Source organism: Methylobacterium sp. UNC378MF (genome assembly GCF_900103195.1).
Taxonomy (GTDB): domain Bacteria; phylum Pseudomonadota; class Alphaproteobacteria; order Rhizobiales; family Beijerinckiaceae; genus Methylobacterium.
Window position 1 is genome coordinate 57,061 of sequence record NZ_FMWU01000020.1, and the last position, 55,693, is coordinate 112,753.

Below are 55,693 nucleotides of genomic sequence, written 5' to 3' on the forward strand. Positions count from 1 at the left end.
GACGCTCCCCTGCACGCCATCGTCGAGGCCATGACACGGGCTCGGATCAAGCGGGTGCCGGTCCTGCGTGGAAGCGCCGTGGTCGGGATGATCAGCCGAGCGGATATCGTTCGGGTACTCGGCGCCGCATTGGCCGCGGATCAACCCGTTGGCAACCGGAGTGACGCCGACATTCGTCATGACATCCTCGCCGAGTTCGACCGCGCCATCTGCATCCCGAAGGCTACGATCGAAGTTACCGTCGACGGCGGCACGGCCGAGCTGCACGGCTGGATCACCGATGAACGGGAGCGCAGCGCCGTCCACGCAGCCGTCGAGGGTGTGCCGGGCATCACGGCCCTGCGCGATCACCTGGCCTGGGTCGAGCCGATCACCGGATTGGTCCTGCCTTCCCCGGATGACGGGGATTCGGACGGCACGGGGGCGGCGGAGCCCGGTCCTCCTGGAGCGCCGCCCGTCGCCAAGTCGCAGATCGCGGGCACCCCTTCATGACCGTGGAGCTACCCTGTCCAACGTGAGTACGCGCGACCGGACGGGCGGAGGTCGTCCCAAGCACGGTCGTTCCCGGCGAGGTCATCCTGACCCGCGGGGGTGTCGGCCCGGCTCCTGCGCACCTTGTGCCCACCGGGCCGCGTCGGCGTTCGGTAGGCCTGTGGCTCACCGTCGCCGTCGTGCTGCTGATCCTCGCCGACGGCGGCTAAAGGTGTTGGAAGGCACAACGGCCGCTGCTGCCGCCTGGCTTCGGTCCCGGAAACGGCAGGCGTGAGGCCGACGCGGTGGACATAGACACCAAGTTCGCCCGCCGCGTCGCGCGCCTTCTCGTTGACGAAGGCGATGTGGTCCGGGCCGGGCAGGTCGTCGCCGTGACGGACACCCGTGATTTGGAGGCGTGGCCGCACTGTCCTGCGGCCCGCTCGGCAGGGCTCCTGCGGCTGGCCACCCGCTCTTTCCTGCATGTTTGATCTGGATCACGGGCGCGCGGTCCCGCACACCGTAACGTCCGCGGCGCTGCAGGAGATCGCGCATGCTCGACGCGGAAGTCAGAGATCCGGCCGCGCCGGTCAAGGCGCCATCGTCGCATTTGCGCTCGCTCGGAGAGGTCCGCAGCCCGGCATACCGTTCCGATCCCGAGGAAGAGGACGATCTGGCGCCGGTCCGGCGCGCGATCGATCAGAGCGTGCACGCCTCGGTCGCCCGGATGACGGGCGGCCTCTCGCCAGCGGCGCTCGCCGAGGCGTGGTTCGACTGGGCCGTCCACGCGGCCTTCTCGCCGGGCAAGCAGGCCACCTTGGCGGTGAAGCTCCTCCGGAAGCGGATGCGTCTTGCCCAGTTCGCGGCCCGGAACGCTCTGCTGCAAGGCCGCGCCGCCCCCTGCATCGATCCGCTGCCCCAGGACCACCGCTTCGACGACCCGGCCTGGCAGGTCTGGCCGTTTAGCCTCGCCTACCAGTCATTCCTGTTGACCCAGCAATGGTGGCACAACGCTACGACCGGCGTGCCCGGCGTCTCGCGAGAGCACGAGAACCTGGTCGCGTTCGCCGCGCGTCAGGTCCTCGACGCCGTCTCGCCGTCGAACCTGCCGTGGACCAATCCGGTCGTGCTGAGCGAGACCTTACGGACCGGTGGCACGAACCTCATGGCGGGCCTGCTCAACGCCGCCGAGGACGCCGCGCGCGCGGCCGAGGGGCTCGGCCCGGTTGGCGCCGACGCCTTCCCGGTCGGGCGCGCGGTGGCTGTCTCACCCGGGGCGGTCGTGTTCCGCAACCGGTTGATCGAACTGATCCAGTACGCCCCGGCCACTGCCGAGGTCAGGCCGGAGCCGGTGCTGATCGTGCCGGCCTGGATCATGAAGTTCTACATCCTCGATCTGTCGCCCGAGAACTCGCTGGTCCGGTACCTCACGGACCAGGGCCACACCGTCTTCATGATCTCCTGGCGCAATCCCGGTCCGGAAGACCGGGACGTCTCCTTCGACGATTACCGCCGGCTCGGCGTGATGGCGGCCCTCGATGCCGTGTCGTCCATCGTTCCCGGCCACCCGATCCACGCCGCCGGATATTGCCTCGGCGGCACGCTCCTCGCCGTCGCGGCTGCCGCGATGAGCCGCGACGGCGACGAGCGCCTGGCGTCGCTGAGCCTGTTCGCCGCGCAAGTCGATTTCACCGAGGCCGGCGAGCTGACATTGTTCATCGGCGAGAGCCAGATCAGCTTCCTGGAGAGCCTGATGCGCAGCCAGGGCACGCTCGATGCCCGGCAGATGGCCGGCGCCTTCCAGCTCCTGCGCTCGAACGACCTGATCTGGTCCCGGATCATCCGCGACTATCTTCTCGGCCGGCGGGAGCCGATGACCGACTTGATGGCCTGGAATGCGGATGCCACGCGCCTGCCGGCCCGGATGCACTCCGAGTACCTGCGCGGCCTGTTCCTCGACAACAATCTCGCGGAAGGACGCCTCCAGGCCGGAGGCCGGCCGGTCTCCCTGACCGACATCCGGGTCCCGGTCTTTGCGGTGGGTACGGAGCGCGACCATGTCGCGCCCTGGCGCTCGGTGTTCAAGATACACCTCCTCGCCGAAACCGAGATCACCTTCGTCCTCTGCAGCGGCGGCCACAATGCCGGGATCGTGACGGAAGCTGGGCATGCGCATCGCCGGCACCGGATCCGGACCCGGGGCACGGCCGACCGGTACCGTGATCCCGACACTTGGGTGGCGGAGACGGCTTCCAGAGAGGGCTCCTGGTGGCCGGCCTGGGCCAATTGGCTCACCGCGCGCTCGGGACCGCTTGGTCCTCCGCCCGCGACGGGTGCGCCGGCATCGGGCTATGCGGTGCTCGGTGACGCGCCCGGCACCTACGTGCTGGAGGCCTGAGCGGTGTCCCTCGCGCAGCCGCTCGCCGGCAAAGTCGGACTTGTCGTCGGTGTCGCCAACACACACTCCATCGCGACCGGCTGTGCCCGCGCCTTCCGGGCTGCCGGTGCCGAGCTCGCGCTGACCTACCTCGACGACCGGGCGCTGCCCTTCGTTGAACCGGTTTCCCGGGAGGTTGAGGCCGCCGTCCTGGCGCCGCTCGACGTCGAGCGCGACGGGCAGCTCGAAGCCGTCATGGACCGGATCTCGGCGGCCTGGGGACGGCTCGACTTCCTGCTCCACGCCATCGCCTACTGCCCGAGCGAGGATTTGCACGGCCGCGTGGTCGACTGCTCGCGGGCCGGGTTCGCCCGGGCGATGGACATCTCGGTCCACTCGCTGATCCGGATGACGCGCCTGGCCGAGCCGCTGATGCGCGGGGGCGGGTCGATCCTCACGGTGAGCTACTACGGCGCCGAGAAGGTGGTCGAGCACTACAACGTCATGGGCCCCGTCAAGGCCGCGCTGGAGGCCACCGTCCGATCGCTCGCCGCCGAGCTCGGCCCCAAGGGCATCCGTGTCAACGCGCTCTCGCCCGGTCCCATCGCGACGAGGGCCGCGTCCGGGCTCGACCGTTTTGAGGATCTGCTCGCGACCGCCCGGGCGAGGGCTCCCGAGCGCCGACTCGTCACCATCGAGGAGGTCGGCGCCGTGGCGGCGCTGCTAGCCGGTGACGCGGCACAAGGCGTGACCGGCAATGTCACCTTCATCGATGGCGGCCTGAACGTGGTGGCATGATGGAACCGCTTCGCTTCATCGAGAACCGCACCTTCGACGAGATCGCGGTGGGCGACACCGCCAGCCTGACCCGCACACTGCAGGCGCAGGACATCAGCCTATTCGCGCTCGCCTCCGGCGACGTGAATCCGGCCCATCTCGACAAGGAGTTCGCCGCGACGGACCGCTTCCATGGGGTGATCGCGCACGGGCTGTGGGGCGGCTCGTTGATTTCGGCGGTGCTCGGCACCGAGCTGCCGGGGCCAGGCACGATCTATCTCGGCCAATCCCTGCGCTTCCTGCACCCGGTCCGAATTGGCGACGCGGTCACCGCGCGCGTCACGGTGCGCGAGAAGGACGGGTCCCGTCAGCGCCTCCTACTCGATTGCGTCTGTCTGAACGGGCGGGGCGAGACGGTCATCACGGGCGAGGCCGAGGTGCTGGCCCCCACCGAGAAGGTGCGCCGGCCGCGCGCCCTGCTACCCGAAGTCCACCTGCACGAGCGAGGCGTTCACTGGAACCATCTGATCGAGGCGGCGCGCAAATTCAGCCCGGCCCTGACGGCAATCGTGCATCCTTGCGATGCGGCCTCGCTTGAGGGCGCGCTCACTGCGCGTGACGCCGGGCTGATCGTGCCGGTTCTGGTAGGACCCCGGGCTAAGATCGAGGCCGCGGCGCACGTGGCCCGTCTTGCCCTCGACGGCATCGAGATCGTCGACGCGCCCCACAGCCATGCCGCAGCGGAGCGCGCCGTGGAACTCGCGCGCGCCGGACAGGTGACGGCGCTGATGAAGGGCGCCCTCCATACCGACGAGGTCCTGGCGGCCGTTGTCTCACGGACGTCGGGCCTGCGAACAGAGAGGCGCATGAGCCACGTCTACGTCCTCGACGTGCCGAGCTGCCCCAAGCCGCTGTTTCTGACAGATGCGGCCGTCAACATCGCGCCGAGCCTGGAGGAGAAGCGCGACATCGTGCAGAACGCCATCGACCTCGCTCGCGCGCTGGGCATCGCGCAGCCCAAGGTGGCGATCCTATCGGCCGTCGAGACGATCTCGACCAAGCTAGGCTCGACGCTGGACGCCGCGGCCCTGTGCAAGATGGCCGAGCGCGGACAGATCACGGGCGGCCTCGTCGACGGGCCGCTGGCCTTCGACAACGCGGTCTCCCGCGCCGCCGCCGCCGTTAAGGCCATCGCCTCGCCGGTGGCGGGCGATGCCGACGTCCTCGTGGTGCCTGACCTCGTGTCGGGCAACATGCTCGCCAAGCAGCTGATCCACCTCGCGGGCGCCGATGCCGCCGGCATCCTGCTCGGCGCGCGCGTCCCGATCATCCTGACGAGCCGCTCCGATAGTGCGGAGGTGCGGATGGCCTCCTGCGCTCTCGCGCAGCTCTTCGCCCATCGCGCCGGGATTCCCTGTTGACGCCGACGATCCTCGTGCCGAACGGGGGCGTCGAGCCTCAAGTTCGCCCTCTACGACGAGGGAACCGCACATCGCCTATGCCGGGGCGGCGTCTTCGGCATCGGTGGCGAGGCGAAGGTCGACGTGTCTGGGTCGGAGACGTCCTTCTCCGACGGAACTCCCGCGATCGCGCATGCCGACCACGAGGCGACCGTGGCTTGGCTGATCGACGCGCTAGCCCGCGGCGCACCTGACCCTGAAGGCCGCCGGGCACCGAGACAACGGCGGCAGGACCTGGAGGGTGGAGCGAAGCTCCTCCTGGACGCGGAGACGGTCACGGCGGCGGAGTTCCCCGCGCTCAGGCAGGAAGCGGGACGAGGTGCCTCGCCTCGGCATGAACGGCGGCGCGCGCCGGTCGTTCGGCTCGCGGTCGATGCCGAGCAGGGCGCCGAGCGGTAAGAACGGCGGGCGTCCGGCGCCAAGGCGCTGACGGAGCGAGAGCGCGTCGCGGTCAGAAGCCGCTCGCATGAGCGACGCATCCGATCCACAATCTTCCATTCCGGAGCAGCACAGCGATGGACCCGACCTCGGCGGATTGGGACGCACGGGTCGGCCGGCTGACCGGTCGCCTACCCAGGTGTATGCGCGATGCGGTCGTTTGAGACATGCCTTGGCACCGGAGCGGGTGCTGCATGGAGCCGCACAATTGCTTCCCTTATTCGCCTGCGGCCCTCCGCGACGCTCATGTGAGGGTCACTTTCGATCTGAAATGCGTCACGGGCCAATTCCGGATCCCTAATCACGTGCTCGAACCACGCTGAGTAATCTCCGGCCCGGAGGTGGCGCATCCAGGTACCTTCTCCGACCTGATCGCCAATATCGAGGAACTCGAACAGATTTCGCGCTTGTCTGGGCCGTTCCAGGCTCCGAGTGAAGTAAAAGCTTCGCGCCCTGCCTACGTCGCCGACGGCGTATTTACCCTTATGTCGTCGATGGACCTGATGAGGTTGAGCGACCCTGAGAATGACCGGTGACGTGCGCTTGCGATCCCAGTAAACGGCTTCCCCAGTAGAAATGGCACGCGGCGGTTCGAGGTCCTCACTTCGTCCCCCGAAGAGAGCTTCGATCTTTCTTGCAGCTCCGAAGGCCAGGATAGTATCGACATCGCCCAGAATGGCCTGTGACAATGCCCCAGGGTAGGCCGTCGCCAGAATAATTCTTGGCATATCGGACAAAGAAAGCGGCCCAGGCTCACATTCCGCTGACAGGACCTGATGTGCCTCATCGATGATCAACCAGTCGGGCCGACCGGTTCGGCTACGCAAATCAGACGTTTGCGAAAGAAGATCCCGAAGTAGACTCTGCCGCTGTCGCAGCGTCAGCGCCTGCGCGTTGACGACCAGATTGACGCCGACCGCGCGCAGCAGCCTCATGACTTCATCTGCCCGCGGCGGCGTGACCGCGTCGCCGACGCAGAACGCATTTTTGAAGCCCGACGTAATCTCCTTCCGGGTCGAAAATGCAGAACTCGAAATCAGCCTCGGCGATCCGCTCCGTGAGGGCTGTCACCAAGGTCGACTTGCCGCTTTCCGGCGGCCCAGCAATCCGCGTGCTCCCGCTTTACGGCCGCAGAAAGACCTCCGCGCCCGCGTTGCAACCTACCCGTAACCACGATGCAGCTATCGTTGAATCTGTCCTGACGCTCGCCCGCAGCCTGGGGCTTGAAGTCATCGAGGGCATCGAGACGGGGGCGCAGGAGGCCTTCCTCGCCTCTCACGGCTGTCATGAGGGCCAGGGCTATCGCTATGGCAAGCCGATGGATGCCGAAACCTTCCTCACAGCGGCCTTTGCCTCGCGACAGATCGAGATATCTCCAACCCAATCGCACCTGAGAATCGTACAATCTTCCGGCACCACAGGCGGAAGCTGAGGCCGCAATCAGACAAATATCGGATCGAGACCCAAGGGATCCGACGGCCGGTTGTCGACGATCAGCATGTCGAAGCGTCCTGACTCCGAGCACCGAGCTGTCAGCGCCGCTTCGGATCTGCGTAGCCGATGGGCTCGTAACCCAGGGCCGCGAGGGTCTCTTCGACCTCCTGCACGGCGGAGCGCGCACCGCCGGCGGACAGGTCAAGTCACTTCCTCGGCTTCAATCGGCCTCAAAGCCGCGGTTTGAGAGAACCCTTCTGGACGAGACCGCGTCGAAGAGGCCATGGCCAGGCGGCATCCACACCATCAGTCCAGGGGTGAGGCGGAATGATCAGATCCACGCTATTCATAAGCGCCGGTCTCGCAGCGGCCTCGGTCGTGTCGGCTACGCTTTGGATCTCGCATGGCCCTCGCCCTCAGATGAGCCAGGGCAAACCGGCGTCAGCCCCTGTGCTGCTATCCCAGCAGCGACCGACGGATTCTCATGGGCAGCCAGTCCGGACCATAGCAACCGGACCATCTACCGGATCGGCCCTCAGCAGCACTCCTTCTCAGCAAGACAGAGGAGGAGTGGATCCGATCCCTTCTGCCTCGACCCAGCCAGGGAATCCCCGTTCGCCGATCGATGCCGGGGCGCCTACCAGGCTAGCGGACGTCGCACCCAGCTCGGGCTTAGGGGCGGACACCGCCGCGAACAGCGCCAGTGAGCTACCAGCGACACCTGGGAGTGTCGACCTGAACTCAGCCTCGATCGAGCAACTAAATGCGCTCGGAGCAGGCATGATCGGGAAACGCATTATCGAATTTCGACCCTACGCGTCGGTAGAGGATCTGGTCACCAGACGTGTCCTGAAGCGGGCGGATTACGAGACCATCCGGGCCGCCGTCACCGCCCGGTAGCGTTACGGAGTGCCTCAAAGGGCGCATTTCTGAGGGCGCTCTGAGACATTGATCTAAGCCGCTCAGAATGTCTGATTCAGCATCTTGCCTCTCGAAGCGGACGGGCAGCAAGCGGCCATACTACGTCACGTTGAACAAAGGGGTACAACTCCTGCTCGGTACTCAGCAGGGCCAAGAGGCACTTTGAAACGGAGGCAAGAGAGCGCTGCTGCGAGCGGCACGCTTCCAACGCTCAGGAGCGATGCGCAATGACCCGGCTCGGCAGATCCTCTAAGTTGGAAGCCTCCTTTACGTTTTCGTGCTCTGCTGCTGCTCGCCACCGTGCAGGTTTGGGTTGTGGCGGGGGCGGAGACGATGCTGTCACCGATCAGGGGATCAGTCGCGACCCTGGGACTAAGCGGTTGGCTGCGCGTCGCGGCTATATTGGTCGGTCTGGGCATCCCGGCGCTCGTCACCTGGACTATGTACCGGCAGTACAGTCAGGACCTCACCGACGCCGAGACGCGCGCCGTCAACACCGCTCGCGCTCTGGGGCAGCACGCCACGCGCAGCTTCGAAACGATCGACACCTATCTGCGCGCTGTGGCGTCCCTCGTCGGTCCGCGCGCCGATACCCTGCCGTCGCAAGCGCTCCATGCCGCCCTGCACGAGCAGTTCGTTCACTCGCATCTCAACAACATCATTATCATCGATCGTGATGGAAGGGCGATCGTCGAGGCGGCCGCCTTCCCGACCCGGTCCCTCGACGTGCACGACCGCGACTACTTCCAGGCTTTGCGCGAACGGCCGGACGATGGTCTTATAATTGGCCGCCCGGTGATCGGGCGATTGACCGGCAAGCTCTTGCTTCCGGTAGCGCGCCGCATCGACAATCCGGACGGCTCGTTCGCGGGCATCGTCCAGGCGATGCTCGACCTGGAGACCTTCCAGGCCGTTTACGCCAAGATCGACAACGGTCCAGGGGCGACCCTCAACCTGTGGCGCGCGGACGGCACGCTGCTCTTGCGCTCCCCCAGAATGCCGGAGTTGGTCGGCAAGAACTACGCGGACGGGGCGAACTACAGGGAGCACGTGCTCCCCAGAGACGACAGGCCGTTCTGGTCGCCGGGCTTAACGGATGCCGTTGTGCGAGTGATCGCCTACAGCTTCCTCGACGGCTACCCGCTCTACGTTGGTGCCGCACTCTCCCGCGCCGACGTGCTCGCCGGTTGGCGTCGGTCGGCCCTGACGCAAGGTCTTGTTGCGGGCAGCCTCACCATCTTGCTCGTGGCCGCTCTGCTCCTGTTCGCACGTGAGATCGAGCAGCGTCAGGCCTCAGATGCGCAGACCAGGGCGAGTGAGGAGCGCCTGCGTGCGCTAACCGACGCTCTGCCACAAATGGTCTGGGCCATAGACTGCGACGCTGGCGCGACCATCTACCGTAACGCACAGTTCGAGTCCTATTACGGCCCCATCGGCCCGACGCTTGCCGACCGACTGGCGGCCAACCATCCCGACGACGCCGGGCGCATGGCCCAGACCCGAAGCGCCACGATCGGAAAGGGTCTCGCCTACAGCGTGGAAGGCCGCCTACGCCGTCACGACGGCTCCTATCGCTGGCATCGGCTCGTGATGATCCCAGTGCGTCGCGCTGGGGAAATCATCGAGTGGATTGGCACGGCTCTCGATATCGACGACATCATCACGGCGCGCAAGGAGCAGGCGGAGATAGCCGCACTGCTGCGGGCGACCCTAGAGACTATGGACGAGGGGCTGATCCTGTACGGCCCGGATCTCCGCGTGCGCCTGCACAACCGACGCGCGCGCGAACTCCTCGATCTGCCTGAGACCGTCCTGTACGACGGCAGTCCCTACAGCGCGATCAACGCCTTCCAGGTTGCGCGCGGAGAGTACCGGACTAGCCCGAACACACTGGAGGGCGCGCTCGTGGCCGCCGATCTCGCGAGCTTGCCGGACGTGTTCGAGCGGCAGCGGCCGGATGGGACGAGACTGGAGGTGCGCGTCGTGCGCTTGCCGGAAGGCGGCTACCTGCGCACCTATACCGACACGACGCGCCGCCGTGAGGCCGAGGCGCGGCTGCGGCTGAGCGAGGAGCGGCTCGCACTCGCGCTCGACAGCGGCGAGGACGGGATCTGGGACTGGGATATCGCGGCCGGTGAGGTCTGGGTCTCGGATCACTGGATGCACCGGCTGGGACACGAAGGCTGCGAACGGATCGCGATATCCATCTACGCGCAGTTCGTGCATCCAGAGGACCGCGAGCGTGTGGCCACCGCTCTGCGCGAACACCTCAAGGGCCTGACGCCCGCGTTCGCCTGCGAGCACCGGCTCTTCCGCCAAGATGGCGGCCATCCTTGGGTCCTTACCCGCGGCCGTATCGTGGAGCGCGACGCGACGGGTCAAGCGACTCGGATGGTCGGCACGCAGATCGACATATCACGGCGCAAGGAGGCTGAAGCGCGCGTCGAACATATGGCGTACCACGACGCGCTCACTGGCCTGTCCAACCGCCTGCTGCTCCGCGAACGGCTCGACTGTGCGATCCAGGCAGCCGCGACGGCTCATGATCGTTTCGCCGTGCTGGTTTGCGATCTCGACGGATTCAAGGCCGTCAACGACACGCTCGGCCACGTGGTCGGCGACCGCCTCCTCTGCGTGGTGGCCGCGCGCATGCGCTTGGTTTTGAACGAGGCCGACACCGCAGCCCGCCTCGGCGGAGACGAGTTCGCGCTGGTGCTCGGCGGCCTGGACGGCGAAGGCGGCGCGCGACGGGTGGCGGAGCGGGTCATCGCGGCAGTCAGTGCCCCTGTGGAGATCGACGGCGCGCGCGTCGAGGTGGGCATCAGCATCGGTCTCGCGATGGTGCCGGTGGGAGGCGCGGACGCGGACGAGGTGTTCAGGCGCGCCGACGCCGCGCTCTACGAAGCCAAGGCAGCTGGGCGCGGCACTTACCGCCTGTTCCGACCCGGGGCGCACGCCCGGACTGCGGTGCGGGGCTCGCTGGCCCTCGATATGAAGGAGGCGATCCGGCGCGGCGACTTCTCGCTCGTCTACCAGCCGGTGATCGACGTGACCACGAACGCGGTGGTGAACTTCGAGGCGCTGATGCGCTGGCACCACCCCGAGCGCGGCGCGATCTCACCAGCAGACTTCATCCCAGTGGCTGAGGAGACCGGGCTGATCGTGCCGCTCGGCGCCTGGGCACTGGACCGAGCGTGCCGCGAGGCGCGGCGCTGGCCTGAGCCGATCCGCGTCGCGGTGAATGTATCGACGGTTCAAATCCGCGACGGGCTGGAAGAGGCGGTGATGACCGCACTCGCGGGAGCAGGGCTGGACGCTCAGCGCCTGACGCTGGAGGTGACGGAGAGTATGTTGATGCGCGACGCAGACGACGCGCTGGCACGGCTGCATCGGCTGCGCGGACTGGGCGTATGTGTGGCGCTCGACGACTTTGGCACCGGGTTCTCGTCCTTGAGCTACCTGCGCCGCTTCCCGTTCGACAAAATCAAGCTCGACCGTGCCTTCGTCCGTGACATCGCCGAACCGGAGACAGCAGCGATCGTGCGGGCTGTAGCTGACCTTGGCGAGCGGCTCGGCAAGCGTGTGGTGGCCGAGGGCGTTGAAACCTGGGAGCAACTGGAGCGTGTGAGGCAGGAGGGCTGCACGGAGGTGCAGGGCTTCCTGTTCAGCCGACCGCTCGCCGCTGCCGATGCGCTCGCCTTTGCGATGGCTGGCACCAAGCGGAGTGCCGCCTGACGCGGATCGGTCTATAGGCGGCTCAAGCCGGCCGCGGCTGCCGAACGTGCGGTCGGCTTTTGGGCCGCAATCCAATGACGGCTCACCGCCGAGAACTGAAGTTGCGGTACTCGCGACGAACGACCGCTTTCGGGAGGCGCCGATGGCCTTCGGCACGGCTGAAATGGGTCGATAGGGGGTTGTCCGCTTTTCCGTCGGACCATCTCAGAAGCAGCCATTCCGCTTTCGGCCAGACTACGTCGCGCCGGATCGCCAACGCACGCAGGACCGGACATTCGGCTTCGCGCCCTAACCGGTCATTCGATCGCGTCGATGTCGTCGCCGGAAGCAGACATGCCTTCGCGAGGCATCATTACCTTTGCCCCTGAAGCGCAGATGCAGCCTTCAAGGCTGGCGAGGCCGTCGACCGACCTGCCGCATGGTCCGAGAGGGTTCGAATGCCAAGTCTCGGAGTTCGACGATTGAGAGAAATCCTCTCCGTGCGACCTCTATGAAATCGCACCATTCTTGATGGCGGCGTGGAATGCATCGATGAGGGAGATACGCGCACCGCGCCGGTAGAGGATGCCGACCGGCCTGCCATAGGCGCGGTCGCCGACGGCCATTTTTCGGATGCGGCGCTCCCGGCTCGATTCGAAGCCGTAATCCGGCAGAAGAGAAACGCCGAGGCCCTGCGACACCAAGACGAGAATGACTTCGGCCGCCTCGATCTCGAAGAGTTCCTTTGCGACGATCTTCTTGTCCTGAAGAAACCTCTCTGCGATCCGTCCCGTCGGCGAATTTCTGTACATGCTGATCATCGGCGAGGAGGACAGGCACGCCTCGACGCCCTCGAAGGGAAGCTCGGCTGGACAGACCAGCGTCAAGGGCTCCTCCCGGATCAGGTGCCAGCCGAACTCCTTAGCGATCTCGAAGGTGGGCCTGACCGTGATGGCGCAGTCGATCGCACCGCCTTCCAACATGGAAAGGAGTTGCGAGGAGGTACCCGGTACGATCTTGAGGGCGATCTCCGGGTGATGCTCGGCCATGTGTCTCAAGGTCGGCGGCACGACCGACATCAGAGCGGTCGAGACCGACCCGATCCGAAGGGTGCCGCTGAGCCGTCCGAGCTGGGCGACCTGCGTCAGGTCCGCCACCCTCCTCAGGATGTCCCGCCCCGCTGTGACGACGGCTCGCCCCTCGTCCGTCAGGGTCACGGCGCGTCCGAGACGGGTGATCAGCCGGACACCGAGCCCCCGTTCGAGCGTCTGGATCTGTTCGGCGACGGCGGCGCTCGACAGCCCCATGGCCCGGGCCGCCCCGGCTAGCGAGCCGGCATCGGCCACGGCACAGAGTGTGCTGAGGAAGCGCGTGTTCAAGGCCCGGAATTTCCCACTCCAGGCGCCGTTGCCGTTGCAGTGGAGCGCCTCGTCGTAGCCGGCCCGGACATGCGCGGGGATCGTCCGGTCCCGCTGGCCCTTGGTCGGCACGCCGTCGACGGTCAGCAGCGCGGCGCCCTCGGGGGCGGCGATCTCGCCGGGGTTGAACTGGTTGCGCGGGTCGAAGGCGGCCTTCACCGCCTGCAGCACCGGGTAGAGCGGGCCGAAGAAGCGGGGCGAGAACTCGGAGCGCACGCCCTTGCCGTGCTCGCCCCAGAGCAGCCCGCCGTAGCGCTGCGTCAGGGCGACGACGTCCTCGGTGACGGCGCGGACCAGCGCCTCGGCGCCCGGGGCCTTCATGTCGATGGCCGGGCGGACATGGAGCACGCCGGCATCGACATGGCCGAACATGCCGTACTCGAGCCCGCGCCGGTCGAGGGCGGCGCGGAACTCCGCGATGTAGTCGGCGAGGTGCTCCGGCGGGACGGCGGTGTCCTCGACGAAGGCCATGGGCCGCCGGTCGCCCTTGGTGTTGCCCAGCAGGCCGACCGCCTTCTTGCGCATCGCCCAGAGGCGGCCGACCTCCGCCTCGCCCCGGGCCACCGTGTAGCCGCGTCGGCCGTGGGCGGTCCCGGCCTCGTCCAGGGTCGCCGTGAGGCGGGTCAGCGCCGCCTCGACCGCGTCCGCACCGTCGCCGACGAACTCGATCAGGTTGACGCCCTGCACCTGCTCGCCCGCATCCTCCGGGAAGTAGGCGGTGACGCCCTCCCAGACGGGATCCTCCTGGGCGAGTCCCAGCACCTTGGAGTCCACCGTCTCGACCGAGGCCGCCCCGAAGGCCACGAGCGTCCGTGCGTCGCGCAGGGCCGCGTCGAAGCTGTCGTAGCGGAGGTTCACCAGCGCCACGTGGCTCGGCAGCGGCAGGACGTTGAGCGTCGCCTCCGCGAGGAGGCCCAGCGTCCCCTCCGAGCCGCACAGCACGGCGTTGAGGTCGAAGCGGCCGTCCGCGCGGCGCAGATGGGCGAGGTCGTAGCCGGTGAGGCAGCGGTTCAGCGGCGGGAACGTTTTGTCGATCAGCGCGGCGTTCTCGCGCTGAAGCTTGTCCACCTCCCGGTGGATGGCCCCCGCGAGGTCCTGCCGGGCCTGCGCGGCCGCGAGCCTGTCGTCGTCGAGGGGTTCGGAGTGCCAGACCGTCCCGTCGGCCAGCACCGTGGTGAGGGTGCGCACGTGGTCGCGGGTCTTGCCGTAGAGGCAGGAGCCCTGGCCGCAGGCGTCGGTCGAGATCATCCCGCCGATGGTGGCGCGGTTCGAGGTCGACAGTTCGGGGGCGAAGAACAGGCCGTGCTCGGCCAGGGCCGCGTTGAGCTGGTCCTTCACCACACCCGCCTCGACCCGCGCCGTGCGGCGCACCGGGTCGATGGCGAGGATGCGGTTCATGTGCCGCGAGAGATCAACCACGATCCCGTCCGTGAGGGACTGGCCGTTGGTCCCGGTCCCGCCGCCGCGGGGGGCGATCCGCACCGTGGCGAACCGCTCCTCGGCGAGCAGGGTCGCGATGCGCACGAGGTCGTCGCGGTCGCGCGGGAAGGCGATGGCCTGCGGCGTGATCTGGTAGATCGAATTGTCCGTGGCGAGCGCGGTGCGGTCGGCCTCGGCCATCGTCAGGTCGCCCGCGAAGCCCCGCGCGCGCAGCTCGGCGCAGAAGGTCGCGGTCAGGGACGGCACCCGGGGGCTGGGGGAGAGGCGCGGGATCATGGCGGTCAGGCCGGGAGCGCGGCCGGCAGCGCAGCCCGGCGGACCTGCCGGCCGAAGGCCAGCATCGTCAGCGCGCCGACGAGCAGGATGCCTCCGACCATGAGGAGCGGCGCGGTGAACCCGCCCGAGAGGTCGCGGACGAGGCCGATCAGGTAGGGGCCGGCGAAGCCGCCGAGATTGCCGATCGAGACGATCATCGCGATCCCGCCCGCCGCCGCGCGTCCGGTGAGGAAGCCCGAGGGCACGGCCCAGAAGGTCGCCACGAAGGAGGTGATGCCCATCACCGCGACGCATAGCGCCGCGATGGTGAGGAGCGGCGTCGGAGTCAGGGCGCTCGCAACCAGCGCAGCGGCGCCCACAAACAGGGAGATGGCCGGGTAGATCGTCCGGTCGCGGCCCCGGTCGGACAGGCGGCCCCACACCACCATCGCCACAGCGCCGGAGAGGTAGGGGACGGCCGTCACGACCCCGACGAGCGAGGTCGCGAGCCCGAGCTGCTTGATGATCTGCGGCAGCCACAGGCCGATGCCCAGCGAGCCGATAATGGCGCAGAAGTTGACCGCCGCCAGTGTCAGCGCCCGCCAGTTCCGCAGGGCCTGGGCCAGGGTCATCGGATGCTTCTTCTCGATGGCGGCCTTCTCCTCGGCGAGCTTGGCGACAAGCACGTCGCGCTCGGCGGGCGTGAGCCACTGCGCCTTCTCCGGCCGATCGGTGAGGACGAAGAGGCAGACGATGCCGAGAACCACCGCCGGCAGGGCTTCGAGGATGAGGAGCCACTGCCATCCGGCGAGGCCGAAGCCCTCGACCTGCACCAGCGCGCCGGATATCGGCGAGCCGATGATGTTGGCGGCCGGAATCCCGAGGAGGAACAGCGCGGTGGCGCGCGCCCGCACCGCCGAGGGGAACCACAGGCTGAGATAGAGGAACACGCCGGGCACGAACCCCGCCTCGCCGAGGCCGAGAAGGAACCGCGCGATCCCGAACTGGATCGGGCCGGTCACGAAGGCGGTCGCCGCCGAGACGAGACCCCAGGTGATCATGATCCGGGCGATCCAGAGCCGGGCTCCGACGCGCATCATGATCAGGTTGCTGGGGATCTCGGCGAGGAAGTAGCCGAGGAAAAACAGCCCCGCGCCGATGCCGAACGACGTCGCGGTGAGCCCGATATGGGCGTTCATCGTGAGCGCGGCGAAGCCGACATTCACGCGGTCCAGGTAGCTGACCACGTAGCAAACGAAGAGGAACGGCAGGATCCTCCGCATCATCTTGCGGTGGAGGTTTCGCTCGTCGAGCGCCTGGGCCGGAGCCGGGGCCTGTTGCCCTTGCGCCATGACGTCCACTCCCGAATCGGCATTTTTGAAACGTCGTTTCGTTTTCAGTCGGCCAAACATAGGCGGCTGTCAACGACGCCTTGGGCAAGGCCGCGTCACGGCTTGGTGAGCGGAAGGCGCTTGGTTATGGATCGGTCGTCCCGAACTCCACGAAACCGGAACGAGTGCGAAGCGATGGCGAAGGAGGCGCGCGCGCGACCCAACCTCGAGGGTGTGGCTGCGGCCGATCGGGTGCTGACCGTGCTGACGGCGTTCCGGCGCGGAGACGACGCCCTCGAACTCTCCGAGCTCGCCCGCCGCACGTCGCTCGTGAAGAGCACGATCATGCGGCTCTGCATCTCGCTGGAAAAGTTCGACCTGATCGAGCGCTTGAATGACGGGCGCTACCGCCTGGGCGTCGAGGCTGCTCGGATCGGTTCGGTCTACCAGCAGTCCTTTGCCCTGGAGGATCGGATCGTCCCCGTCCTGGAGCGGCTCGCGGCCGAGTCCCTGGAGACGGCTTCGTTCTACATCCGCCGGGGCAATCAGCGGCTGTGCCTGTTCCGGGCGGACTCGCCCTTGCCGCTCCGGATGGATGTCCGCCCCGGCGATATGCGGCCGATGGACGAGTCCGCGATTGCCCGGGTTTTGAGGACCTTCAGCGACCGAAGGGCTTCGGACCGGGCGGCGATCGAGATGCCACTCTATTCCTGCGGCATCACCGACCCTCATGTCGCATCAATTGCGATGCCGGTGTTCGGGACGGAGCAGAGGCTGATTGGTGCTCTCGCCCTGTCGGGTCCAGCATCTCGGCTGACATTGGAACGAGCCGAGACCCTCAAGTCGCGGCTCCGTGAGGCTGGTGAACGCCTCTCGTCTGAACTTCGGGCACAGCTTTAACGAGATTTGCAGCCTAACCGGTCGGCTCACCAGGCGCGCTCTACCACTTTGATGTCTGTGCCACTAACGTCTGCCTACTTAACAAAATGAGCAGCAAGCAGAAATTCCGCTTACGGTCACTTTTTGCAGTCGTGAGTGGCTCGGTGAACGTCCCAGATGGGTGGTTTTGCGACGGTCCACTATCGAGCGAGAGTTCTCAGAAGCCGACATCGCCACGGCTAAGCTAACGGGGTTCAGACCTCGCCGGCATGAAAGCAGGGGTTACGTTTTGTCCGGCTCTGTCGTGGGAGCGGCAATAGCTCCCATGCCGTTGCCCACCTCCGTTCCGGTGTGGGGCGGTACACCGCCCGGGAGTACGGGAGCGCCTGATGGCTCGTCCTGCACCTGTGCGAGACCAGCTTCCACTTCGTGGATGAGTTCTGCAAAGTCGTAGGGCTTGCTGAGCAGGCGCACGCCCGGCGGCAAATCCTCCTGAAGATACGCTCCGGCCCCTGAGGTGACGACGATGCCAACACCGGGCCAACGGTGATGAACGAGGTGGGCGAGGGCAACACCATCGCCCACGATGCCGCGTCCCGTAATCAGCATGCTGACCGTGATCGATCCTTCGAGAACCGCCAGCGCCTCGACGGCTGTGCGGACCTCTACAGTCTGGAAGCCAGCATCCTCCAGCATGTCGGCCGTGACCATACGGACGACCTCGTCAGCCTCCGTAATGAGGATGGCTAAGGGTCTGCTGTCAGCCAAAACCGTGCTCCGCGTGATCAGGCCGGGAGCGCTCGCTGCTCTCAGGCACTGACGGCCGATACCGAAGCCAGTGATGATCCCTTATGCGCTATCTATCCGCCGAGCGCGATGACCCTGGGTTGTGGCAGCTCGCCACTTAACGGCGCATCCTGGTACGGCCGCTTTCCACCTCGAACCAAAGTCGCAGGACGAATGGCAAATGACCGCTTATGGGAAACGCCCATGGCGCTTTGGACGGCTGGGTTGGGTCGGATGCGGAATGTCCGCATATGCTCACCCTGATCTCCAGGGCTCGTCTCAGATGTCTCCTCGCTCCGTCGGCATGAGTCGGCGAGGAGACAGACAATGGGACACTCCCTACACGATCCCGCCATCAAAGGGCGGCCGGCCTGGAACGCCGGCCGCAAGCTTGGGGTCTAGCGAGCCCTCAAGCCTCAGCAGGTCTGGGTCATCCGGTTCTGGCTCGATCGCGAACGCCGCACGCGTGACCGGGCGATGTTCGATCTTGCCATCGACAGCAAGCTGCGCGGATGCGACATCGCCAAACTCAAGATTGGCGCTCTTGTCAGCGGTGGTCGCGTCCGTAGCCGGGCCATCGTCATCCAGCGCAAGACCGCGCGGCCGGTGCAGTTCGAACTGCTCGAACTTGCCCGCACCAGCATCCTGGCATGGCTTGAGGCCAGGGGCGGTACACTCGACGACTATGCCTTCTTAAGCCGGCTCGACGACGTGACGCACATAAGCACTCGTCAGTATGCGCGCTTGGTCAATGAGTGGATCACGGGCATCGGGCTGCGAAGTGAGGACTACCGAACCCATTCCTTGCGTCGCACGAAGGCGTCGTTGATCTACAAGCGGACCGGCAACCTGCGCGCCGTCCAGATTCTGCTCGGCCATACCAAGATTGAGAGTACGGTCAGGTACCTCGGTGTCGACGTTGAGGATCCTCTGACCCTGGCCGAAGGGACTGAGATTTGAGTGTTTGGCCCCTCGGCTTCTGTGTCGAGGGGCTTCGAAACCAGCCCGGCAGCAAAGCGCCCGTTGCCGCCGTCTGAGCATGTTCGGCAGCGTCCGAGAAGCGGACATCCAGCACGAAGCTTTTCACTACTTTGGCGCAAGTGTTCATGAGGGTGGCGCCAATATGCTGGGCGGCTGGTCCAGATTTCTGACGCATCAACGAATATAACAAGCGCGATATCCGGTTCGGTCAGCGCTGTCGAAACGACGCGGATCAAAGATCCAAGGTCTTGCGAGCAAAGCTCTCGATGTAGTCGACGAGCTTGTCTGAGGCGGCGCCGGCGGCATCGACGTCGCGTCGGGCAACCGCTTCGCAGACATCGGCGTGGAGATTGGCGGTCAGCGGCAGATCGGCCGCCTGCTTGTAGTGCTGGTACCAGAAACGCCGTGACAGGCCCGCCATGCTCTCCAAGGAGCGCACCGCGAACTCGTTGCGCGATGCCGTTGCGATCAGGTCGTTGAATTGACGGTCCAAGCGCATGAACGCCAGGTCGTCCGACGCCGAGGCCGCCTCGCGCATGTCCTGCGCAATGCCCGCGAAGACTTCCCGCTCCTCCTTCGTGGACCGCTCCGCAGCCAGGCGCGCGATCAAGCGCTCCAGGACGCGCCGGGTCTCCAGCAGGCGCAGCTGCGTGCGTACGTTGATGTCGGAGACAAGGATGCCGCGCCGCGGCATAACAACCACAAGACCGTCGCGAGCGAGACGCTGTAGCGCCTCACGGATGGGGGTACGGCCAATCCCGAGACGCTGGACCAGGTTCTGCTCGCCCAGCACCATGCCGGGCGGGAGCACAAGCGTCGTGATCATCTCCTCCAGCTGCTGGTAGGCTTTGTCCGTCAGCGTCAGGTCGGGCAAATCCTCTTGGCCAGCCGGCCCGTCGGGCGACCCCTTCGCGGCCTTCCTCGCCCTCTTCTCACCACGCTCCGCGGCACGGACCGACGTCGTCTTACCGGTCACGAAGTTCATCGACGACGCCCCTCTGCCCTGCCCAGCTCGCTCGACGCTGCCTAGCCTCAGTGCATGGGGCGGGGCACTTCCCTGCGCAAGTGCATACGTCTGATATATCTTGCGCTGATTAGAAATATCCTGCAAAAACACGGCGCGCATACTAAACGACACAGGGAGGCAAGGAATGGTAGGGCAGATTGCGATACCCGCCGGCGATGTGCTGCCGGAGCGGGCCACAACCGAGATCCCCGCCCGCGTCGCGGCCGGGTCAAGCGCAGTGATCGCGGCCCGGCTTGAGCGCCTGCCGATGACCCAGTTCCAACGCAACATCTTTCTCATCATCGCGACGGCTTGGTTCTTCGACTCGATCGACCTCGGCTCGCTCACCTTCCTCCTCGGATCAATCAAGACCGAGTTCGGCCTCTCGACGGCTCAGGCCGGGCTCCTGTCGAGCATGAGCTTCATCGGCATGTTCGCTGGCGCGGCGCTTTCAGGAATGCTTGCCGACCGCTTCGGCCGGAAGCTCGTCTTCCAGATCAGCATGGTGTTCTGGGGCTTAGGCAGCGCGTGGTGCGCCTACGCGCCGGACGCGACCATGCTCGGCTACGCCCGCCTGCTCCTCGGCTTCGGCATGGGCATGGAGTTCCCGGTGGCCCTAGCCATCGTCTCGGAGTTCCTGCCGACAGATAAGCGCGGCCGTTACCTTGCCATCATGGAGGGCTTCTGGCCGCTGGGCTTCATCGCGGCGGGCTGCCTCAGCTACGTCCTGTTAAGCTATTTCGACTGGCGGGCGGTCTTCCTGGCGCAAGCAGTGCCGGCCCTGTTCCTGTTCGTGATCCGTTTCCTGGTGCCGGAATCGCCACGCTGGCTGGCCGATCGGGGCCGGTACGATGAGGCTGACCGCGTGATGGCGACCATCGAGACGAAGGTGGCCGCGCACCTCGACGGGCGCTCGCTGGCTGAGCCGAAGGTCCTGCCTGAGCAGGTACAGGGCGAACGTCGCTTTTCCTTCCTCGAACTCTGGAGCCCAGGCTACGCCAGTCGCACGGTCATGATCTGGCTGACATGGTTCTTCGCACTGCTGGGCTTCTACGGGCTCACCACCTGGCTCGGTGCCCTGCTGCAGGATGCGGGCTACAGCGTCGCCAAGTCCGTGACCTACACCATCCTCATCTCGCTCGCGGGCATTCCCGGCTTCATCGCCTCAGCCATCCTCGTCGAGCGCTGGGGTCGCAAGCCGACGGCTGTCCTGATGCTGCTCGGCAGCGCGGTGGCGGCCTACCTGTACGGGCATTCCCCGAGCTTTACCTGGCTGATCGCCTTCGGGCTGATGATGCAGTTCTTCCTGTTCGGGATGTGGTCGGTCCTCTACGCCTACACGCCCGAGCTGTACCCGACCCGCGCCCGTGCAACGGGGGCCGGTTGCGCCTCCGCGATCGGCCGCGTCGGCTCGCTCATCGGGCCGTACGTCATCGGCATCATCCTGCCTACCCTTGGCCACGGCGGCGTCTTCGCCCTGGGCGCCGGCTCCTTCGTCATCGCGGCGGCGAGCGTCGGCATCCTCGGCATCGAGACCAAGGGCAGGTCGCTCGAAGCGATCTCGCACTGAGCCTACTGGCGGGAATGCGGGTGACCCGCACTCTCGCCGCCTCAACGGAACTGGTACACTGCTGTTGACATCTGATATATCAATGATATCCTGCAGGCAACAAATTGGGTGGGGCGGAATGTGACAGGCGTCACGCATCACTGATGAGGGTCGGCATCGTCCCATCTGCCGGGAGTGCGGCGGATCCCCTGCCGGCAGGCCCGCGACCCCGTCCGTCCCGCCGCCAAGCTTGGGCCGCCTTCGAAGCCGACGGCGGCTGACAAGACCGTCCTTTTCCCGCACACCGTGGCGGTGATGGCGTTCTACTGAACATCTTCGATCAAGCGGCTGCGGCGGCCACAATCAGCGATATCGAACAAGGGAGAAGCTCAATGGAACTCGCAGTCACCAAGATGAGCGAGCGGCAGAAAAACTACCGAGCTAATTACCGGCAGCGCGTTGCGGGGTGGTACAACGGCTTCCTACACATCGCCATCATCTACACCATTGGCCTGACGGCATTATACATCTACATTTCTAACATCAAGGCGCCGACCTGGGCGGAGCTCGCCACGGTGCCGGTCGTCTTCTTGTTCTGCAATTTCTTCGAGTGGTGGCTGCATCGCTACGTTATGCATCGGCCGCAGAGCAATCCGATCGGCCGCGCCGTCTACAATCGGCACACGCTCCAGCATCACCAGTTCTTCACCGATCACGAGATGCGCTTCGCCGACCATCGCGACTACCGGGTGACGTTCTTTCCGCCCTACGCCCTGGCGACCTTCACACTGATGTCGATCCCCGGCGCCATCGTGCTCGGCAACGTGTTCACGCCGAACGTCGGTTGGCTGTTCATCACGACGACGACCAGCATCTACATGATCTACGAGTTCATGCACTTCTGCTGCCACGTCGAAGACAACTGGTTTGTCCGAAACATGCCGTTCATCAACACGAACCGCCGGCACCACACCGCCCATCACGACCAGTCGATCATGATGGAGCGCAACATGAATCTCACCTTCCCGATCATGGACTGGTTGTTCGGCACCTCGGACCTCAACCGTGGCCTGCTCGGCACGCTCTTCAATGGTTACGACACCCGTCACGTGAAGACCGACATGCGCAAGACGTCCCGCACGCCTGGAGCTGCCGAGCCCGGCGCGATGCAGCCGGCCGAGTAAGCCCCCGCCACACGCGACATGCGGCGCCGACGCGGTGCCGCCCCGACATTTGGGAGGTCCTCCATGAGCATGATCGAACCGAACGTCACCGCCCTCACATGGTTCGCCCTCTTCGCCGGCGTCGCCAGCGTCGGCTTCTACGTCCTCACGGGCATGTTCCCGCTCGAAACCCGCCCTGACCTGAAGGGCCGACCGCTCGGTCTGCTGCTGCTGGCGGTCAACGTCGTGCTGCTGCTGGCATTGGTCGGCGGTGGCTTAGCCTACGGTGCCGCCAACCTGCGTTGGACGAGCCTCATCATTGTGGGCGGTCTGGCCGTCCTGTTCGCTCCGGGCCTGTTCAACGTCTGGCCCCAGCGTTGGCGTGACGGCCTGGCCGGCCTCGCCATCGTGCTGGCCGGCCTGGGCGGGGCGCTCGGCCTGCTCCAGCGGGTCGGCTCCGTCTTCACCCTGTAAGAACAACCACCGACCCGGGAGGAGTCCAATGCCGTTTCCGATCAAGTTCGGCTTGTCCGTCGCCGTCGCCTTGGCCGCGCTCGCGGGGTGGTTCTACATGGGCTACCTTGGTCAGACCGGCCCACAATGGGCCGTGGCGTTCCTCGGCCCCTTCATGGTGGTCAGCCTCTGGATTTTCCCAGAAGTGATGCGCTCCCGCTCCGACGGTCGCACGCCGCGCCACCAGATGAGGGAGGCGCGGTCGTGAACAAGGTCTACGCGGGGGACCGGACCATCGACGGGATCGTCGTCACGGTCGACGGCAAGCCGCTTCCGGACAGGACGGATGCGAGGCGCTACTCCCGCAATGGATTCGAGTGGAGCTACGAGGGACCCGAGCCTTCGCAACTGGCTTACGCGATGCTGGTCGACCACCTCGGTGACACGGCCGAGGCGGAACGGCTTCAACCGCAGTTCATGCGCAGTGTCGTGGCCAACTTCCAGAACGAGTGGGAGATGACGACGGCCGACATCGACCGCGTCCTGCAGCGCCTGCGCTAGGCGATCACCGCGGGCTCGAACCGAAGTCGTAGGCCGGGCTCAGCCGCCTCGACCAACAAACAAGTCTGGAGGGGCAGTCATGAGCGCGGCAACGGCGAAATCTCCGAACGAGCCGACCAAGAAGGCCGGCAAGCGGACAATTCTCGACATTCGCGCCGCGAAGCAGACGGGCGAGAAGTTCGTCTACATGTCCGTACCGGACTACACCTCCGCTCGGTGGGCGGAGATGGCGGGTGTCGATGTTGCTGTCGTCGGCGATAGTCTCGCCATGGTCGCACACGGCCATGCCAGCACGATACCCGCGACGATGGACATGATGATCCTTCATGCGGGCGCAGTACGGCGTGGTGCGCCAGACACCTTCGTGCTCGGCTGCATGCCCTACCAGAGCTACAACACGGTCGACCGAGCCCTCACGAACGCCACGCGATTCATGCAGGAGGCGCTCTGTGACGCGGTGAAGCCGCAGGGCGGCAGGAGCCAGGCCCATGTTCTCAGGGCTCTCGTCGACGCCGGGATCCCGACGGCGTCGCACATCGGGCTGACACCGCACACCATCGCCAACTTCGGCGGCTTTAAGATCCAGGGTCGCACCGCCGAGGCTGCGATGAAGATCCTGGAGGACGCCCTGGCTATCGAGGACGCTGGCTGCTTCATGCTGGAATTTGAGGCCGTGCCGGCCCCGATTGCCAAACTGATCTCCGAGCAGCTCACGATCCCCACCATCGGCATAGGTGCCGGCGCTGGTTGCGACGGCCAGATCCTGCTCGCCTACGATCTGCTGGGCGTCTTCACGGATTTCAAGCCGAAGTTCACGAAACGCTACGCGAACCTCACCGAGGTCGCGGTGACCGGCATCCGCAGGTACGTCGAGGAGGTCAAGACCATGACCTTCCCCGACGACGACCACTCATACCGTGTCGATCCAGCAGAGTACGAGAAGTTCCAGAAACTGATTGAGGGGCGAAAGCACGTTTGAACCCTCGACAGGCGCGGCCACAGTGCATGAAGTCGCGCGCCGGCTCGTTAGACGAGTTCCTGCGAACGTGACCGGGCATGCCCAGCCTCATGCCGCAGGTTGCGGCACAAGTCACTGAAGAGATGGAAAGAATGGATGGAGCGGGCGATCGGGATCGAACCGACGACATTCAGCTTGGGAAGCTGACCGAACACTTGAAATGACCTGAAATCCAATGGCGAACCGTTAACCAAAACGCCCCGAACCACAACAAAAACATGGGGTTAGGAATACGGCGGAGTCGTATGCCCTTGCCAGCAGGCCCCGAGGTAGTTGTTGTATCAGCCGTTGTATCAGGGGCGCGGACGGGCATGGCGACGAGGAACGACTACACCCGCGAGCGGCGCCGGCTCAACGCCGATGACCTGAAGCGCGCCAGGGGAATGGTCGCCGGGTCCCGCGTCCCGGGGCGAGGTCTGGAGTGGGCCGACACCGAGGAGCGCGGGCTTGCGCTGCGGGTCCTTCCGCTCGGCGCGACTTGGTACCTGCGCATGCGGACGACGACCATGCGCCTCGGCACCGCCGACGAGCTCACCGTCCCGGCTGCGCGAGAGGCGGCTGCCCGGGCGAAGCTCGCCCTCAAGGACGGGCGCGACCCGCGCTCCGACCTCAAGCTCTACCGGGATGCCCTGGAGCAGTCTGCCGGCGACGTCGAGGCCGCCGTCGGTGCCGCCTTCGACTACGAGGTGCTGCCCGACGACGCGGCGCACCGGAGGCTGCACGGGCCTTGGACCTGGGACGACCTCGTCGAGGAATTCCTGGCGGCGAAGCTGCCCAAGCTGAAACCGGCGTGGGCGAGCCAGTACCGCACCCACCTGACCTACCCGGCGTTCCGCCGCATCGGGCACTGGCACCTGCACCAGCTCGACGTCGAGGTCCTTGAGGAGGTCAGGGACGAAATCGAGGCCGCGACGTCCCCATCATCGGCCGCCCGGGCCGTCAGGCAGACGAAGGCGGCGCTCGATTGGGCCTGGCGGTTCAAGCGTCGGCAGAGCCAGCTCGGCAAGGTGCCCTGGTGGGAATCCTTCGACATCGAGTACGCGTCCGGGACCCGGGACCACGTGCCGACGCTGGCCGAGCTCGGGCGCACGCTCACCCTGGCGGAGCGGTACCGTGTCCTCGGCTCGACCGACCAGGAGACAAGCCCCGGCACGCTGGCGGCACTGTGGGCCACGGTTCTGACGGCGCAACGGACCGGTGCCCTCGGTGGCACACGCCTCGACCGCGTCATCCCGATGCCGGGCCGTCCCGACTGGCAGGTCTGGACCTGGAGCGCCGATGACATGAAGGGTGGCAAGGATCCCCGCCCGCACGCGCTGCCGGTCCCGCCCTCGGCGCTGGAGATTCTCGCCCGGTTCGAGGACCCGGACACGGACAGCGCCTATCTGTTTCCGTCCCGGCAGTCGGGCCGGCACGTCACCAGCGAGGGCATCGCCGGCTTGCTCGACCGCCTCCAAGGAAAGAGCAAGCCGAGCCGGAAGCCGAAGGACGGCGGCGAGCGCAAGCCGCGGACCCCGCGCGTCAACCTGTTCGAGAAGCATGGCATCAGGCCGTGGGTCCCGCACGACACCCGCCGTTCTCTGGGCAGCTACCTCGACGACGAGGACCTCGGCGGCGCCGGCAGCGCCATCCTCGCGCACAAGACCGGGAAAAAGGATGACGAGCACGCGCGGTTGGAAGACGTGACCCGGAAGGTCTACGCAAAGGCGCAGCGCCTCGACCTGAAGGCCCGCGGCATGGAGCCTTGGGTCGCCGCCGTCATCGCTGCTTACGAGCGGGAGAAGGCCGCCCTCGACCGTGCCGCCGAGGCCGAAGCGCGCCGGGCCGAGCCGAGCGCCATGGCGACATCCCGGGGCCGTTCGGCACGGACGAATCCCGCCGACCCGCGGTAGCGGCCGGAGGCCTCCATGAGGTCCTCAGCCATAGCGCGCATCAGGGCGTCGCGCTCCTCCGGTCCCGCATCCACGACGTCCTGAAAGCTCAGCATCGACCACTCCGTTCTTGAGAACGAAGTAGGAACATCTGTGACCAGTTCAACGGGGGCGGCCCTGCGTTCAAGTTATGCTGCTTCCGGGGCTCTTATGCGCAGAACATAACGGCATTCGTGCTTCCCGGGCGACCTTATGTGCAACCAGCGCGATGCCCAGGGATAACCCCGCCTTCGCCGTTGACCGCCTGAGTCCGCGCCCCGATCATCGCATCCTCACCAGCCGCACGAGGCCGACGTGAAACGCCGAATAGCGCTCCCCCCGACCGAAGGACCGACCCCCGGGGCGTGACGCGCGTGCGCAGCCCCCTCACGGAGGCTGCCCCATGACGACTTTCTTCTCCGCCGATTCCCACTTCGGCCACGCCGGCGTCCTCGCCATGTCGAGGCGTCCCTTCGCCTCCATCGAGGAGCACGACGAGGCTCTGGTCGCCGCCTGGAACGGTGTCGTCGGCCCGCGCGACGAGGTCTGGCACCTCGGTGACTTCGCCCTCGGGGCGAGCCCGGAGCGGTGCGCCGCCCTGTTCCGCCGGCTCCGGGGACGCAAGATCCTCGTCCGTGGCAACCACGACAAGCCGCGGGTCACAGACCTGCCCTGGCACGAGCAGCACGACCTCGTCTCGCGGAAGATCGAGGGCGTCCGGGTCGTCATGTGCCACTACCCGCTCAGGGCGTGGCCCGGCGTTTGGAGGGGGTCGATCCACCTGTTCGGGCACACCCACGGTTCCCTGCCGGACACCAGCCAAAGCTGCGACGTCGGCGTCGACCAGTGGGCCTACAGGCCTGTGACGCTGGGGGAGATCCAAGAGCGCCTCGCCGCCACGCCGGACATCCCAGAGGAGCGGCGGCTCGGTCAGGAAGGGGACGACGATGCCGAGGGGTGAGCAGGAGATCCCAGACGACTGCGTAACGTGCATCCGCTGCGGCTGGGTCAGCTTCGCGGTGACGCGGGCTGACGCCGAGGCGCATGTCGAGAAGCACAATCGCTGGAGGCTGGAGGAACCGAGCCGCCTGCGGCATTGGCCGACACCGGCGACGCTCGATGGCTACCGGTGCCGGGGATGCGGTCAATGGGGGCCGTACCGGCGGACCGTTCCCGGGGACTGCCCAACGGGGGCGACGCTCAACGCAGTCGTATGCGAACACGTCTGAAACGCGAAGGGCCCTGGCGTCACCACCGGGGCCCTCTCTCTATATACAGGGCTCACCCCCTGCTCGGGTGGCGCTCCCGTTCCGCCCGGGCCTTCCACTCAGTCTCGGCGGCGACGAGCTCGTCATGCCTGGCGCGGGTCTCGTCGGCGCGGTGGGCGTCCTCCAGGTAGGGGTGAATCCGGGCAGCCCCGCCGGCGCACTGTGCCGCCCGCAGCATCGCCACATGGGCCCGCTCATCCGGGGCCGTCGGCTCGACGCCATAGCCCCAGCGCGTCAGCGTCCGAGGCCGCGCGAGATCCTCCTCCGCGGCACGAATCGCCTCGTCGACCGCGCGGACCCGCGCCGCAGTTCGGGCGGCCTCCATCAGGGCCGGGTCGGTCTCGGCTACGGCCCGAGCGAGCGCCGAGGCCTGATCAGCCAGGACCTCCTGCACCGGGGCGTCAGCCGGCGGCGCTGGCGGGGATTCTGGGAGCGGCCGGGGGAGCGGAATGGAGGGCGCGGCAGGCTCCCCGGGCGACCGGCGGCAGGCGGGGCGTGAAAGCGGTGGCGGTCGTCATGCTCGGCGGCTCCTCTTCTCTTCCTCGATGGCGCGGCGGTGGGCGGCAGCCGCGGCGGCCGCCGTCGTCATGATCAGGTGCTGGTGGGCCCAGGCAGTCAGGGCCCCCTTCACCAGGGCCTTCGTGGGGAAGGCCCGTTTGCGCCAAGCGGCGCGGGCCGCCTCCAGGCTCGGATACCGGGAGACGGTCCGCCCGCTGGGGCGATGCACGATGACGTGCTCGACGGGCGGGCGGGTCGGCATCAGCCGAGTGCTCCCGCGTAGCTATAGGTGTCCGCGAAGAGCTCCCGGAACTCGCATGCCTTCATGCGCGGCAGGAACGAGCGAATGGTTTGCCGTGCCGACACCTTCGGGCCCTTGGCGTGAAACGGGCTGTCTGCCTGCTCCATCATCCCGCTGTCCCACTCGATGACCGCTGCGGCGAGGCGCAGCGCGTCCTCTGCGGTCGTCTCGTAGGAGAGCGGGATGGTGTATTCCCGCGCGGCCATGACGTGGACGATGCGGACGTACTCGCCGCCGACCTCGGCGAAACCGGTCGCGACGTCGACGTCGAAGGTATCAATGGGCAGGCTGTCGTCGAGGTTGAGGTTGACGGTGCGCTCCATGGCGCTCTCCTTTTTGCGAGGGATGCCTGTTTCAGGGCGCCACTGACTGCCTGGCGCGCGACGGGGGCATCGTCAGGCGGCCTTGGCGTTGAGGCTGGAGAGCGCCGCATCCCGGTCGCGCAGGTCGATGGGCGCGAATCCGGCGAACTGCCCGTCGCGGACCAGGAGCTCGTCCCAGACCCGTCGGCTGTCGCGGTAGATGACGCGCATGCCGGGACGGAGCAGGCCGGACCGCACGAGGTCGCCGATGACGCCCTCGGCGTCGTTCGTGACCGAGCGGCCGCCGAGGTCGAGGTCGGTCACGAGAATGACGTCGCCCTCGATCTCGACCTCGTAGTCCGACCGGGTCGTGAACAGGTCGCGCTCGGGCACGCCCCCGTTGGCCCGGCAGATGGGGCCCTTGCCGATCTTCACGCTGACGGCATCGGTCAGCGTGCGGCCGCAGAACGAGCAGTGCGTGGCTGGGTTGGCGTTCGTTCGGATGGTGAGCATCTGGGTCATGATGGGTCTCTGCGGTGCGGGAGGCTTTGCTTCCCAGGCAGCCCTGGTTGGGTGCGCCCTCCCGCAAGCGGGAGGAAGCCGAGCGTGACGCTCGGGGTCGTCGTTAGGCCGGCTCGTTCGGGTCGACCCATTCCATCGCCTTCTCAATCTGCTCGATGGCGGACCGAACGGCACTGATGACGTTGTACTCGGCGTTCTCGACGAAGCGCTGCAGCCGGACGTCCGCCCAGCGCTGGGAGCCGGCGCGGGCCTTGGCGGCGGTCAGGACGGCGGCGTAGCAGGCCCGCGTCTCCCGGGCGTCGAGCAGGGCAAGCTCGTCGACGAATCGCGAACGGTCGCTCATGCGGCATCTCCGAACAGGTCGGTCTGCGCGACCGCCGGAGCCCGAGGCGCCTTCTTCGCCCGGGTGGCGTTCTTGCGCTCGCGCTTGGCCTCAGCCTCAAGCGACCGGATGGTGGAGCCTCGCAGAGAAGCGCCGCGGTTCGGGCTGCCGTGGGCGACCCGCTTGAAGGCTTCGTACCCCTCGTAGCCGCCGGGCTCGACGAGCCGCTTGAACTTCTCCAGGACCGGCACCTCGTCGGGGTCCATCATGGTCGCAACTTCGGGGACCTCCTCCATGACGAAGGAGACAGGCTGCATCTCACGGATGAAGCGGGCGAACTCGTAGACGAGGTTGTTGCGGGGGTCGGAGATGTTCTGCTTGCCAGCCTTCGAGTACCCCTGGCAGGGCGGGCCGCCCGAGATGAGGTCGAGCTCCCCAAGCTGCATGCCGATAGCCTTGAGCACCCGCTCGGACGTCAGCTTGCGGACGTCGCCGATAAATAGATGGCTGACGCCGGCCACGCGCGCATCCTGCCCGCGAATCCAACCGGACCCGGCGACGAAGGTGGGGGTGCGGGCCAGCTTACCGTCCGCGACTACGTGACCGCCCTTCACGGTCAGGCCCGAGCGCCGGTACTCCTTCTCGATGTAGGTGGACGTGCGCTTCTCGTCCTCCGGGGTCACGAAGTGCATCGTGACGCTGCCGTACCGGCACAGGTTCATCGCGTAGGTCAGGGCCGCGAAGACCTCGTACTCAGCCGCGGCCACGACCTCATAGCCGGCCTGGATCAGGCCGAGGGACATGCCGCCGGCTCCGGCGAAGAAGTCCATCGCCTTCGGTCGCCGGCCGACGCGGGCGCGCTTCTCGGCGACGGCGCTGGGGAGGATCAGGCCCGTCGGGGCCCGGACGAAGTCGCGCTGCCCGAGCATCACAGGACCTCCGCGTGGAGCAGGGTAACAACGTCCCCGTCGTAAAGCGTCACGGTCTCGGGCTGGCGCGGCACGTAGCGGACCTCTCGGACCAGCCCGAGGCCCTCCAGGATTCGCGCGGCCGGCCCGCGGCGCCTGCGCACGACGTCGTTCACGTATGGGACGCTCAGGCCGTGCGCGGCCGCCCACGCCGTCTGGCCGCCTGCCTCGATGCAGGCGGCCCGGAGACGGCCGACGACTTCTTCCTCTGTCAGCGATGCGGCCATTTCCAGTCTCAGGCATGTTAAACTCAGTAGAGACTATGGACATTCCGTTGAAAAGCAAGATGCCATATTCCTTCGACATTCGGGGGATCGTAATTCGTAATTTGCAAATTGCAAATTACCAATTAGGTCAGCGAAAAAATTTTCGGCGAATCTTTAAACGTGCTTGGCCGAGTGCTTCAATCTGGCAATCAGTGAATTGCCAGGAGGTCCCGACACATGCTCGCCTTCGCCATCCCCGCCAAGCACTGGCTATGGACGGGCGCCCTCACGCCGGGGACGCGCCGCGTCGTGGCTGACCGGCCGCTCCATCCCGCCCGCTACGAGATCATCGACGGGTTCCACACCGGCATCGTCGAGGCCGACCTGCCCGAGGGTACCGTCGTCGTGACGATCTCCGCCGGCATGCCGGAGCGGTTCGGCACTGCCTACGTCGTGCTCGCCGAGGTCCTTCAGCACGTTCACGAACACGAGGCCCAGGACCTCCTCGATCCGGCCGAGGCGACACTCCGCCTGCACGAGCGCCTCAAGCAGCAGGCCGGCCTCGACTGCGTGTCGCGCCGGTTCCGCTACCCCAACGGGCACGCCATGAAGAAGGGCGAGCTCCGGGTCCGCGGCGGCTGGCACGCCGTCGTCACAGACACGACCGCCCGCCAGGTTTGGCTGCGCGCCGCGACGACGGCCGAGATCCTCGCTGGCGGCGGCGTCGTCCCGGAGGCGCCGGTCGGACAGGACCTGATCGCGGCCATCCGCGCCGAGGTCGCCGAGACCGCAGCGGAGGAAGCTGACACTCCCGCCGCGGCGTGAACACCAGTCCCCGGGCTGGTGCATTTCCAGCCCGGGATTCAGCCTTCCCACGGGTCCGCAGAGCCGGCCCTTCAGTCAGGAATCCCCACGTCATGCGCAAGATCGCCAAGCTCGCCGCCCTCGTCCTCGCCGCCATGGCGGCCGCCACACAGGCCGTCTGGGACGGCTCGAAGTGGGTCATGAAGAGCCTGTTCGCCCCGCCGCAGCCCGTGGGCGTCGAGGTCGGAGACGCGATGGACGCCGTGGCCGCCCGAGCCGCCGCGCCCGTGACACCGTCACAGCCGGCGGCGCGTGACACCGTCACGCCCGCCCCGGCGCCGGCCCCCAAGTCCGAGACCGCCCCGAAGGCCGCCGCGACGGCGAAAGTTGTCGAGCTCGATCCCGTCCTCGCGAAGGGCAAGGCGGCCTACGCGTTCGCCTGCGCCCTCGCGACGCTGGGTGACGAGCCCCCGACGGAGGGTCTCAACGAGGCCGAGATCGCGTGGCTGAATTCGCTCAACACGATGGAGATGATGCACATCTGGCGCGGCGGCCCGATGCAGGCCGGCGCCCACATGCTCGGCATTAAGGCCATCCCCGGGCTGCCCCTGTGCCCGACCCTGTCGGAGTACAGGCACATCCTGGGAAGCGCGGCGCAAGTGACGCCTCGTCAGCGCGAGGAGATCGCCGAGTACAACGCCACCCTCGACCAGGCATTCGAGGACATGATCTCGGACCCGGGCTTCCAACTGAAGCAGGGCATCTGACGCCACCCCCGAACAGCGAAAGGCCCGCCCCGGGACGCCGGGGCGGGCCTTTCTTTTTGTCGCTCACCCTGCGGTCCGGGCCTTGATAGTTGCTGCGTGCACACTTTGTCGTGCTACCGCGTGCGCACAGATGCCGACGCTATGCCGACCGGGCGGCCCGCAGGACGAGGCCCTCAGCGCGGAGGGCGCGCCGGTGCATGCTCGCGGTCTCAGCCTTGGCGGTGGCGGTCTCCTGACGGGATGTGGCGAGCTCCCGCTGCAGCCGGGCGACCTGCGCGCGGAGTTCGGCCGCCTCGTCGACGGCGGCCTGATGGAGAGCGCGCTGGCGGGTGACGGCGGCCATCGCGCGCCCGGCGGCGCTGGCGTTCCGGAGGCCCTGCTCGTAATCGGCGTCGGCCTGACGCTGCCGGGCATCCGCGAGGCTCGTAGCCAGGACGCCAGCCAGGCCCATGCCCACCCGGTCGAGGTCGCTGGCGATTCCGTGGGCGGTCGTCATTGGGTCACTCCCTCGTCCGGTGTGATTTCACGATCGGGGGTCACGGACTCACTGTCGAGTAGGAGTCAACGCTTGTCCCTGGCCCGGACGCCGGAACGTGGGGAGAACTCTGAGCACGGTTAGCGCCCCGTTACTTGCTGCCTCTGTAACGGATTGTGGGAAGTACGGCGTCACCGGCCCGAGGGCATGTGTGGTCCGGTGCACGGGGGCAGGGCACGCTCCGCGGCATGGAGATCTCAGTCACCGTCGACCGGTCCGGTTACGACCGCCAGGTCAGCGACCTCGCCGCCAGGGTGCTCAAGCCGGCCTTGCAGGAGGTCGCCGACTATCTCGGCGCGGCCGCCCGCCAGCGCCTGATGGCGGAGACCGTCCTGCGCTTCGACAACCCGGTCGCGTGGACGGTCAACGCCTTCGCCTATCGGCGAGACGCGGCCGGGGACGACGCCGGCACATACGTCTTCGTCCTCGGCGACCAAGCGCAGTACTTCGGCCTGGAGGTCGAGGGCGGCCCCCGCGTGGCCGGCGACTACGCGACGACGAAGGGAGGCCCGCTCGTCCCGGCGTCCGGCGCCGCCGACAAGCTGGACGCCGAGGGCAACCTGCCCCGCAATTTCGTCCGTGACGCCGTCGCGGCCGGGGCCCACTGGATGCGTCTCAAGGTTGGCGAGCCGGAGGCCCTGGTGCTGCCCGGCCGGGGGCGCCTGCAGGTCCTGGCGGTCATCTCCGAGCGGATCGAATACCAGCCCCGATTCCTGTTCGCTGACATCGTCCGTGACGCCGTCCTGCAGAAGGCCCTGGCCGCCGTCACGAAGTACCTGAGCGGTGCTAGATGAGGAACACGGGCGACCAGACCGAGATGCCGACGAGGAAGGCGTTGCCGTTCTGGGCGGGCGGAGCGACCGGCGCGGGTGCCGCCACGCCCCCGTTGGCGGGCGGGACGTATCCGGTCGGCGGCGGGCTGTTCGGGTTCGAGGGGATGTACGTATTCACCCATGTCATCCCCATGTCGAAGGTTGCCGGCACGATCTTGTCGTAGCCATCAGCCCTGACGATGAGGTCGTGCGACTGCACGTGGAAGAACGCGCCGTCCACCCCGGTGCTCGGCACGTCCCAGCTCGTGCCCGTCCAGTCGACCGGGATGTTCCCGCCGGGCGGGTTGGTCGTCTTCATGAAATTCCCGGCCAGGTCGTAGAGCGCGAGGCGCTGCCCGTCGGTAAGGGTGACGACGATGGCGTTCATCCCGACGCAGGCCGGGGTGCACGGGTGTCCCGAGCTGGTCCTGACGAGCGCGTTGTCATTGACGCTCGTCCAAGAGCCGCTCGACTCGATGATGTACTCGTTGCTCGGCACGTCCCCGACGTCGAGGTACTGAAGCACCGTCCATGTCATGTTGACCATGGACTGTCCGACGGGGATGATCTCGGCGCCGCCCGCCAGCGTCAGCCGGACGAGCCCGTACGGGCTGGCGAAGCGGTAGTCGCTGTTGTCCCAGTCGACGATGCTGCTCTTGGGGTACGGCATGAGGGGCGTCCTTGCGTCAGGTGCTACGGGCGGGGCTCGGGCGGTTGGGGCGGCCGGTCAGTCCTTGCTGTCCCCGTGGAGGCAAGCGGCGCGCAGCGCCTTCACGAGCTCGTCCTCCTCGGCGGCCGGGCCGCCGCCGGCGCCGAGCTTCGGATTCGGGGCCTCCGCGTTCATCGCTCTGCGGAAGGCGTCGCCCTTCGGCGAATCGCCCGCCTCGCGCGTCTCGGGGGCCGCGGCGGCAAAGGTGTCGACGTCCTGCAGTGCAACAGCGAACAGCGTCTAGGCCTGCTCGGCGAAGAGGTCGGTGTCGAAGGCGAGCGCGGCGGCGAGGGCCGGGAAGAGCTTGCCGTTGGCCGACTGCGTGATGGCCTTTATGCGGGCCTTCTCGCCGGAGGCGCCGGTCGCGGCGGCGGTGGCGCCCTTCTTGACGTCCTTCTTCTCGTCGGCGGGCTCACCGTCCTCTTCGGAGGCATCCTTGTCCTCCTCCTTGCCCCCGGCCTTCTTGGCCTTAGCCTTGTCCTCGTTGGTCTGCTCCGAGGCGGTGCGGGGCGTCGCCAGCTTGGCGCGGAGGCGAGGGGCGGAAATGGGCTGCTCCGGGTTCGGGGGACCCGCGCCCAACCTCGGTATCCAGCCGGGGCCGTTGAGCGGGCCTGGAACTGTTGTCCCGGCGAGCGTCAGGTGCCGCCGTGCATCGGCCAATACATGCCGGACAGAAAAAATCGGCGGTGGAAAACGCTTGCCTCGCGTGCGTGCGCGCCCGCCTGCTGGCTTTAGAAGTCCGCAGTCGGAAGCGGGGCCGCAATTCGCAGGATGACTTGGATGGTCTGAACATCCCGGCATCTGACGCCGTTCGACGGCATTTCTCGGGGTTGACATGCTGACGGCGGAAATTCCCGCGTCGGAAATCAGTGCCCTCTAAACGCCGTGCGCCCTTGCGCTTCAATCCGCCGTGTGCATCTATGACGGTGTCATGGACGCATTGGATAAACTCATCGCCGAAAAGCGGCAGGCCATTCGGGTCGTAGAGGCGGAAATCTCCGACCACGAGGCCAAGGTCGCTACCCTGCGTGAGAGCATCGCTCTCGCCACCGTCGAGCTTGCGGCCTTTGAAAAGGCCGCGGCGCTTCGGCCGGTCTCGTCGCGCGGCGACGACGAGGAAGCCTTCGACACGCATGACGGTGACGGTAAGCGCCGCGGGCGCCAGAGGGGCGCGATCTCGCACGCTTGGCGGACCGCTCTCGGCTATCTGTACTTGATGGGTGAGCGCTTCGACTACGAGCGCATGCACGAGGTCGCACAGAACGCCGGCATCACGACCAGCTTCGCCTCCATCCGCGACCGCGCGCGCGATTACGTCGAGCGCGGGCTGCTCGACGGGTCTGCTGACGCCGGCTTCGTCGTGACGGACAAGGCCGCCAACCAGTTCAAGTTCGACCAGGCGCCGGCTGCCGGCCATGGGGGGACCGCCCCCGAGATGCCTGAGATCGAGGAAGAGGAGGAGGACGACGCCTCGGACGCCGGAACTCTGCGCGAGCAGGGCGCGACCGGGAATACGTCGTTCTCCGGGGATTCCGACGGAGGCGGTATGGCCTCATAGAAAGTGCTTCGACGGCTGAGGTCCTGCCGGTCGAAGTAACGGAGCCGGGTGCTACCAACACCCGGCTCCGTATGGACCACCAACGATAGCCGCTCCCGGGAGGAAGCTGCGCTGAAAGTCGACGGCTCGCAGCCTCAACGTGTCACTTTCCGCCGCAGTTTTCAACTCGGGAGCTCCTTCATCCTGTATATGAACAGGAGGGCTCGCCAATGCGCGGCCGCTTCCCCTGCACGTTCGAGATGGCGTGCTACGTCCTCTACCTCGTTGAGATCCTCGGCCTCAGCCAGACGGAGGCCGCCATCCGCGTTGGTCTTAACGTCGGCTCGGTGAACCACGTCGTCCATGGCCGCCGCCACCCGACGGCGTATCCGGTCCCGCTTCCGTCGTGACCCATCCGGCCGGGGCATTCATCGCCCCGGCTCCCTATGCGACAAGCAGGCCGGTCGAGGCCTCGTCCTCGACGAGCTCAGCCATGACTTCGTCGAAGGTGGATACCTCGTCGGCGAGGCCGGCGTCGACGGCGGCTTGACCGATGAACACCGCGCCCTGGCCGAACTGCTCGGATCCGACGACGTCCACGGACAGGCCGCGGTAGGCGGCGACCTATGCGATGAACACTGCGGCGGTGTCGTCGGCGTTCTTCTGGATGGCGGCCCGCCCCGAATCGGTCGCGACGTCGGGCCTCTTGTTCGGGGTCTGCGAGGAGATGATCTCGTGGGTCTTCACGCCGGCCTTCTCGTCGGCGCCGCGGCGGTCGACGATGGAGCAGCAGCAGCCGAGCGACCCGACGGCCGAGGTCGGCGTCACCACGATGTGGTCGGCGGGGGACACGTTCCAGAGGGCCGCGCTGCAGGCGTCCCCGGCGACGAAGGCCACGACGGGCATGTGCGCGGCCGCCGCCTTCACCGCGGCCGCCGCCTCGCTGCAGCCGGTGACCTGCCCGCTGGGGCTGTCGACCTCCAGGATGATGGCCGTGACGCCGCCGTGGGCGACCGCCGCGGCGAGGTCCGCCTTCAGGGTCGTGTACGAGGTCATGCCGCAACTCTGCAGCCACGACGCGTAGGCGATGAGCGGGCCGATGACTCGGATGATGGCGACGCCGTTACGGACGATGCCCCTGCCGTACTCGCGCAGGTAATCGTCCCCCTCGGCCAGCGCAGCCCGCTTCGGGGTGCCGTCGCCCTCGTCGTGGTCCCCGGTCGAGACGCCGCCGGTGACGTGGCTCTGCGCCCGCGGGGCGAGGGCCTGGATCTCGACGCCCTCCCGGCGAGCGAGGAACACAGTAGCCCTTCGGCGCTCCGGTCTCGGGGTCGAGCTCGATGCCCCGACGGCGGGTCGCCGTGTCGGGCGCGAATTCCGGGTTTGAGAGCCGGTCGGCCTCGACCACGCGGAAGCAGGTGCCGAACCGGGTGAGCCCGTTCTCGGGCAGGTAGTAGGGCACGGCGACGCCGGATCCCGACACGATGGTCGAGGTCAGGAGCTCCGAGGCCATGAAGCCCAGGGTCTCGGTGCGGGAGGCGTCGCAGTTGGTGGTCCGGGCCCAGTTCCGGAACAGGCCGCGGACGACGCGGGACCACTCCTCCGCTCAGAGCTTGCTCTTCCCGAGCGTCTTTCAGTCGGGCGTCGGGACGGCGTCGAGCCCTTCGCCGACGATGGCGAGGACCTGCTGCTGGATGGCCGAATAGACCTGTCCTTCGTGCCGCTCCGAGCCGCGCCCGCGCCAGAACGCGATGTCGGCCTCTGGTCCGTTGTCGGCGTCGGCGCTGCCGCGAGAGACCCGCCAGTCCCGCATCCCTCGCGCGAACGAAGTGCCGGGCCAGCTGCTGTCGATGGCTGCGTTCCGGCTTAGGGGCGTGAGCCCGTCGGCTGTGACGAGGGCGGGGACGCGAGGCTGCATGTTGGCCTCAGCCGATGTAGATCGCGCCGAAGCCGCAGGGCCCCGACAGGCGGACGCGGGTCTCCAGGTCGGCGATAATGTCCCGGAGCTCCGTCACGCTGGCCTTAGCCAACGCGACGTTCTCGCCGGTCGAGGCGACCGCCGCCACGTCCTTCGGACCGAGGCGCCGACGGAGGGCGGCCTTGGCGAGGGCGAGGTCGGCCTTGGCCTCGTCGAGTTCCTGAGCGGTCATAGGCGGGTCCCGGCTGTGCCCGCCCACCGTTCCCCCCGCCCATGCATCGGCCTACACATGCCGGCCGGGGCGGTGTCAGTCCTCGTCGTAGGATGCGGCCCGCCCGAGGCCGGCGCCCCGCATCAGGGCGCGCATGTCGACCTTCGCGGACGGGCCCGCGAGGCCGGGCGCATCGTCGCCCGGGGTGGCCTCGCCCCGACCTTGCGAGGGCATGCGCAGGCCTGGCGGGACACGGATGGCGTTCGCCGTGGGCGCGGGCGGGCGGACCACGCGGCGGACGATGCGGTCCTCGGGCGCGGCCTCGACCGACCGCGGGGCGGCGGGCTCGGGGCTCTATTCCATCGGCATGGCCTCCTGGGCGGCATCGTCCTCGCGGGCGTCCTCGGAATCCCCGGCTCTCGAACCCTACAAGGCGGGCGGTGCCCTTGCGGACGGCCTCGGTCACGTGGCTGGAGATGGAGCGGCCGCGCAGGTCGGCGGGGCGGACGATGGGGTTGTCGTTGTAGCGGGGCATGGGGGAGCGGCCCTGGTGGATGACCCCTCGACCGTCAGGCCGCCCCGTACATCGGCCAACACATGCCGGATGGGACGCGGCTCAGGCCTGCCGGGTCAGCCCGAGGCGCTGCATGAGGGCGCGCTTGGCCTGTGGCTGCGCGACGCCCCGGCGCTCGACCAACTCCTCCATGGCCTGCCCGAGGACGGCGTCGAGGCCATAGGCGATGCCGTCGTAGCTCCTCTGTTCCTTCACGCGCGCGCGAAGCCCACCTCGACGAGACAGGTCGCAGAGGGCGGTGGCGATGGCGGCCTCCACGAGGCGGGGCTCAGGGATGCCCTCGGCACGGCGACGGGCACGCTCGGCCCGCTTGCGCTCGGCGGCGTCCCGGCGCTCGCGTGCGGTGCGCGCCGAGCCAGACTCGGGCGCGCTGGCATCTTCGGCCTCGGACTCAGGGTCGAGGTGGATCTCGTACGGCATCTGCTCGCACAGGCCGGGGAGGATGAAGGCGGGCTCGGTGAACATGCGGGCTGGCTCCTGTTGGAGATCATGCCAGCCGGCCCGGCAAGGCACAGCATCAGAACGAAGAAGGCCCCCCGCCCGGGTGGGACGGAGGGCCTTCACGATGAGGTGCATCGTCAGCCCGCGAGAGCCTGCCAGCATATTGCCAGGGTGCTCGGCAATAGACAACGCCTATGGTGCGTGGGCGCGTGCACGCTGGCGTGATGCGAGTACCCTGAGCTCCGCCATGCGCGCATCCCCGGCCGCGAGGCCAGCAGGGTCGCGCAGGGCGCGAGCTTGGGCTGCGAGCCTGCCGAGCAGCCCCACTCTCCCAACGGGCGGAAGAGGCACCTCGGGGGCTTCCTCAGGGCATCCATCATCCAGTGCGGCCAGGGATACAGGGGCAGGTCTCGGAGGGGTGACGGCGGGCCTTAGCGGAGCGAGGTCTGAGGGGACGTCGGCGGGTGGCAGGTAAGGGGCGAGGAGCGCTAGGGACGAGCGAGTGCGAGGAGCAGCGAGGACGGGCGGCGTCTCATCAGGAGGGGGGACAGGCTCGGCCGCAGCCGGGGTCCGGAAAGCTAGGAGGAAGGCCGGAACGGGCACGGCGGCAACAGGCGCAGGGGGCTCTACAGGGGCCGGAGAGAGAGCCCCGGGCTCCGGAGGAGGGGCGTCAACACGGGGACGGGGAGAACCCGGGCGGGGCGGGAGGAGACCCAGGAAGGGGCGGAAGCGAGCCCCGGTCCCGGAGGGGGAGACCACGGGTTCGGGAGAGGACAACAAGGGCTCCGCGGAAGGGGCGACCTCAAGCTCCGCGATGGGGGTCTCGACAGGTTCGCCCACCCCCGGCTCCCTATATCGGATCATTTGGGTCGTCTCACCTATAGAATCCTTCCGCGAACCCCTTAAGGTTGCAGGTGAAATCCGGTCCAGCGTACCTTCCAGGACATCGTTCATGATGCCCTTCAACTCGGCCTGCCGACCCTCCGGTGCGAGGAAGCTGTCGTGGACCGGCAGGGCCGGGAGCTCAGCCTTCTCGTAGGCCTTGAGGACCTCTAGGGCCATGCGGGCATCGATGGCCATCAGCGAGACACCAGCGTCGCTCCCGATGTAGCCCGCGATGGCCGGGTTGTGAGCGATGACCTTGTCGATGATGCGCCGGGTCTCGGTCCAGCCGTAGGGCCACACTGGCGAGCCGTCGGCCTTCTTTTGGCGGGCCTTCTCTATCAGGGCCCCGGCCGCGGCGTTCAGGGTCGCGGCGTTGATGGCCACGTTCAGCGCAAGCTTGCCGACCCACCGCTGGTAGTGAGGCAGCGCGTAGCAATCGAACCCGGCGGGCATCCTCTCCCCGCGCATGGCGTACAGTAGGCGCGGGTGCAGGGAGGCGAAATCTTCCTCGATGACCACTTCGCCGTTGATCAACAGGTCGAGCCGCCGGTCCTTGGGCAGCCCCTCCCAAAAGCCGCCGTAGATTCGACCGCCCTGCCGGAATCCTCCACGGCTGAAAACACGGTAGACATCGACCTTCGGCGTGATGCGGGCGCAGGCCCATGTCTCGACACCGTCTTTCACCTTCCGGGCGCGAACGTGGTGCGCGGTCCGCTCCCAGTTGTCCGGCGAGGCCGAGGCCGAGACGTCGACCGAGAAGCTGTTCATGAACCGGTTGAGGTTGCCGATTTCGCGCGTCAGTCGCCGGGTTTCGGATGTGTCCTCGTAGTCGATGCGGGAGCCGTCCTCGCCCTTCAAGACGAGCGGGCAGCGCGAGCCAAGATACTCGATCGGCTGACCGGCCAGGATCTCGACGAGACGGTTTGAAGCCCGCATGCGGCTCTGCATGCCATGGGTCAGGTGGGCGCCGGGCTTCGACCGGATCTCCTCGATAAGGCCGAGGCGCCCAAGTTCGTTCACGGTCTGCAGCACCGACGAGTAGGTGTAGTCCGTCCCCTCGTACCGCCCTTGGGCCGCGTAGAAGTCCCGAGAGCGGCTGTAGGAGACGTAGGGCCGGTCGCTGTCCGATGCCAAGGCGAGCGCCGCCAGGACGCTGGCCATGGCTCTGTTGATCTTGGAGCGGGAGAACTTCGGCAGGCCTGCGGCGGCAACCAAGTCTTCGGATACGCGCCAGTGGAAATCCAGAGCGCGGGCATTGCGCGCCAATTCGTCATCGTGCTCGGGCATGTGGCTCTCGCGGTGGAGCACACGCCGGGGCACCTCTGACCCGACGCGGCTCGCGCATGCTCCGCCGCGCTTTTGCTAATAGCTAGAGGCGCTTAGCGGTGCGCCATGAACGCGATTCCTGATCCTTGGCCGAGCGGAAAGCGCCTATGCGAACCGCGGCAGGGAGGCCCGTCAGGGCACTTCAATTTTGAAAGTTGACCCCGGCATCATCCAGGTCGCTCGATCCAAACAAATCGGCTCCCCGGTGCCTTCCGCGTGGGTGCGACAAAAGCGCATCGTCGGAGACCTGCCTGTGAATGGGTCGGACTGCTCGAGGGCGGCGCTCCACCTCAGCGGGCATGTGGCTGCCGCTTACATTGCACTTGGCGTAAGCGTCATAGCCAATTTCAGTGCTTATCCATCCCGATGCTCCCGTCAATGATGCGCAGCAACCTGCTATAATCAATCGTTATAGGTAAAAACTAAACAATCCGATGTTGTGCTTAATCATAAATTTAAGCAATGCCAGATAGTTGGGAGCACACCTTGCGATTACGAGCCACCAAAATTTATCAGTATTTAGACAAACGAAATATTATTATTTGACCGAGAAGTATTATTACTGAGATTTAGAATGAAACGGGCCCCAGCAGTGATGCCGGGGCCCAATTGGACGTCTCAGAGTGCCGACGTACGGAAATCTTCCATGTTGTAGGCAACCTCGTCGAGATCGTCGAGCCAGTTTAAGACGGCCAAACCGCGGTCGCCTTGTTGCCACTGCTCGGACATGAACTCGAGCCTGTACCTCTGATCCTCGATGAAATCTTGGAGAGAGTGGTACGAGGCCGCGAGCTCGAGTTCGAGCTTCTTGGGCATCTTCATTCTGACCCGCATTGCTGGGTACCTCACACGATCCGCTCCCAAAGCCGAGAGCAATAAAGAGGACCGGCCTTGTGGGTGTGTGAGCAGCGCCGCCTTCAACATACTGCGCCGCGCGAGTTTCCAACAAGTTAAGACCTGTTCTGAACGTCGTCGCTGATGTCGGCCTACCGGGGAGTATGAACGGGCTCTAAAGTGTGAACCGAACCAAGGCGTAGCAGGGTTTGTGGTTTTGTAATTCAGGGCCGCCGTTTACAGCGTGGAGGCGGCGATGGCGGACCTGATCTGGCTTCGAATGAGCAGTGGGCGGTGATGGCCCCGTTCATGCCCAAGGATCAACCCGGACCCGAGCGAAAGGACGACCGGCAGATCATCTCTGGCATCCTGCGAGTGCCCACCTCGGGCTGCCGCTGGCGTGACTGCCCGGTCGCGTATGTGCCTCGCACGACCGTCTACAACCGTTTCAACCGCTGGTCCCGGCGTGGCTTCTGGAAGGCGATGTTGGCCGCCCTGGCCAAGGCCGGCTGGTCGGGCGAGGCGGCTGCCATCGACAGCACCTACGTGCGAGCACATTGCTCGGCGCACGGCGGGATAGGTGGGCGCAGGCCCAGGCCATCGGCCCGTCGCGTGGCGGCCAGACGACCAAGGTCCATTCGCTCACCGACGTCCTCGGTCGGCCCGGCGTGCTCCTACTGACGCCCGGCATGTCCGCCGTCAGCACTCCTGAGACAGATTGAGGGCCTTCACGAACGGAGGATGGTTGGTTCAACGTAGCCCCCAGGAGCGAAGATGAAACAGACGTCCGGGCCGGCACGAAAGCCGGCGGAAGCCGTAATCTAGGATATCCGTCGAGCCACACGCCGGCAGTTCTCGGCCGAGGAGAAGATCCGCATCGTGCTGGAAGGCCTGCGCGGTGAGGACAGCACCGCCGAGCTGTGCCGGCGCGAGGGCATCGCCAGTTCGATGTACTACGGCTGGTCCAAGGAGTTCTTGGAAGCTGGCAAGAAGCGGCTGGCCGGTGACACGGCTCGGGCCGCGGCCGCCGACGAGGTCAAGGACCTGCGCCGCAAGCCAGGCGCGCTGGAGGGGGTCGTGGCCGACCTCGATCGCCGCCATCACCCTCAGCGTATCCAGGCTCAGATGCCCGGCCTGCTCGGCGCGATAGACCGGACCGGCGGCGCGGAAGACGTTGGCCAACTCGATCGCGGCGGGCATCGTCTCAGTCCGGCGCTGCCCCCTGTCTATGGAACAGGGCGAGCCTGTCGAGGGGGCTGGTCACGGCCCGCACCGTCCGGGTTGCGACCTTGGCGTAGAGGGCGGTGGTGTCGAGCCGGCTGTGCCCGAGCAGGACCTGGATGACGCGGATGTCGACGCCGTCGTCCAGGAGATGGGTGGCGAAGGAGTGGCGCAGGGTATGGGGACCGACGCGCTTGGGGTGTCCGCCGTCAGCACTCCTGAGACAAATTGAGGGTCTTCACGAACGGAGGATGGCTGGTTCATCGTAGCCCCCAGGAGCGAAGATGAAACAGACGTCCGGGCCGGCGCAAAAGCCGGCAGAAGCCGTGATCAAGGACATCCGCCGCGCCACGCGCCGGCAGTTCTCGGCCGAGGAGAAGATCCGCATCGTGCTGGAAGGGCTGCGCGGTGAGGACAGCATCGCCGAGCTGTGCCGGCGCGAAGGCATCGCCAGCTCGATGTACTATGGCTGGTCCAAGGAGTTCTTGGAGGCCGGCAAGAAGCGGCTGGCCGGCGACACGGCCCGTGCCGCGACCGCCGACGAGGTCCAGGACCTGCGTCGCGAGGCGGGTGCGCTGAAGGAGGTCGTGGCCGATCTCGTCCTGGAAAACCGCCTGCTGAAAAAAAGTATGACCGGGGCTGGGGGCGACGAGGCATGAGGTACCCGGCCCCCGAGAAGCTGGAGATCATCCGGCTGGTCGAGCAATCCCATCTGTCGGTGCGCGCCACCCTGGAGAAGCTCGGCGTCACCCGGGCTACGTTCTACCGGTGGTACGACGCTTTCCAGCGTGGCGGCCCCGAGGCATTGGCGGATCGCCCGTCCCGACCCAGCCGGGTCTGGAACCGGTTGCCCGCCGAGGTCCGCGAGCAGATCGTCGCCCTCGCGCTGGAGCAGCCGGAGCTCAGCCCGCGCGAGTTGGCGGTGCGCTTCACCGACGAGCGGCGCTACTTCGTCTCGGAGGCCACCGTCTACCGCCTGCTCAAGGCCCAGGACCTGATCACCAGCCCGGCCTACATTGTGGTCAAAGCCGCCAACGAGTTCCGCGACAAGACCACCGCACCCAACCAACTCTGGCAGACGGACTTCACCTATCTGAAGGTGATCGGCTGGGGTTGGTACTACCTCTCGACCGTGCTGGATGACTTCTCGCGCTTCATCGTGGCGTGGAAGCTGTGCGCGACGATGCAGGTCGGCGACGTCACCGCCACGCTCGATCTTGCGCTGGCGGCGGCCGGGCTCGATCATGTGCAGGTGGCGCATCGGCCGCGGCTGCTCTCCGACAATGGATCAAGCTACGTCGCGGGTGATCTGGCCGACTGGCTCGGCAGCCGGGGCATGACCCATATCCGCGGCGCGCCCCGCCATCCTCAAACGCAGGGCAAGATCGAGCGCTGGCACCAGACGCTCAAGAACCGCATCCTGCTCGAACACGCCTACCTGCCCGGCGAACTGGAGGCGCGGGTTGCCGCCTTCGTCGAGCATTACAACCACGCTCGGGCTCACGAGAGCCTGGGCAACCTCACTCCCGCCGACGTCTACTTCGGCCGCGGCGAGACGATCTTGCGTGAGCGGGCGCGGATCAAGCGCCAGACCCTCATCGATCGCCGCTTGCGCCACCACGCGCAGGCTGCCTAACCTCTCAACCCAGAAGGACCAGAGCCTCCGTTCCTGAGCGCCTCAAGTCGTCTCAAATCATCTGACGACGGACACGACTGTAGCCGACGATATCCGTGATCAAGATCGCGGCGAGACGGCGCTCGACGGGCCTGTCCAAAACCGCCTCCTTCGGCTCAGACTTCCACCGGTTCTCATATCACGGCTGCGCCCCTCGGCTACTATCGGCTGGCTATGCAGTTCTTCAGAGCCGCGACAGCAGCAACAGATGAGGTGGTCGTGGGCGACAAAAATCGTCCAGAGTGGCTGTACGGGAGGACTGAGTACAATTTCTGTTTGGCGGCGGCCCGAAGCATAAGCGATTGCGCATGGCAGCGAGCACCTCGATCTCGATGGGATATGTCGAAACCCGTGAGACGCCACAGCAGCGTCCGCTTTGGCCAGTTCTCGCTTTGAAGCAGACGAGCCGGTTTCCACCCATCTGAGACGTTCGTCCGGGCACCGGGCGGCGGCAGATGCTGGCCGAAAGCGGCTGGTCCGCTTCGAGTCAGATCCGCTGCAAAAGCGAATCTGACCCCTACCGACCAACCCCAGACGTGCGGACAGCCACCGCTGCTTCCCAATAGCCGCCATTCGTCGGCTCCTCGGCTTCGGATGCTTTGCGCTCCAAAGGATCGCCACTAGCCAAGCGCCCGGCCGCCGAGGCGACACGCCCGGCCTTCCTGCGCCCTAAGGTCTGCGACGAGGCTCGCTCCCGACCGCAAATAAACTACGTGGACCTTACTCGTCTGCGCCGCCCACCGCGGGCTGGTAATGCCCTCCTGGCCTCCATGAGATCACTGGCATCGCCTGGATCGGTCGCGGCTGGATCTTTGGCGTCCAAGTCACGATCGATACAAGCCGACCACCATCGCCCGTGGGCGACGGCGGCCGAGATGGCTGTCTAAAACATCGCCCGCAATGGCCCGAACGCCGGCGCGCGGTAGGGCCGGATCAAGGTGATCTACATGCCTGCGGCTGTAGGGCGAACGATGACCTCGTTGACGTCGACCCCCTCCGGCTGCTCGAGAGCGTAGCGGATGGCGCGGGCGATAGCGTCCGGGGTCAACGATTTCTGCCTCCAAACCTTCAAGGCATCCGCTACCTGCGGATCGGTGATGTCGTTGCCGAGTTCCGTGGCGACGACGCCGGGCGAGATGACGGTTGCCCGAATGTCGTCGTGCTCCTGCCGCAGCCCCTCCGTGATGGCCCAGACCGCGTATTTTGTCGCGCAGTATACGGCCCCCGTGGGCACAACAAGGTGTGCGCCGATCGACGCGACGTTCACGACATGCCCTGACGCCTGGGCGACGAAGCGGGGCAGCACGGCGGCGATGCCGTTCAGAACGCCGTGGATGTTGACATCAATCATTCGGGCCCACTCCTCGCGCTTGAGTGCGGCGAGCGGAGATAAGGGCATTACGCCCGCATTGTTCACAAGCGCATCGATCCGCCCGAACCGTGCTTCTGCCGCCTCGGTGAAGGCCTCGAAGTCAGCTCCGTCGGTGACGTCGAGCACGCGGTAGGCGACATGCTCGCCGAGTTCCGCAGCCAACTTCTCAAGCCTGTCCGCCCGGCGAGCGCCGATGAAGAGGCTTGCGCCGGCCTTGGCGAGCTCGCGCGCAGTGGCTTCGCCGATGCCGCTCGAAGCGCCGGTGACGAGGATGGTCTTGTGGGTCACGCCGGTCATGGTTGATCCTTTCAGCTTCAAATTGCCCGGCAGACCATGCTTTGGCGGAGGCCCCAGTGGTTAGAACGATCGCCCGAAAGCTTTGCACGATCCTCTGAACCCGCCGGCTCTGGCTTGTGGCGCCTGCGAGGCCAGCCGAAAAAGGGTTCATGGATAGGACTGGAGAACTCGCCGCGTTGATCAGGCGGCACGGGCCTGCGGAGGGCCTAGCACCCACAGCAATGCGCGGCCTCTCGCTCATCCGCGCCAATGGACCGACCATGCCGGTCCCGGCCGTCTACGAGGCATCGCTTTGCCTGATCGCCCAGGGCGCGAAGCGCGTCTCCCTGGCAGATCAATGCGTGGTGTACGATGCGTCGCGCTATCTGCTGGTATCGGTCGATCTCCCGCTTGTAGGCCACATCATAGAAGCGAGTCCGAGCGCACCGTATCTCTGCTGCAAGATCGATCTCGACCTGCAGGCGCTCGCTGATTTGATCGTCATCGAGGGTGGCGCGGCGAGCAAGGCGGACCTGTCGGCAATCGCTGTCTATCCCGTCGATCCGGATTTGGTAGATGCAGTCTGCCGCCTCGTGAAGCTACTGGAGCGGCCTGAGAGCATTCGCGCGCTCGCGCCTCTAATCGAGCGCGAAATTCTCTACCGCCTGCTGATTGGACCGCATGGCCCCACGCTTCGGCAGATGGCCATGGTCGACAGCCGCATCAGCCAGGTGACTCGCGCCATCATCAGGATCCGCGAGCGTTTCAACGAGCCGCTTCGGATCGACGAGATCGCCGCTGCGGCAGGCATGAGCGCCTCCTCGCTGCACGCACACTTCAAGTCCGTGACCCGGATGACGCCGTTGGAGTACCAAAAGCAGCTCCGCCTCCAAGAGGCGCGCCGCCTGATGCTCGCGGACGGGCTGAATGCCGGAGCCGCCGGCTTCGCTGTTGGCTACGACAGCCAATCACAGTTCAGCCGCGAATACCATCGCCTGTTCGGTGCCCCGCCCCGTCGAGACATCGAGCGCCTGCAAAGTGTGACAATCTATGCAGGGATAATCTAGGCACGGAGGTGCGTCTTAAGCTGCCTAGGAACGGCTTTGATGGTGATTTCTGCTTCTTAGGTGTCGCATTCGACCGCAGACTGCCGCAGATTCACCCATATGAGACGCTCACGCAGTCGGCCTGCAACGGCTGATGCTGGCCGAGAGCATTCGGTCTGCTTCGGAAAAGGTCTACCGGAACAGGGGACACGCGCTACGTCGCTGTCCGTGCAGCGACCGGTTGGCACGGGAGCTGCTCCCACTCGCCATCACAGTACGGCACGGGTACGGTCGTCAGCGCTGCCTGAGCAAGAGCTGCGCTAATGTCCGAAATCCACTCCTCCGTCTGCCCGCACGACTGTCCCAGCACCTGCGCCCTGGATGTAGAGGTCCTGGACGGGCAGAAAATCGGAGCGGTGCGCGGGGCCGACAACCCGTATACGGGCGGGGTGATCTGCAACAAAGTGGCCCGTTACGCCGAGCGGGTCCACCATCCGGAGCGCGTGCTCTACCCGCTCCTACGCACCGGCGAGAAAGGCAGCGGCACCTTCCGCCGTATCGGATGGGACGAGGCGCTGGACCGCGTCGTGGCCGGCTTCGGCGCTGCGACCGAGCATCACGGCAGCGAGGCCGCCTGGGCCTACAGCTCCGGCGGCACGATGGGCCTCGTGCAGCGCGACGGCATCTTCCGGTTGCGCCACGCCCTGCGCTGGTCCGGTCGCAAGGGGACGATCTGCTCCACGATCGCCGGTGCCGGCTGGACCGCCGGCTGCGGCCGCATCTCGGGCTCGGACAGCCGGGAGATGGCGGTCGCGGACCTCAACGTGCTGTGGGGGACCAACCCAGTCTCCACACAGGTCAACGTCATGGCCCACGTCACCCGCGCCCGGAAGGAGCGCGGGGCGAAGCTCGTGGTGATCGACCCGTACCGCACCGGCACCGCGGCGGCCGCCGACCTGCACCTCGCCCCTCGGCCCGGGACGGACGCGGCGCTCGCCTGCGCGGTGATGCACTGCGCCTTCCGCGATGGCCATGCAGACCGCGCCTACATGGCGGATTACGCCGACGATGCGGAGGCGCTTGAGGCGCATCTGGCGACGCGCGGGCCCGCCTGGGCGGCCGAGATCACCGGGCTAAGCGTCGCGGAGATCGAGGCGTTCGCTGCGCTCTACAACACCACCCCGCGGGCTTACATTCGCTGCGGCTACGGTTTCACCCGCGGCCGCGGGGGCGCCGCGGCGATGCACGCGGTGACCTGCCTGCCGACCGTCACCGGCAAGTGGCATTACGAGGGCGGCGGCGCGCTGTTCACCAACAAGGGCATCTTCGCCTGGGACAAGTCGCTGATCGAGGGCACGGCCCTCCGGGATCCCGCGATCCGGGAGCTCGACATGAGCCGCATCGCCAGCGTGCTGACCGGCGACGCCGACGCGCTGCACGGCGGCCCCGGCGTCCACGCCCTGCTCGTGCAGAGCGGCAATCCCGCCTCGGTCTGTCCGGATAGTAACCGGGTCCGGCAAGGGCTGATGCGCGAGGACCTGTTCACCGTCGTGCACGAGCAGTTCTTGACCGAGACGGCGCGCTACGCCGATGTCGTGCTGCCGGCGACGATGTTCCTGGAGCACGACGATATCTACCAGGCCATGGGGCACAGCCACATCCAGATCGGACGGGCGGTCATCGATCCGCCTGGCGAGGCGATCTTTAATCACGACCTCGTCTGCGCGCTGGCGCGGTGCTTCGGCCTCGATCACCCGACCTTCGCGATGACCGCCCTGGAATTGGCCGACGCCACGCTGCGCGCCTCCGGCTATCCGCCGGCCGCCGACCTGGCGGAGCGGCGCTGGCTCGACGTTCAGCTACCGTTCCGATCAGCCCATTTCCTCGACGGGTTTGCGCATCCGGACGGCCGGTTCCGCTTCCGGGCCGATTGGCGGGCGCTGGGCGACACGGAGGGCCGGCTGTCCCCGCTGCCCGACTGGCTGCCGCTGATCGACGGCGCGACGGACGATCGCCCTCTGCGCCTCGTCACCGCCCCGGCCCGGCAGTTCTTGAATTCGACCTTCACGGAGACGCCCAACGCCCGCAAGCGCGAGGGCCGCCCGCAGGTGCTGATCTCCCCGGAAGACGGTCTCCGCTTCGGGGTTGGGGACGGGGCGCTCGCACGCCTTGGCAACGCGCGCGGCGAGGTAGTCCTGCACGCCCGGCACGTGCCGGGCCAGCGGCTAGGCACGATTGTGGTGGAGAGCATCTGGCCAGCAGGCGCGTTCGGAGGCCCGGGCCACGGCATCAACGTTCTAACCTCGGACGAGGCCGCGCTCCCGTCGGGGGGCGCCGTCTTCCACGACACCTCCGTGTGGATCCGGGCGGAGGCCGAGGCCGTGACGACAGTCGCGGCCTGACACCGGCTGGCCCTGGTGACGTGGCCGCCCGGTGGCTGCCGCCTGACGAATGGTCGAACCTCGCCGGGCCTCAGTTCCTGCGCTGGCCGAGCGCCCACACGTAGGCTGCCACCGCCTTCAGGTCGGCCTGGGACAGCTCCACGCCGCCCATCGGCGGCATTGCGTTCTGGTGTTCCTTCGGCTCGGGCACGCCGTTGGCGATCGTGCTCTCGATGCCCGCGAGGCTGCCGTCGCTCCAAAGCCAATGGCCGCTGGTGAGATCGGCCCCGACTGGTGAGCCCTTGCCGTCCGAGCCGTGACAGCCGCCGCAGGTAGCCCCGGCTACTTCCCCGTGGAAGATCCGCTCGCCAAGCGCGACTTGGTCGCGCGTCGCGCCCTTCGGCACCGGCAGAGCGGCGACAGTACGGCCAGCATCCGGATGCATGCCCTCCGGCGGCGATGCCTTCTTAGATGCAGTTGGTGCCGCCTGCGGGCTCGGCGCCGCAGCGACCGCCGCGTTCGGATCGCCACCCGTGTAGGTGACGCGCCAGATGCGGCCCTTCACGTCGTCGGAGATGTAGAGCGCCCCGTCCGGGCCGACGGCCAGACCGGACGGCCGGTACTCCGCCCGGCCCGGTTCCTTGACGGCCCCGGCGAAGCCGTCGGCGAAGACGATAAAATCGCCCGCGGTTTTGCCGTCCTTGAACGGCTGGAAGACGACGCTGTAGCCACCCTGCGGACCGGGCGCCCGGTTCCAGGACCCGTGGAAGGCGATGAAGGCGCCGTCGCGATAGGCTTTCGGGAAGGCTTTCTCAGTCCCGGACCCGACGTAGAACTTCATGTCGTTGGGCGCCCAGTGCGCCGGAAACCACGCGACCGGCCCCTGCCGGTCGGCACAGAGCCCGACTTTGCGGCCGCCATCGCCGCCATATTCGGGAGCCAGCACCAACTTCTTCTGCGCCGGATCGAAGTAGCATTCCGGCCAGCCGTAATCGGCGCCCTGCTTCAGCTCGACCACCTCCTCGGAGGGCAGCTCGAAGCCCTGCTTGGCCGTGTAGAGCTTCGGCCAGTCCTCGTGCAGCTGGTCGCGGCCGTGCTGCGTGGCGAACGCTCGGCCCTGGGCATCGAGGGCGATGCCCTCGCCGTTGCGGATGCCGGCTGCATACCGCTCGGCTGGCGAGAACGTCTGGTTCCGCGCGTTGGCGTCGTAGCGCCAGATGCCGCCACGCGTCTCCTTCTCTGTGCAGGGCTCGTTGCCGGGCGAGCCCGGCACGCGGTTCTTCACCTCGCAGGCGTTCGTCGCCGAGCCGAGATCGACGAGGAGATCGCCCTTCGGCGTGATCGCGAACGGGTGCATCGGGTGATCGCCGGTCAACGGCAGGCCCGAGACGACGACCTCACCGGCAGCTTTGGGCGCCACCTCACCCGCCTTCAACGGATAGCGCATGATACGGTCGTTGCTCTCGGCGAAAACCGCGCCTTGGTGGAGTGCCAGTCCGGTACCGCCGTGACCGCCCTCGGCCGGGCTCTCGCCGAAGCGCTCCGTGACGTCGGCCTTGCCGTCGCCGTTCGTGTCCCTGAGCGCGACCAAGAAGCCACCCGGCGGGGGCGTGTCGTTCTTGTAGTACCGGCCGCTCCAGGTGTTGACGTAGAGCGTACCGTCGGCCGCGATGGCCATCTGCCGGGCATGGCCGATCCCATCGGCGAAGATCGTCGCACAGAAGCCAGTCGGCAGGCTGAGGCCGCCCGTACCGGTCTTGCAGGCTGTCTCGGCAGCCCGCGCGGGGATGATGGCTGGCCAAGCGGCCAGGAGGGCGATCGTCGCGACTCCAGCCGACACGACGCGATTCACCGGATGGATACGGGGCATGATGGGTCCTCTCGGAACGCTGCGACAAGCCACGAATGCAGGAACTAGGGCGCACGCGGCCGGACGTCCTGGAACCGCCTACGCGCGGCAACACGCGTCATGGGGAGCCCAGCGGCACGGCCAGAACCCGGAACGGCAGGTCGGGCTTCGATCCCTTCCGCGCCGGGTCTGTGATGACGGCGAGTTGCCCGACCGTGATGAAAGCCGTCGCGCCGACCTTGGTGGCGCCTGTGACACCGCCAGCGATGCCATCTCGCAGAACCTCCACCTTCGCGGTGTCACCCGAGAAGGTCACGCGATCGAGCCGGCCGCCGCCTTCGGCTAAGAGGAAGGAGCCGTCGCCGAGCGGCCGCAGCCGATCGGCGAGCACCAGCGGTCGCGAGGGCGTCAGCGGTGTCACCGCACCGGCCTGCCCATCCTTCACATCGATCCGGAACAGCTCTGCGGTGGTGAAGGTGTCCACATAGAGGTTGCCGTCAGTGCCGAAAGCGATGCCATCGAGCCCGGCCTCCTTGCCTGCGGGCGCGAACAGCGGGTCGCTCTTCCAGATCTCCAGCGTCTGCGAGCCGGGCTTCAACCGCAGGATCTGCGGTCCCAGCGTGTTGGTGACGTAGGCTGCTCCGTCCGGTCCGATCGCGATGTCATTGCAGATGGCCGGGCTGACAGGGAACGACGCGCTGACCTTACCGGCGCCCGTCTTCAAGTCGAAGCCCTTCAGCGCCGCACCCTTCACATCGCTCGGTCCCTTGATGCCGAGCGCCGAGAGATCGTTCGAGCAGACCCACAGCGTGCCCGACGCCTCGTCGGCGAGCACGCCGAAGGTCGAGCGTGTCTCGAACGCTCCGGGTACGATCCAGACCTCGCCTGAGGTGGCGCCCGGCTTGATCCGCGTGACGCCGCCGCCGGCGAAGTTGCTGACGTAGAGTGTGCCGTCCGCGGTGGCGGTGATGCTCTCGGGATGGGCTGCGTCCCCAGGCAGTGCGATATCCTTCGGGGCGGCCAAAGCCCCTCCACCTGCGGCTTGAATCAGGAGGCCAGCGAGAAGCGTCACGCCGAGCTTCTGCAGCGGCGCGCCTCGCGAAGACGGGTTGCACACCTTCGTTCGCATCATTGCTGAACCTTTTGCATGCCGCGCAGGGCCCACACGCCTGGGCCGGGATCGCCGCGTTGCCTATCGGCAACCCGGAGATCCGATTGCGATCTCAGGAGGCGCCTGCGCAGGTCACGGCGGGCGCGATCGCGTGCACAAAGCTCGCGAGACTGGCGCTGCGCACCGGCCGAAATGCCTTACCGCTCATCTCGCAAGCTCGCTTCACCATGCCGGTCGCCTCGTGGCTGACGCACTCGACTGGGAACAGCACCAGATCGCTTCTGCTGACGAGACCGGGCAGGAGAGACATGTTCTCTTCGGTGCCGCCGTCGTGGCTGAGTAGCCGCCCCCCGCGCGCTTCGACGAACCGGCGCAGCCGTGCCACCTGCCGTGGACGGCCGCCGACGTAGAGCAACGTGCGCTCCGCGAGGGCATCATTCCGGTCGGCGCGGCAGGGTAGTGGGTGAGCGTCGATCGGCTCGTTCGCGCCTGCCAGCAAGGCTTCGACCGCAGCAAGTTCCGCCTCGACCGCCTGACGGCGTGCCGCTTCGGCTTCCAGATCGGCGCTTAGCTTGCCTGCGGCGTGCATCAGCACGGCTACCTTCTCTTCGAGGGCCTCTGCGTGGGCGCGCTCCCGTTCGAGATGTGCAGTCAGATTTTTCACATTCTCACGGTCCGCGTCTGCCGGCTCGGCGACGGCGATGCGGGAGAGCGCCTGCTCCGCCGCGATGGCGCGGTTGCGGACACTCAGGCCGTCGCGCTGCTCCATCAGATCGACGACGCGGCCCTCCAGAGCTGCGATCCGCTCGTCACGCTCCGCGAGATCGGCCTCGAGTTGGCGCAGGCGTCGAATGTCGGCCCGGTTCGACTGGCCGACCAAGTGCGAGAGCATGTGCACCTCGCCGAACACGTCCTGCACAAGGGTCCAGTCGGTGGCGGGGTGTGTAATGGCCGCCCAGTAGGCGCCGGGTATCTCGCCGCGCTCGACCGAGGCTCGCCAGAGCGCCCTGACCGCCTCAGCGGTGTGCGCTTCAGCGAAGCGCTCGATTTCCCGCTCATGCCGCCGGTCTAGGGCCTTCTGGAGCAGGCGACCGCCCCCGTCCTTCCGGCCGGCGATCTGAACGATCTCGCCATGCAGCCGATGCTCAGTGATCGTTCGCGCATCCGGTCGCCCGAGCTTGGCCAGGATCGCGCGAGCCTCGGCATTGGTCAGGCAGGTGCCGACGATCGAGCAGTGCAGGCTCTCGGCCAATTCCCAGATGCGGTCACGCGGCTTGTCGGCCGCATCTGCACAAGGCGGGGGAACGAAGGCGGGATGGCCGCCCGACACGAGCGCGCGCAGTGCGGGACCGTCGAGATGGGCATGTGGCGGCACCGGCCTCTCCCCAGAGCGCTATATCCGTTCATATATAGCACTCTGCCAAAATCGACACGGTCTGCCTAGGGGGCTGGTCGACCGTTTCGGTCAAGCCTGTCCGTGGCGGTGCGGACAAGGTTCGGAGGCGCCATCCGTCACGGCCCGCCGGCCTTCTTGGATCTACGTTTCCTTGAGGCCGTATTCCGGCGTATCGTCGTCGTTGCCGTAGTACTTGTACGGCAGGAACTTGCCCGACATGGTGAGCTTCACGCGGTCACCCTTGTTGTCGGCCTCGCGGGCCATGTCCATGTTGAAGTCGATCGCCGACATGATGCCGTCGCCGAACTCCTCCTGGATCAGCTCCTTGAAGGTCGTTCCGTAGACCATCACCAGCTCGTAGAACCGGTAGATCAGCGGGTCGGTGGGCGGCATGGACGGGATCGAGCCGCGATAGGGCGGCTCGTTGAGCATCCGCTCCTCGGAGGGGGTGAGGCCGAAGAGCTCGGCCGCCCGCTTGGCCTGGACTTCGGCAGCTTCATCTGGCCCATGCAGGCCGCGGTGATCAGGAACGGCGACAGGCCGCCGATCTCCTCGTGGATGTGTTTCCAGCTCCAGCCCTTCTCGCGCTTGATGTCGAGAAGCTTCTCGGTGAGGTCCTCGCGCTTCATCGTCGGCTCCCGATCCCCTCGTGAGAGTGAAGCAGCCGGCCGCCGCGGCGGGCCGGCCACTTTGCTTTGGATACCGACGTCAGGCCTTGGCCATCTGCCCCTTGCCGGCGTCGCTCACGCTGTAGGAGCGGGCCCCGACGCCAGCGAGCTTGCCCCCCTGAACGATCAGATACTCGTCGCGGATGGGGCGGCTCTCGAAGTAGCATTCGAGGATCTCGCGCGTGCCGGCCGCGTAGCGCGCCTGGGCGGATAGCGAGGTGCCGGAGATATGTGGTGTCATGCCGTGATGTGGCATGGTCCGCCAGGGATGGTCCTTCGGCGCCGGTTGCGGGAACCAGACATCGCCGGCGTAGCCCGCGAGTTGACCGGACTCGAGGGCACGCACGATCGAGTCGGTGACCGCGAGCTTCCCACGAGCGGTGTTGACGAGGTAGGCGCCGCGCTTGAACAGCTTCAGAGTCTCGTCGTTGATCATGTGCTCCGTCTCCGGATGGAGGGGGCAGTTCAAGGTCACGACATCGCAGACGCCGTACATCTCCTCGCGGCTGGCGTGCCACGTCAGGCCCAGTTCCCGCTCGACGCTCTCCGGCAGCCGATGGCGGTCTGTGTAGTGCAGGTGCATATCGAACGGCTTGAGGCGCTTGAGCACCGCGAG

The 55,693-nt window shown here is 66.9% G+C and carries 52 protein-coding genes and 5 pseudogenes (2 of these 57 running past the window's edge); 28 read left to right on the plus strand and 29 right to left on the minus strand.

Features of this window, described 5'->3' with window-relative positions; all coding sequences use genetic code 11:
* From BLT59_RS20590 to BLT59_RS20610, 5 genes are all read left to right on the plus strand, one after another.
* Positions 1 to 492: the 3' portion of a CBS domain-containing protein gene (locus BLT59_RS20590; protein ID WP_175544080.1), read on the plus strand. 309 nt of this gene lie to the left of the window's left edge; 492 of the gene's 801 nt are visible here — the last part of the coding sequence; the start codon falls outside the window, past its left edge; the stop codon is at positions 490 to 492.
* Positions 493 to 776: 284 nt separating this feature from the next.
* The gene (locus tag BLT59_RS32275; RefSeq protein WP_348272294.1) at positions 777 to 962 is read left to right on the plus strand and encodes a hypothetical protein; all 186 of its coding nucleotides are present in this window, start codon (positions 777 to 779) and stop codon (positions 960 to 962) included.
* 62 nt (positions 963 to 1,024) lie between these two features.
* Positions 1,025 to 2,869: a PHA/PHB synthase family protein gene (locus BLT59_RS20600; protein ID WP_091784686.1), complete on the plus strand. Its 1,845-nt coding sequence runs from the start codon at positions 1,025 to 1,027 to the stop codon at positions 2,867 to 2,869.
* Between the two features lie 3 nt (positions 2,870 to 2,872).
* Complete coding sequence (gene fabI / locus BLT59_RS20605) at positions 2,873 to 3,646, plus strand: enoyl-ACP reductase FabI (RefSeq protein WP_091784689.1); 774 nt, start codon at positions 2,873 to 2,875, stop codon at positions 3,644 to 3,646.
* The gene (locus tag BLT59_RS20610) at positions 3,646 to 5,046 is read left to right on the plus strand and encodes a bifunctional enoyl-CoA hydratase/phosphate acetyltransferase (protein WP_091784902.1); all 1,401 of its coding nucleotides are present in this window, start codon (positions 3,646 to 3,648) and stop codon (positions 5,044 to 5,046) included. Before fabI ends, BLT59_RS20610 begins: the two co-directional genes overlap by 1 nt.
* 608 nt (positions 5,047 to 5,654) lie before the next feature.
* On the opposite strand, the gene BLT59_RS30715 is transcribed toward BLT59_RS20610, so the two are convergent.
* On the minus strand, positions 5,655 to 6,458 hold the full coding sequence (locus BLT59_RS30715; protein WP_139174079.1) for an ATP-binding protein: 804 nt from the start codon (positions 6,456 to 6,458) through the stop codon (positions 5,655 to 5,657).
* A 122-nt stretch (positions 6,459 to 6,580) separates the two neighbouring features.
* Between BLT59_RS30715 and BLT59_RS20620 the strand changes: the two genes are divergently transcribed.
* Both BLT59_RS20620 and BLT59_RS20630 read left to right on the plus strand, forming a co-directional pair.
* A complete protein-coding gene (locus BLT59_RS20620) occupies positions 6,581 to 6,955 on the plus strand; it encodes an EAL domain-containing protein (RefSeq protein WP_244514073.1) in 375 nt (124 codons plus the stop codon).
* A gap of 1,256 nt (positions 6,956 to 8,211) precedes the next feature.
* Complete coding sequence (locus tag BLT59_RS20630; RefSeq protein WP_091784702.1) at positions 8,212 to 11,613, plus strand: bifunctional diguanylate cyclase/phosphodiesterase; 3,402 nt, start codon at positions 8,212 to 8,214, stop codon at positions 11,611 to 11,613.
* 488 nt (positions 11,614 to 12,101) lie between these two features.
* On the opposite strand, the gene BLT59_RS20635 is transcribed toward BLT59_RS20630, so the two are convergent.
* The gene (locus BLT59_RS20635) at positions 12,102 to 14,726 is read right to left on the minus strand and encodes an FAD-linked oxidase C-terminal domain-containing protein (protein ID WP_091784705.1); all 2,625 of its coding nucleotides are present in this window, start codon (positions 14,724 to 14,726) and stop codon (positions 12,102 to 12,104) included.
* Positions 14,727 to 14,731: 5 nt separating this feature from the next.
* Positions 14,732 to 16,057, minus strand: a complete 1,326-nt coding sequence (locus BLT59_RS20640) for an MFS transporter (protein WP_091784905.1) — start codon at positions 16,055 to 16,057, stop codon at positions 14,732 to 14,734.
* 174 nt (positions 16,058 to 16,231) lie between these two features.
* Between BLT59_RS20640 and BLT59_RS20645 the strand changes: the two genes are divergently transcribed.
* Complete coding sequence (locus BLT59_RS20645; protein WP_091784708.1) at positions 16,232 to 16,936, plus strand: IclR family transcriptional regulator; 705 nt, start codon at positions 16,232 to 16,234, stop codon at positions 16,934 to 16,936.
* Between the two features lie 261 nt (positions 16,937 to 17,197).
* Here BLT59_RS20645 and BLT59_RS20650 read toward each other — a convergent pair whose 3' ends face one another.
* Positions 17,198 to 17,626 carry a response regulator gene (locus BLT59_RS20650; protein ID WP_244514075.1) on the minus strand — a complete coding sequence of 143 codons (429 nt, stop codon included), beginning with the start codon at positions 17,624 to 17,626 and terminating at the stop codon, positions 17,198 to 17,200.
* A gap of 507 nt (positions 17,627 to 18,133) precedes the next feature.
* Between BLT59_RS20650 and BLT59_RS20655 the strand changes: the two genes are divergently transcribed.
* On the plus strand, positions 18,134 to 18,661 hold the full coding sequence (locus tag BLT59_RS20655) for a tyrosine-type recombinase/integrase (protein ID WP_244514084.1): 528 nt from the start codon (positions 18,134 to 18,136) through the stop codon (positions 18,659 to 18,661).
* A gap of 253 nt (positions 18,662 to 18,914) precedes the next feature.
* Here BLT59_RS20655 and BLT59_RS20660 read toward each other — a convergent pair whose 3' ends face one another.
* Positions 18,915 to 19,667, minus strand: a complete 753-nt coding sequence (locus BLT59_RS20660; RefSeq protein WP_091784714.1) for a GntR family transcriptional regulator — start codon at positions 19,665 to 19,667, stop codon at positions 18,915 to 18,917.
* A gap of 166 nt (positions 19,668 to 19,833) precedes the next feature.
* Here BLT59_RS20660 and BLT59_RS20665 point away from each other — a divergent pair, with 166 nt between their 5' ends.
* From BLT59_RS20665 to BLT59_RS20705, 9 genes are all read left to right on the plus strand, one after another.
* A complete protein-coding gene (locus BLT59_RS20665; protein WP_091784718.1) occupies positions 19,834 to 21,258 on the plus strand; it encodes an MFS transporter in 1,425 nt (474 codons plus the stop codon).
* A 371-nt stretch (positions 21,259 to 21,629) separates the two neighbouring features.
* Positions 21,630 to 22,421, plus strand: coding sequence for a sterol desaturase family protein (locus BLT59_RS20670; protein WP_091784721.1), 792 nt, complete (start codon positions 21,630 to 21,632; stop codon positions 22,419 to 22,421).
* 63 nt (positions 22,422 to 22,484) lie between these two features.
* Positions 22,485 to 22,874: a hypothetical protein gene (locus BLT59_RS20675; RefSeq protein WP_091784723.1), complete on the plus strand. Its 390-nt coding sequence runs from the start codon at positions 22,485 to 22,487 to the stop codon at positions 22,872 to 22,874.
* Between the two features lie 28 nt (positions 22,875 to 22,902).
* Entirely contained in the window at positions 22,903 to 23,121 is a 219-nt protein-coding gene (locus BLT59_RS20680; RefSeq protein ID WP_091784726.1) for a hypothetical protein, read from the plus strand.
* The gene (locus BLT59_RS20685) at positions 23,118 to 23,414 is read left to right on the plus strand and encodes a DUF6166 domain-containing protein (protein WP_091784729.1); all 297 of its coding nucleotides are present in this window, start codon (positions 23,118 to 23,120) and stop codon (positions 23,412 to 23,414) included. Before BLT59_RS20680 ends, BLT59_RS20685 begins: the two co-directional genes overlap by 4 nt.
* 79 nt (positions 23,415 to 23,493) lie before the next feature.
* Positions 23,494 to 24,393 (plus strand): 3-methyl-2-oxobutanoate hydroxymethyltransferase, encoded by a 900-nt coding sequence (gene panB, locus BLT59_RS20690; protein WP_091784732.1) that lies wholly within the window; start codon positions 23,494 to 23,496, stop codon positions 24,391 to 24,393.
* 77 nt (positions 24,394 to 24,470) lie between these two features.
* Positions 24,471 to 24,596: a hypothetical protein gene (locus tag BLT59_RS32180; protein ID WP_280141064.1), complete on the plus strand. Its 126-nt coding sequence runs from the start codon at positions 24,471 to 24,473 to the stop codon at positions 24,594 to 24,596.
* 147 nt (positions 24,597 to 24,743) lie between these two features.
* Entirely contained in the window at positions 24,744 to 26,324 is a 1,581-nt protein-coding gene (locus BLT59_RS20695) for a tyrosine-type recombinase/integrase (protein WP_175544082.1), read from the plus strand.
* A gap of 421 nt (positions 26,325 to 26,745) precedes the next feature.
* Positions 26,746 to 27,303 (plus strand): metallophosphoesterase family protein, encoded by a 558-nt coding sequence (locus tag BLT59_RS20705; protein ID WP_091784743.1) that lies wholly within the window; start codon positions 26,746 to 26,748, stop codon positions 27,301 to 27,303.
* Positions 27,304 to 27,623: 320 nt separating this feature from the next.
* Here BLT59_RS20705 and BLT59_RS20710 read toward each other — a convergent pair whose 3' ends face one another.
* From BLT59_RS20710 to BLT59_RS20740, 7 genes are all read right to left on the minus strand, one after another.
* Positions 27,624 to 28,004: a hypothetical protein gene (locus BLT59_RS20710; protein ID WP_091784746.1), complete on the minus strand. Its 381-nt coding sequence runs from the start codon at positions 28,002 to 28,004 to the stop codon at positions 27,624 to 27,626.
* A 120-nt stretch (positions 28,005 to 28,124) separates the two neighbouring features.
* The gene (locus BLT59_RS20715; RefSeq protein ID WP_091784749.1) at positions 28,125 to 28,370 is read right to left on the minus strand and encodes a hypothetical protein; all 246 of its coding nucleotides are present in this window, start codon (positions 28,368 to 28,370) and stop codon (positions 28,125 to 28,127) included.
* Positions 28,370 to 28,732, minus strand: coding sequence for a hypothetical protein (locus BLT59_RS20720; protein ID WP_091784752.1), 363 nt, complete (start codon positions 28,730 to 28,732; stop codon positions 28,370 to 28,372). The genes BLT59_RS20715 and BLT59_RS20720 overlap by 1 nt, the downstream gene beginning before the upstream one ends.
* Before the next feature lie 72 nt (positions 28,733 to 28,804).
* The gene (locus BLT59_RS20725) at positions 28,805 to 29,233 is read right to left on the minus strand and encodes a DUF6011 domain-containing protein (RefSeq protein ID WP_091784756.1); all 429 of its coding nucleotides are present in this window, start codon (positions 29,231 to 29,233) and stop codon (positions 28,805 to 28,807) included.
* Positions 29,234 to 29,336: 103 nt separating this feature from the next.
* A complete protein-coding gene (locus BLT59_RS20730) occupies positions 29,337 to 29,576 on the minus strand; it encodes a hypothetical protein (protein ID WP_091784759.1) in 240 nt (79 codons plus the stop codon).
* Positions 29,573 to 30,484, minus strand: a complete 912-nt coding sequence (locus BLT59_RS20735) for a DNA cytosine methyltransferase (RefSeq protein WP_091784762.1) — start codon at positions 30,482 to 30,484, stop codon at positions 29,573 to 29,575. Before BLT59_RS20735 ends, BLT59_RS20730 begins: the two co-directional genes overlap by 4 nt.
* On the minus strand, positions 30,484 to 30,750 hold the full coding sequence (locus BLT59_RS20740; RefSeq protein ID WP_091784765.1) for a hypothetical protein: 267 nt from the start codon (positions 30,748 to 30,750) through the stop codon (positions 30,484 to 30,486). Before BLT59_RS20740 ends, BLT59_RS20735 begins: the two co-directional genes overlap by 1 nt.
* A gap of 216 nt (positions 30,751 to 30,966) precedes the next feature.
* Between BLT59_RS20740 and BLT59_RS20745 the strand changes: the two genes are divergently transcribed.
* Both BLT59_RS20745 and BLT59_RS20750 read left to right on the plus strand, forming a co-directional pair.
* Entirely contained in the window at positions 30,967 to 31,554 is a 588-nt protein-coding gene (locus tag BLT59_RS20745) for a hypothetical protein (RefSeq protein WP_091784768.1), read from the plus strand.
* Between the two features lie 92 nt (positions 31,555 to 31,646).
* Positions 31,647 to 32,300 (plus strand): hypothetical protein, encoded by a 654-nt coding sequence (locus BLT59_RS20750; RefSeq protein WP_091784771.1) that lies wholly within the window; start codon positions 31,647 to 31,649, stop codon positions 32,298 to 32,300.
* 139 nt (positions 32,301 to 32,439) lie between these two features.
* Here the strand turns inward: BLT59_RS20750 and BLT59_RS20755 are convergent, their stop codons facing one another.
* Positions 32,440 to 32,796 carry a hypothetical protein gene (locus tag BLT59_RS20755; RefSeq protein ID WP_091784774.1) on the minus strand — a complete coding sequence of 119 codons (357 nt, stop codon included), beginning with the start codon at positions 32,794 to 32,796 and terminating at the stop codon, positions 32,440 to 32,442.
* A 227-nt stretch (positions 32,797 to 33,023) separates the two neighbouring features.
* Here BLT59_RS20755 and BLT59_RS20760 point away from each other — a divergent pair, with 227 nt between their 5' ends.
* On the plus strand, positions 33,024 to 33,629 hold the full coding sequence (locus BLT59_RS20760) for a hypothetical protein (RefSeq protein ID WP_139174080.1): 606 nt from the start codon (positions 33,024 to 33,026) through the stop codon (positions 33,627 to 33,629).
* Here the strand turns inward: BLT59_RS20760 and BLT59_RS20765 are convergent.
* Both BLT59_RS20765 and BLT59_RS20770 read right to left on the minus strand, forming a co-directional pair.
* The gene (locus BLT59_RS20765) at positions 33,622 to 34,317 is read right to left on the minus strand and encodes a hypothetical protein (protein WP_091784783.1); all 696 of its coding nucleotides are present in this window, start codon (positions 34,315 to 34,317) and stop codon (positions 33,622 to 33,624) included. The genes BLT59_RS20760 and BLT59_RS20765 overlap by 8 nt on opposite strands.
* A 279-nt stretch (positions 34,318 to 34,596) precedes the next feature.
* Entirely contained in the window at positions 34,597 to 34,935 is a 339-nt protein-coding gene (locus BLT59_RS20770) for a hypothetical protein (protein ID WP_091784786.1), read from the minus strand.
* 331 nt (positions 34,936 to 35,266) lie between these two features.
* Between BLT59_RS20770 and BLT59_RS20775 the strand changes: the two genes are divergently transcribed.
* Both BLT59_RS20775 and BLT59_RS20780 read left to right on the plus strand, forming a co-directional pair.
* Positions 35,267 to 35,914 (plus strand): hypothetical protein, encoded by a 648-nt coding sequence (locus tag BLT59_RS20775; RefSeq protein WP_139174081.1) that lies wholly within the window; start codon positions 35,267 to 35,269, stop codon positions 35,912 to 35,914.
* A gap of 209 nt (positions 35,915 to 36,123) precedes the next feature.
* Entirely contained in the window at positions 36,124 to 36,303 is a 180-nt protein-coding gene (locus BLT59_RS20780) for an RNA polymerase sigma factor (RefSeq protein ID WP_091784792.1), read from the plus strand.
* 34 nt (positions 36,304 to 36,337) lie between these two features.
* On the opposite strand, the pseudogene BLT59_RS31920 reads toward BLT59_RS20780, so the two are convergent.
* From BLT59_RS31920 to BLT59_RS20820, 7 genes and pseudogenes are all read right to left on the minus strand, one after another.
* Positions 36,338 to 36,949 (minus strand): annotated as a pseudogene (locus BLT59_RS31920) (S49 family peptidase).
* Positions 36,950 to 37,526: 577 nt separating this feature from the next.
* Entirely contained in the window at positions 37,527 to 37,811 is a 285-nt protein-coding gene (locus BLT59_RS30730; RefSeq protein WP_139174083.1) for a hypothetical protein, read from the minus strand.
* 7 nt (positions 37,812 to 37,818) lie between these two features.
* Positions 37,819 to 38,043, minus strand: a complete 225-nt coding sequence (gpW, locus tag BLT59_RS20805) for a gpW family head-tail joining protein (protein WP_091784807.1) — start codon at positions 38,041 to 38,043, stop codon at positions 37,819 to 37,821.
* 75 nt (positions 38,044 to 38,118) lie between these two features.
* The gene (locus tag BLT59_RS31420; RefSeq protein ID WP_175544084.1) at positions 38,119 to 38,256 is read right to left on the minus strand and encodes a hypothetical protein; all 138 of its coding nucleotides are present in this window, start codon (positions 38,254 to 38,256) and stop codon (positions 38,119 to 38,121) included.
* 382 nt (positions 38,257 to 38,638) lie between these two features.
* A complete protein-coding gene (locus tag BLT59_RS20810) occupies positions 38,639 to 39,061 on the minus strand; it encodes a hypothetical protein (RefSeq protein WP_091784810.1) in 423 nt (140 codons plus the stop codon).
* A 168-nt stretch (positions 39,062 to 39,229) separates the two neighbouring features.
* The gene (locus BLT59_RS20815; protein WP_091784813.1) at positions 39,230 to 41,209 is read right to left on the minus strand and encodes a hypothetical protein; all 1,980 of its coding nucleotides are present in this window, start codon (positions 41,207 to 41,209) and stop codon (positions 39,230 to 39,232) included.
* 657 nt (positions 41,210 to 41,866) lie between these two features.
* Positions 41,867 to 42,064, minus strand: coding sequence for a hypothetical protein (locus BLT59_RS20820; RefSeq protein ID WP_124262938.1), 198 nt, complete (start codon positions 42,062 to 42,064; stop codon positions 41,867 to 41,869).
* A gap of 274 nt (positions 42,065 to 42,338) precedes the next feature.
* On the opposite strand from BLT59_RS20820, the pseudogene BLT59_RS20825 reads away from it, so the two are divergent.
* A pseudogene (locus BLT59_RS20825) lies at positions 42,339 to 42,789 on the plus strand (IS5 family transposase); the annotation flags it as partial.
* A 121-nt stretch (positions 42,790 to 42,910) separates the two neighbouring features.
* Positions 42,911 to 43,171, plus strand: a pseudogene (locus tag BLT59_RS20830) (transposase); the annotation flags it as partial.
* 115 nt (positions 43,172 to 43,286) lie between these two features.
* On the opposite strand, the pseudogene BLT59_RS20835 reads toward BLT59_RS20830, so the two are convergent.
* Positions 43,287 to 43,499, minus strand: a pseudogene (locus BLT59_RS20835) (tyrosine-type recombinase/integrase); the annotation flags it as partial.
* 88 nt (positions 43,500 to 43,587) lie between these two features.
* On the opposite strand from BLT59_RS20835, the gene BLT59_RS20840 reads away from it, so the two are divergent.
* Positions 43,588 to 44,939, plus strand: a protein-coding gene (locus BLT59_RS20840) for an IS3 family transposase (RefSeq protein ID WP_244514076.1) whose coding sequence is annotated in 2 segments (ribosomal slippage) — positions 43,588 to 43,923 and positions 43,926 to 44,939 — 1,350 coding nt in all. Because the reading frame shifts where the segments join, the coding sequence is not laid out codon by codon here.
* Between the two features lie 982 nt (positions 44,940 to 45,921).
* Here the strand turns inward: BLT59_RS20840 and BLT59_RS20845 are convergent.
* Positions 45,922 to 46,647: an SDR family oxidoreductase gene (locus BLT59_RS20845; RefSeq protein ID WP_091784824.1), complete on the minus strand. Its 726-nt coding sequence runs from the start codon at positions 46,645 to 46,647 to the stop codon at positions 45,922 to 45,924.
* A 149-nt stretch (positions 46,648 to 46,796) separates the two neighbouring features.
* On the opposite strand from BLT59_RS20845, the gene BLT59_RS20850 reads away from it, so the two are divergent.
* Both BLT59_RS20850 and BLT59_RS20855 read left to right on the plus strand, forming a co-directional pair.
* On the plus strand, positions 46,797 to 47,693 hold the full coding sequence (locus BLT59_RS20850; RefSeq protein ID WP_091784827.1) for an AraC family transcriptional regulator: 897 nt from the start codon (positions 46,797 to 46,799) through the stop codon (positions 47,691 to 47,693).
* Positions 47,694 to 47,995: 302 nt separating this feature from the next.
* Positions 47,996 to 50,074, plus strand: a complete 2,079-nt coding sequence (locus BLT59_RS20855) for a molybdopterin-containing oxidoreductase family protein (RefSeq protein WP_091784831.1) — start codon at positions 47,996 to 47,998, stop codon at positions 50,072 to 50,074.
* 70 nt (positions 50,075 to 50,144) lie between these two features.
* Here the strand turns inward: BLT59_RS20855 and BLT59_RS20860 are convergent, their stop codons facing one another.
* The 5 genes and pseudogenes from BLT59_RS20860 to BLT59_RS20880 form a co-directional block, all read right to left on the minus strand.
* Positions 50,145 to 51,923: a c-type cytochrome gene (locus BLT59_RS20860; protein ID WP_091784834.1), complete on the minus strand. Its 1,779-nt coding sequence runs from the start codon at positions 51,921 to 51,923 to the stop codon at positions 50,145 to 50,147.
* Positions 51,924 to 52,020: 97 nt separating this feature from the next.
* The gene (locus tag BLT59_RS20865) at positions 52,021 to 52,737 is read right to left on the minus strand and encodes an NHL repeat-containing protein (RefSeq protein ID WP_244514078.1); all 717 of its coding nucleotides are present in this window, start codon (positions 52,735 to 52,737) and stop codon (positions 52,021 to 52,023) included.
* A 388-nt stretch (positions 52,738 to 53,125) separates the two neighbouring features.
* Positions 53,126 to 54,388, minus strand: coding sequence for a DUF2325 domain-containing protein (locus BLT59_RS20870; protein ID WP_091784837.1), 1,263 nt, complete (start codon positions 54,386 to 54,388; stop codon positions 53,126 to 53,128).
* 162 nt (positions 54,389 to 54,550) lie between these two features.
* Positions 54,551 to 55,038 (minus strand): annotated as a pseudogene (gene cynS / locus BLT59_RS20875) (cyanase).
* A 79-nt stretch (positions 55,039 to 55,117) separates the two neighbouring features.
* Positions 55,118 to 55,693, minus strand: partial view of an NAD-dependent formate dehydrogenase gene (locus BLT59_RS20880; RefSeq protein WP_091784840.1) — the 3' portion only. Its footprint extends 612 nt past the window's final position; only the last 576 of its 1,188 coding nucleotides appear in the window; the start codon falls outside the window, past its right edge — the gene reads right to left on this strand; its stop codon occupies positions 55,118 to 55,120.

Excerpts from the sequence above, each read along its gene's own strand:
- BLT59_RS20815 (WP_091784813.1), bottom strand. The coding sequence starts at position 41,209 with ATGCCCGAGCACGATGACGAATTGGCGCGCAATGCCCGCGCTCTGGAT.
- BLT59_RS20760 (WP_139174080.1), top strand. The coding sequence starts at position 33,024 with ATGGAGATCTCAGTCACCGTCGACCGGTCCGGTTACGACCGCCAGGTC.
- BLT59_RS20820 (WP_124262938.1), bottom strand. The coding sequence starts at position 42,064 with ATGCCCAAGAAGCTCGAACTCGAGCTCGCGGCCTCGTACCACTCTCTC.
- BLT59_RS20860 (WP_091784834.1), bottom strand. The coding sequence starts at position 51,923 with ATGCCCCGTATCCATCCGGTGAATCGCGTCGTGTCGGCTGGAGTCGCG.
- BLT59_RS20750 (WP_091784771.1), top strand. The coding sequence starts at position 31,647 with ATGCGCAAGATCGCCAAGCTCGCCGCCCTCGTCCTCGCCGCCATGGCG.
- BLT59_RS20635 (WP_091784705.1), bottom strand. The coding sequence starts at position 14,726 with ATGATCCCGCGCCTCTCCCCCAGCCCCCGGGTGCCGTCCCTGACCGCG.
- BLT59_RS20645 (WP_091784708.1), top strand. The coding sequence starts at position 16,232 with ATGGCGAAGGAGGCGCGCGCGCGACCCAACCTCGAGGGTGTGGCTGCG.
- BLT59_RS20705 (WP_091784743.1), top strand. The coding sequence starts at position 26,746 with ATGACGACTTTCTTCTCCGCCGATTCCCACTTCGGCCACGCCGGCGTC.
- BLT59_RS20670 (WP_091784721.1), top strand. The coding sequence starts at position 21,630 with ATGGAACTCGCAGTCACCAAGATGAGCGAGCGGCAGAAAAACTACCGA.
- panB (WP_091784732.1), top strand. The coding sequence starts at position 23,494 with ATGAGCGCGGCAACGGCGAAATCTCCGAACGAGCCGACCAAGAAGGCC.
- BLT59_RS20640 (WP_091784905.1), bottom strand. The coding sequence starts at position 16,057 with ATGGCGCAAGGGCAACAGGCCCCGGCTCCGGCCCAGGCGCTCGACGAG.
- BLT59_RS20715 (WP_091784749.1), bottom strand. The coding sequence starts at position 28,370 with ATGCCGACCCGCCCGCCCGTCGAGCACGTCATCGTGCATCGCCCCAGC.
- BLT59_RS20610 (WP_091784902.1), top strand. The coding sequence starts at position 3,646 with ATGGAACCGCTTCGCTTCATCGAGAACCGCACCTTCGACGAGATCGCG.
- BLT59_RS32180 (WP_280141064.1), top strand. The coding sequence starts at position 24,471 with ATGCCCAGCCTCATGCCGCAGGTTGCGGCACAAGTCACTGAAGAGATG.
- BLT59_RS20695 (WP_175544082.1), top strand. The coding sequence starts at position 24,744 with ATGGCGACGAGGAACGACTACACCCGCGAGCGGCGCCGGCTCAACGCC.
- BLT59_RS20735 (WP_091784762.1), bottom strand. The coding sequence starts at position 30,484 with ATGCTCGGGCAGCGCGACTTCGTCCGGGCCCCGACGGGCCTGATCCTC.
- BLT59_RS20675 (WP_091784723.1), top strand. The coding sequence starts at position 22,485 with ATGAGCATGATCGAACCGAACGTCACCGCCCTCACATGGTTCGCCCTC.
- BLT59_RS20720 (WP_091784752.1), bottom strand. The coding sequence starts at position 28,732 with ATGGAGCGCACCGTCAACCTCAACCTCGACGACAGCCTGCCCATTGAT.
- BLT59_RS20740 (WP_091784765.1), bottom strand. The coding sequence starts at position 30,750 with ATGGCCGCATCGCTGACAGAGGAAGAAGTCGTCGGCCGTCTCCGGGCC.
- BLT59_RS20780 (WP_091784792.1), top strand. The coding sequence starts at position 36,124 with ATGCGCGGCCGCTTCCCCTGCACGTTCGAGATGGCGTGCTACGTCCTC.
- BLT59_RS31420 (WP_175544084.1), bottom strand. The coding sequence starts at position 38,256 with ATGCCCTCGCAAGGTCGGGGCGAGGCCACCCCGGGCGACGATGCGCCC.
- BLT59_RS20745 (WP_091784768.1), top strand. The coding sequence starts at position 30,967 with ATGCTCGCCTTCGCCATCCCCGCCAAGCACTGGCTATGGACGGGCGCC.
- BLT59_RS20755 (WP_091784774.1), bottom strand. The coding sequence starts at position 32,796 with ATGACGACCGCCCACGGAATCGCCAGCGACCTCGACCGGGTGGGCATG.
- gpW (WP_091784807.1), bottom strand. The coding sequence starts at position 38,043 with ATGACCGCTCAGGAACTCGACGAGGCCAAGGCCGACCTCGCCCTCGCC.
- BLT59_RS20855 (WP_091784831.1), top strand. The coding sequence starts at position 47,996 with ATGTCCGAAATCCACTCCTCCGTCTGCCCGCACGACTGTCCCAGCACC.
- BLT59_RS20665 (WP_091784718.1), top strand. The coding sequence starts at position 19,834 with ATGGTAGGGCAGATTGCGATACCCGCCGGCGATGTGCTGCCGGAGCGG.
- BLT59_RS20845 (WP_091784824.1), bottom strand. The coding sequence starts at position 46,647 with ATGACCGGCGTGACCCACAAGACCATCCTCGTCACCGGCGCTTCGAGC.
- BLT59_RS20600 (WP_091784686.1), top strand. The coding sequence starts at position 1,025 with ATGCTCGACGCGGAAGTCAGAGATCCGGCCGCGCCGGTCAAGGCGCCA.
- BLT59_RS20850 (WP_091784827.1), top strand. The coding sequence starts at position 46,797 with ATGGATAGGACTGGAGAACTCGCCGCGTTGATCAGGCGGCACGGGCCT.
- BLT59_RS30715 (WP_139174079.1), bottom strand. The coding sequence starts at position 6,458 with ATGAGGCTGCTGCGCGCGGTCGGCGTCAATCTGGTCGTCAACGCGCAG.
- BLT59_RS20660 (WP_091784714.1), bottom strand. The coding sequence starts at position 19,667 with ATGAACTTCGTGACCGGTAAGACGACGTCGGTCCGTGCCGCGGAGCGT.
- BLT59_RS20650 (WP_244514075.1), bottom strand. The coding sequence starts at position 17,626 with ATGGTCACGGCCGACATGCTGGAGGATGCTGGCTTCCAGACTGTAGAG.
- BLT59_RS20810 (WP_091784810.1), bottom strand. The coding sequence starts at position 39,061 with ATGTTCACCGAGCCCGCCTTCATCCTCCCCGGCCTGTGCGAGCAGATG.
- BLT59_RS20630 (WP_091784702.1), top strand. The coding sequence starts at position 8,212 with ATGCTGTCACCGATCAGGGGATCAGTCGCGACCCTGGGACTAAGCGGT.
- BLT59_RS30730 (WP_139174083.1), bottom strand. The coding sequence starts at position 37,811 with ATGCAGCCTCGCGTCCCCGCCCTCGTCACAGCCGACGGGCTCACGCCC.
- BLT59_RS20730 (WP_091784759.1), bottom strand. The coding sequence starts at position 29,576 with ATGAGCGACCGTTCGCGATTCGTCGACGAGCTTGCCCTGCTCGACGCC.
- BLT59_RS20725 (WP_091784756.1), bottom strand. The coding sequence starts at position 29,233 with ATGACCCAGATGCTCACCATCCGAACGAACGCCAACCCAGCCACGCAC.
- BLT59_RS20680 (WP_091784726.1), top strand. The coding sequence starts at position 22,903 with ATGCCGTTTCCGATCAAGTTCGGCTTGTCCGTCGCCGTCGCCTTGGCC.
- BLT59_RS20765 (WP_091784783.1), bottom strand. The coding sequence starts at position 34,317 with ATGCCGTACCCCAAGAGCAGCATCGTCGACTGGGACAACAGCGACTAC.